Here is a 57,671-nt window from a genome sequence, read left to right on the forward strand (position 1 = left end):
TGGCCTTTTTTGTAGGGTTTCTATATTATCCCTATTTAAAAAAGCACACAACCGATAGCATCTCCACCAATAACCTTTTGTCCATCATAATTGGCTCCATATTTGGGGCCTTATTCCTCTATAGCCACTAAGATTTTTTTATATTGACCGGTATTTATATGCTGGTCAGCCTAGGGGTTTGTGGAGCACTAATAGGAGGTTTTTAGAGCCTGTCCCTTTCATCCGTATCTTTGGATTTGTAGTTGTCCCTTATCTTCATATTGCCAAAGTTGTACCTAAATCCAAGTGAAAATACCCTCCCGTCCGGTTTATAAATAGATGTATTATCCTGATTACCGTATTTACGGGTGTTTGTTAGTTTAAACTGCTTGAGAATATCGGAAAGGCCCATAGTTATGGTTCCTTTTTTGCCCCAAATATTCTTTTTCACGGAGATCCCCCATTCATTGTAGTATTCCTGTCTCGAATTCCCGATCACGATAGGGGAAACATAACTGTAATTAAGGCTGGCCGTTAAAGATCGGTCTTCCAGCAGGGTAAAATTGTTATTCAATTGAACCAAGAGTGTCCACTGTCCCTGGTCCAAGCTTTGTTGCGATAGAATATCGGTAAAACGCTCCGCCCCATAGTAGTAGGAAGATAGGAAATAAGTGTCCCAGAAATTGGATATCTCCTTCCTATAAATAAAATCCAAGCCATAGGCCAACTCCCTATCAACATTATCCGTAATAAATCTTAGCAGATTGCTTTCATTGTCCTGAAAGGTCAACAAACGCATAATATTCCGGTGATATCTATAAAAAAGCTCAAAGGTGTAATCCCTATCATAGGTATATGATAAAATCACTGAATTCTTAAAGGAAGGCTGCAGATTTACATTGCCTTCCACCACGGAATTATTACTTTGAAATACCTGAAAAGGATTAATCTTATTATAGCTGGGCCTGATGATGCTTCTTTTGTAACTGGCCCCCAATCTATGCTTTACATTGGGGTTAAATTGTAAAAATAGTGTAGGGAACAATTCCAAATAATGATTTTTAATCTTGTCCGTGCTTAAACTAAAATCCCCTTTTGTATCCGTATATTCCGCTCTTAGCCCAGATTTGAACGTCCAATTATTCCATTTTGCATCGAAACTGGCGTAGCCGGCAAGAATTGCTTCATCGTAAAAAAATGTTCCCTCCTCCGTAGACTCAATGCCTTCCTGATCCCGGTCAAAACCTTCTTGGGCAATATAACTTTCAGAATCTATTAGGGCATACTTTATTCCCGATTCAAAATTGGCACCCTCCCCAACGGGAGAGACAAAATCTGCCTGCGCACTGTACAAATCAGTGTTCTGCCTATTGAAGGTATTAAAATTGTTCTCCCCAACTATGGCCCGGTTACCATCGTAAAAATCGGTTTCCAATTCCTGGTCTTTATCATAATCATAATGGGTGTAATGGACATTCACCGCCAGTTTGGAGCCTTGGTCGTTAAAGTTGTGTTTATAATCCAAATAGAAGGCAGCGTTGATCGATTCAAATTTGCCATTGTTCAAGGTGTAAAAACCTGAAGTACTGCCATCATTGGCGTCCAAAATTTGAGTGTCGGACAAATCCCTTGTCAAATAAGAGGGTGTTAATGTGGCAATGGAAGAAAAACTGATGGTATTATTGTCGTCAAAAGCATAATCCACAAAGGCACTGGTATTGTGCTTTTTACTTCTATAGATGACCTCCAGATCTGAAGTCCAGGTATCCCTAATCTGGCCATCCTCAATAAAATTGGTGATATCCGTATAATTTGTTAATATCTTGTTTTGAGAATAACTATAATTAAAAGAGGCTTCCAATTGCTTGCTCTTAAAAAAGTGTCCAGTACCAAACATTTGCCGTGGAAATACTGCCTGACTATATTTATTATATATGGCTCCGTTATAGCCTGCAATTAAATTCTTTTTCATTTTAATATTGATCAAGGTCCCACCTTCGGCATCATATTTTGCTGGGGGTGTTGTTATCACCTCAATAGACTGTACCCCTTTTGCCGAAGTACCACTTAATAGATTAAGAATATCTTCCGGCGGAAGGTTCACTTTCTTATCGTTGATCATTATTTGAACCCCGCTCTCCCCTTTCACCTTAATCTCATCGTTCATAACAAATACGGTTGGAGTACTCTTGAGAACATCCCATAAGTCCGAATCTGAAAGCGCCGTGTTCTCAATATTAAAGACCAAGCGATCTACCTTTTGTTCCAATGTTGGTTTTTGGGAGACTACGACCACCTCATTCAATTCCTGGCCTTTATCATCTATAAAGAGAGGCCCTATGTCCAAATCGGAATTTACCTCTATCAATTTATAATTGGAATAGTTTCCTATATAACTGGCACGCATTAAATATTGATTGCCGATTATATCATCAAAAGAAAAAAAACCTTTTTCATCGGATGCAGCACCTTTAAAAAAACTGGTATCGGATACTTTATAAAGTAGTATATTTGCAAAAGCTAACTCGGTACCATCTGTTTGCTTAACATGGCCTGAAACCTTGTATTCCTGCCCCACCAACGGGATGCAAACTAGTAGAAAGAATAGGGGCGAAACCTTTAACATTGTCACAAACAGTGGCATATCCGTTATAAAAAAATTTAAAGTTAACTTTTTATTAACAACCCACAATGGTTTCTCCAAAATTTGTAGTAAAAATCTACAAACCGTCCATTTATCACTAGAAATTCCTCGATATCATCTACCAAATTATATCCCTGTAGAAGCATAAAAACCGCTCTGGAGATTTTTACTTTAAAAATCATGGATAAAGCCTATCTTTGCAGTTGCTTTGATCAGCATTAGATTACGATGAAATGCCGATCACGGGAAAAGGGATACTGAAACGAATTTTTTTAGCGCAAATTCAGTACCAGTAAATTAGGCATACATGAAAAACATACGGAATTTCTGCATTATTGCACATATTGATCACGGCAAGAGTACTTTGGCCGATAGGTTATTGGACTTTACCGGTTCGGTAACGGAAAGGGAAAAGCAGGACCAGCTATTGGATAGTATGGATCTTGAACGAGAGCGAGGGATCACCATTAAGAGCCATGCCATACAAATGGATTATGAGCACGAGGGCGAAAAATATGTACTCAATCTTATAGATACCCCGGGACACGTGGATTTTTCCTATGAAGTATCGCGTTCCATAGCGGCCTGTGAGGGTGCCTTATTGGTAGTGGACGCAGCGCAGAGCATACAGGCACAGACCATTTCAAATCTTTACTTGGCTTTGGAGAACGATCTGGAAATTATTCCTGTATTGAACAAAGTAGACCTTCCCAGTGCGAACCCCGAAGAAGTTACCGATGATATTGTTGATCTATTGGGTTGCAAACCAGAGGACGTTATCCCGGCAAGTGCTAAATCGGGCCTAGGGATCCAAGAAATTTTGACCGCCATTATAGAACGTATTCCAGCTCCCAAGGGCAATCCCGATGAATCCCTACAGGCTTTGGTATTCGACTCCGTATACAATCCATTCAGGGGGGTAGAAACCTATTTCAGGGTTATTAACGGGGAAATAAAAAAGGGTCAAAAAATAAAATTCGTCGCCACCGATAAAAACTATTACGCTGATGAGGTGGGTACCCTAAAACTGGTACAACATCCCAAACAAAGTATAAAGGCCGGAGATGTAGGCTATCTCATTACTGGTATAAAGGATGCCAGGGAAGTAAAAGTAGGGGACACCATAACAGATGCTGCGAGCCCTACCAAGAACCCAATTGGTGGTTTTGAAGATGTTAAGCCCATGGTATTCGCCGGTATCTATCCTGTAGATACGGAAGATTATGAAGAACTGCGCTCCTCCATGGAAAAATTGCAATTAAATGATGCTTCTTTGGTATTTACACCGGAAAGCAGTGCAGCCCTTGGGTTTGGTTTTCGTTGTGGTTTCTTGGGAATGCTGCACATGGAAATCATCCAAGAACGTTTGGAACGGGAGTTCGACATGACGGTGATCACCACCGTACCCAACGTAAGCTACCATGCGTTTACCCGTAAGAATCCGGAAGAGCCCATTATAGTGAATAATCCATCCGATCTACCGGATCCATCTACCTTAGATCACGTAGAAGAACCGTACATAAAGGCAACGATTATCACCAAAGCCGATTTTGTTGGAAATGTTATGTCCTTATGTATTGATAAAAGAGGACAGATTACCAATCAAACCTATTTAACTACAGAAAGGGTAGAATTGAATTTTGATATGCCCCTGGCAGAAATTGTATTCGATTTTTATGATAGGCTAAAAACAGTTTCCAAAGGATATGCCTCCTTTGATTATGCACCAATTGGTATGCGCACCTCCAAATTGGTAAGGGTAGACATATTGCTCAACGCACAACCTGTAGATGCCCTGTCCGCCTTAATACATGCAGACAACGCTGCCAACATTGGAAAAAAAATGTGCGAGAAGCTTCGCGAACTGATCCCAAGGCAACAATTTGATATTCCTATCCAAGCCGCAATAGGGGCCAAAATTATTTCCAGGGAAACTATTAAAGCCTTAAGAAAGGATGTAACCGCCAAATGTTATGGAGGTGATATCTCTCGAAAGAGAAAATTGTTGGAAAAGCAAAAGAAGGGTAAAAAACGTATGCGTCAGGTTGGAAACGTAGAAATACCCCAGCAGGCATTTATGGCTGTTCTTAAGCTGAACGATTAAAAAAAGGAACGTCCTTAACGTCTAAAACAGGGTGTATAAAGAGGGTGTAGTACCTTGGGTCACCGCTCCAATTAGTTATCCATAGCCCTTCATAACAGGCTAGGACTATCCAGCGGTTTCCCTCTTCCGTCTTACCAATAACAATCCTAAAATAGTAAGCCCGGCATTGACGGCTATATTGATGAATCCAAAGTCGAAATTAAAGGATTGGGCAAAGTAGACACTCAGTAAATAGGTAAGTACTGGAGCCATAACACATATAAGGGGCACCCATTTGTCCTTAACTGCAATCTTGGTAAACATCCCCAACATATAAAGACCAAGCAGCGGGCCATAGGTATACCCAGCTACTTTGAATATAAGCGATACCACATCTCCCCTACTGTTGGCGAATAACATAATTATTAGAAATAACACCCCTGAAAAACCGAGTAGGACCCAGTTCTTAAGCCTTTTTTTATCAGCACTGGATTTATGTGAAATATCCAAAAAATCATAGGTAAAAGAAGTGGTTAGGGCGGTCAGGGAAGAATCCACACTGGAAAATGACGCCGCTATTATTCCCAATAAAAAACTGATTCCCGCAAAAACACCGAGATGGTTCAATGCTAGATCTGGAAATAGGTTGTCCGTATCCAAAAGCGCACCGTTTTCGCCTACGGCCAAAGCAATACCATTATTCTCCGCATAAATATATAATAGGATTCCCAATCCCAAAAACAGGAATTGGGTTATGGCCAAAATTAAACTGTAGGTCAAAGTGTTCTTTTGTGCATCCCATTGATTCTTACAGGTCAATGTTTTTTGCATCATGTTCTGATCCAAACCTATCATGGCAATGGCCACAAGAATACCGGCAATAAACTGTTTGAAAAAATTATTGCTCGATTTGTTTTCCCAATTAAACACTTCAAAATACTTATGTTCCGTAACCTGTTGTATGGCCCCTGAAAACGACAGATTTAAGGAGGTAGTGATGGTATAGATCGTAATTATGGCTCCAAGGACCAAGAAGGTCGTTTGCAAGGTATCTGTCCAAACAATGGTCTTTATTCCGGACTTATTGGTATACAGCCAAACCAACAGCAAGATGATGATAACCGTTATGGGAAATGGAATATTCAGCTTATCAAATAATGCAAATTGAAGAATTTTTGAGGCCAACAATAGCCTAAGTGCAGCTCCAAAGGATTGTGAAACCAAAAAGAACAATGACCCCGTCTTATAAGTTTTTACGCCATATCGTTGATCCAAATAGCCATAAATGGAAACCAACCTTAATCTATAGTACAACGGAATCAGGACAAAGGTAATGAAGAGATAGCCTACGACATTCCCTAGAATAAATTGGTAGAAATAGAAATTGTTATTGCCTACCATTCCAGGAAGCGATACAAAGGTTACTCCTGAAAGTCCGGCGCCCACCATTCCAAAGGCCACCAAAAACCAGGGCGATTGCCGGTCCCCTGTAAAATAAGACTCGTCACTTCTATTTCTTGAAGTGAAATACGAAATGGTCATTAACAAAACAAAATAAATGGAAATGATCGCTAAAACTAGAAGTGGATTCAATACAGATGGATTAAATTATAACTTAAAGTATTCTTTCTATTGGTACTATTTAACTTTTGATTATTGATGGGCCATTTTGGCTACATGCCCAAGTATTGCCACCTGGCCACTTAAATTTTCTGTTTTTTAACAGGCTTGTCAGCCTCCAATAACTTTCCAAGGTACACCAACTTACAGCCTTCTTTAATATCTTCAAAATTTTTGCTAAACGAAGAAATAATTTTTAGGTCCCCGTCCAAGGTCTTTATAAAAATTGGAACAATATCCTTATCCGCCTTAGTAATTTCTATGAGGCCCTCATAATGTTCCTTGCCCTTTAATTCTATTTCATGAATTACAGGATTACTCCTAGCGGCTTCGGTCAGGGTAATAAAATCATCGGTATGGGAAAAAAGCCCTTCCATTGGGTTATTTTCCGGGTCGTTCATCTCATCCGAATTTACCAGTCTAAATGAACCTTGTTCCCCAAACTGTTTCTTGAAAGTTTCTATGGCGTATTCGTTGATATCCGAATTACCGGTCAATGCCATTAAATATCCTACATCATTCAATTCAATATTATCTGTCAGAGCATCGGAATAAATGTTGGCTACAAAGGCTTCCAGACCAATATTTTTGGCCTTTTCTATATTGTTTTGGTTATTGTCTATCAATACCACGTGTCTATTATTCTTCTTGAGATAACTGGCTATGAGCCTGGGCACCTTGGAGGCACCTATAATTAGAATACCTTCGGACTTTTCCAAGAATACCCCAAGCAATTTGGCCATAAACCTGGCGGTGGATGCATTGAGGAGTACGGTTCCCAAAACGATCATAAAGACCAATGGTGTAATATATTCCGCTCCCGGTTCCCCGCGCAAAATTAATTTGGAACCAAATAGTGATGCAATCCCTGCAGCAACGATCCCCCTGGGACCAACCCAGCTGATAAACAATTTTTCCCTAAAATTAAGATTGGACCCCATGGTGCTCAAAAATACCCCCATAGGTCTTACCACAAAAACCACAATAGCAAAAAGTATTAGTGTATTGGGGCTGTACAACAATTCCAGCTCGGGCAAATTCATACTTGCCGAAAGCAAAATGAAAAGCATAGATATTAAAAGTATACTAAGCGACTCCTTAAAATAGAGCAACTCCTTAATATTGGGCAGTTGGGTATTTCCCATGACCATTCCCATAACCACAACGGCAAGTAGCCCCGATTCATGTGCAAAAAGTTCGGAAATAACAAAAACCGAAAGTACTACGGATAAGGATACCACATTTAACAAATAATGAGGTACGTAATTCTTTTTTATAGCCAAGGTCAAAGCATGTGCAAAAGAGAAACCAAAGCTGAAACCTAATAATAGTACCTTTACAAATTCCAAAAGGCCGGTCTGTGTATATCCTTGACCTTCCCCGATACTTATAAACTCAAAGACCAATACCGCTACAAGGGCACCAATGGGGTCGATCAAAATACCCTCCCATTTCAAAACCGCGGACAGATCTTTTTTCAAAGGAATATTTCTAAGGATAGGGGTAATTACAGTTGGGCCTGTAACAATTATGAGTGCCGAGAACAAAAAGGAGATTTGCCAAGGCAAATCAAAAATAAAATGTGCTGCTGTACCTGCTAAAAAAAAGGTAACTGCACTACCCAAGGTAATCAACTTGGTAATAACCGGTCCCACTCTAGTTACCTCGGAACGTTTAAGGGTAAGTCCTCCCTCAAATAATATAACACCTATAGCAAGGGATACAAAATGGTAAAGGCTCTCCCCTAAAAACAAACCCTCGCTCTTGTTCCAAATAGGTCTTATTAATTTAGTGCCGTCCTCTGTAAACAAAGTAGATATAGGCCCTACCAACAAACCTATAAGGATAAGTGGCAAAATGGCCGGTAATTTAAAGCGCCATGCCACCCACTGTGCAATGATACCAAGAACAATTATTCCCGCTAGTTCTACCATAAAAAAATTTGAAGCAAGATAAGTTTTAATATAGAAAAAATCCATCTAAGCTAAAAAAACCTTGGCTCCTCATTAAAAAATACCAGTTTTCCCTTTCCCGAATAGGCAATTCGTTCTAAAAAATAGGGTAAACTACCTAGGGGCAAGCCCAGAACCCAATAATAGGAATCGACCCAAGGGTCGAGGTATTGAACCTAGATCCCGCCGAAAAAGGCGGGATTAGTTCAGCTTGCAATTTTCAGTGCGTCTTACTGACTTCTCAAAATTGAGTTTCACTAATAAAGTTTCCCGTTTCTTTGGGATTAACCAATTTTTAGGTATTTTATCATCGGTTTTCCCACCAATAAATTACTACTATGGTAGAACTGAATATAGTAAACCTGTTGATGGTAATGGCCGCCGCTTGGCTTGGGGGGATTCTGGCCAAACGAATGGGTTTCCCAGCTATTTTAGGCGAACTTTTGATTGGAATAATATTGGGTCCCGCTTTGTTGGCCGTACTGGAAACTTCAGCTGACCTAGACATTTTGGCTGAAGTGGGAATACTTTTCCTTATGGCCTATATTGGCATGGAAATAAACTTTAAGGATTTGGGCAAAGCCTCATGGGCAGGCCTACTTGCTGCCGTTGGTGGATTCGTAGTTCCTTTTGCCCTTGGCTATTACACCATTTTGCATTTTGGGGGCACCCATATAGCCGGACTCTTTGTAGGTATTGCCGTTGGGGTAACTTCCTTGGCCACCAAGAGTAGAATTCTCGTAGACCTTAAACTACTGGATACCCGAATAGCCTATGTGCTTATGGCGGGCGCATTAATATCGGACACCTTGGCCCTTATCATTTTTGCCGGAATTATTGGTTATGTAGAAGCCGGGAGTATTGATACTGCAGGTCTAGTCTGGGTGGCCGGGAAGGCAATTCTATTTTTCTTCATTGCCCTTTTAATCGGTATCTATTTGTTTCCTCTTTTGGGCAAATTATTAACAAAGGCCAAGCTAACAAGCCGCACATTGCTCTTTACCATTTTGATCATCATGGTGCTGGGTTTTTCAGAATTGGCCGAACTTGCCGGGCTACATGGTATTTTGGGAAGCTTTGTGGCCGGACTTTTTATAAGGGATAGTGTATTTTCCAGGCAAATTCTCAAAGACGTTTCAGCTGTCTTTCATGATATCTCCATCGGTTTTCTAGCGCCCATTTTTTTTGTAACCGCCGGCTTTCATGTTACTTTGGATGTCTTTCAGACCGACCTGGCACTTTTGATATTGGTAATTACGGGTGCCGTGGTAGGGAAAATACTGGGAACAACACTTTTTTATCTACCCAGCGGATACGGTTGGCGCGAAGGGTTCACTATTGGTACCGGTATGAACGGAAGGGGGGCCGTAGAAATAATTATTGCAGGAATAGGTCTTCAGATGAACATTATTTCGCAGGAAATATTTTCAATATTGGTGTTTATGGCCATTTCAACTACCCTTACGGTGCCGGTGTTCCTAACTTGGACCACCAATTGGCTCAAAAAGCGCGGGGAACTGGTAAAACAGGACGCGAGAAATGGTTACCTGATACTTGGTGCAAATCCCTTGGGACTATACATAGCCAAGCAACTGGCCGAACAGAACGAAGTAATCCTCATAGATTATAACAAGGATTTAGTAAACGAAGCCAATGCCCAAGGGGTAAAAGCAATCTATGGAAACGGCCTTAGGGAGGACACGTTCGAAGAGGCGAACGCCTTAAATAAAAATACCTTTATAGCACTAACGGGCAACAGTGAAATTAATCTTCTTTCAGCACAATTGGCCTACAACTCCTTTTATATCCCGAACAGAATAGTACTGGTCTCCCCAGTTGAAAATGGGGTAGGCCTAAATCTATTGGAGCACATGGATGCCTCTTCCTTGTTTGCCAACAAAACCGATATGGTACCGTGGTCCTACAAAATAAGCACTAACAATTTTGAAGAAAAGTTAGAAAAAATAGAAAAGGAAATCTCTACAAGAAATTGGTTTAAAAACAATGCTAAAAACAAGGACATCCTACCCATTTTAATTCTGGATGAAAATGGCATAAAGCGACCATTTCATTACAAGGACATTATAAAACCTAAAGAAAGTGTTGTTTACCTCCAATAATTAAACAACAAAGATAAATTGCTGATAAAGTGTTAAAAAACCACTAATAAAACCAAGTTTCAAGAAATATCCCTAGTGCTTTTGTTAATTTGCACCTTCTTTACACTAGGTTATCTATGAAATTATACCCTATTGAATCTGGAAATTTTAAGTTGGATGGAGGGGCCATGTTCGGTGTGGTACCAAAATCAATATGGAACAGGACCAATCCGGCAGATTCAAATAATATGATCGATATGGCCGCAAGATGTCTGTTGATAGAGAATGGCGATCGACTTACCCTAATCGATACAGGGATGGGCAATAAACAATCCGACAAATTCTTTGGGTATTATTATAGATGGGGGGAGCATTCCTTGGATAAATCCCTAAAAAAGTACGGCTTTCACAGGGATGATATTACAGACGTTTTCCTGACCCATTTACATTTCGACCATTGCGGGGGAAGCATACAATGGAACAAGGATAGAACCGGCTATGAACCCGCTTTTAAAAATGCCGTTTTTTGGACCAACGAGGCTCATTGGCAATGGGCAACAGAGCCCAATCCAAGGGAAAAGGCCTCCTTTCTTAAGGAAAACTTATTGCCCATGCAGGAAAGTGGACAGTTGCGATTTGTTGAAAGAACGGAAAACCCTTTCGCGGAAAAATCGGAATTGGATTTTGGAATTTTGTTTGTGAACGGACATACGGAAAAACAAATGATACCGCATATCCAATATATGGACAAGACTTTGGTATTTGCAGCGGACCTACTCCCCACGGCAGGCCACATTCCCCTTCCATATGTCATGGGTTATGATACCCGTCCGTTATTAACACTTTCAGAAAAGGCCCTGTTTTTGGAAAAGGCCGTGAAAGACAATTATTATCTGTTTTTGGAACACGATGCCCACAACCAAATCTGTACCCTACAAACAACGGACAAGGGAATACGTTTAAAAGAAATACATACCTTTGCCCAGCTTTTTGAATAATATGATCAATTGTAAACTCCTATATCTGGCAGACCATGGCTGCCTAGTACGCTTCCAAACGAAATTACCTGGAAATCTATTTAATAAGACATTCTAATCTAACACTATAAATAAATGACACTAACTTTGAACAGAACTATTTTGGCCGTGTCGGCCTCTATTTTACTTTATGGCTGTGGCAGTACTGCCCTAGTTTCCACCCCAATTGAAAATATTGATACCCTACCCCTAAAAATATCGGAATTAACCGAGGCTCAAAAAAAGAATTGGGGACACACGGATTTGCTTACCGATACTATTCCAGGGATGAGCGTGGACAAGGCCTACGCCGAAATAATCGGAAATAAAAAAGGGGAAAAAGTAATTGTGGCCGTGCTGGATTCCGGAATGGACCTTACCCATGAAGACTTAGTGGATGTCCTATGGGTAAATAAGGGAGAAATTGCAGGAAACAACAAGGATGATGACAATAATGGTTATATAGACGATATACACGGTTACAACTTTTTAGGGGAATCCTACAACGAGCAATTGGAAATGGCAAGAATTGTGGGCAAAAAATTAGGGGATGCCTCCTTACAGGCCAAGGCCAAAAGCGACCTTGACAAGGATTATCAAAAAGCCCTTCAAAACAAAGGACAGTACGAACAAATACTCCAGGCAGTCCAAAATGCAGATGAAGAGGTAAAGGAGCTTCTTGGAAAAGATAGCTATACCAAAAAAGACCTGACCGAAATTAAAACGGAAGAGGAGACCATGCAAAGAAATGTTAGTATCTTAATGCAAATGTTGAGCATAAAGGACACCATACCAGAAGTACTTTCAGAACTTAAAGATGGCATTAAACATTTTACCGATCAGCTAAACTATAATCTAAACGTAGATTTCGATGGCAGAAAAATGGTAGGGGATGATCCTTATAATTTTGACGATAGGGGCTACGGCAACGGAAATCCCAAAAACAGGGTCGATGATGAAAGTCATGGTACCCATGTTGCCGGTATTATTGCTGCAAAAAGAAATAACGGTCTTGGAGCCAACGGGGTTGCGGAAAATGTAGAAATTATGAGCATCAGGGCAGTACCCAATGGAGATGAATACGATAAGGATATTGCTTTGGGAATACGCTATGCCGTGGATAACGGAGCCAAAATTATTAACGGAAGTTTTGGAAAAGCTTACTCTCCCAATGCAGAATGGGTTTATGACGCCATTAAATACGCTGCGGACAATGATGTGCTTTTTGTTCATGCCGCAGGAAACTCCGGGGAAGATCTTGATGACCCAAATAATCCAAATTTCCCCAATGATCAAATCAACAATGGACCAGAAATGGCAGATAACGTAATAACCGTGGGCGCATTGACAAGCAAATATGGTTCCGAAATGGTTGCCTCATTTTCCAATTATGGCCTTATAAACGTAGACGTTTTTGCCCCTGGTGATGATATCTATTCCACAATGCCCAACAATGAATACGATTTTCAGGGAGGTACTTCCATGGCCGCACCTGCAGTTGCAGGAGTTGCTGCCCTTGTAAGATCTTTTTATCCAAAATTATCAGCTTCCCAAGTAAAGGCAATATTGTTGAATTCCGGACTTACCACCAAATCGAAAGTAGTGGTAGATGGTGATGCCTCAAAGGCAATGGATTTTCAAAAAATCTCAAAATCAGGTAAAATGGTCAATGCATACAATGCCTTGATTATGGCCGATGCTGTATCCAGAGGGAAAATAAAATTATAACGGATAATAATACTCAAGGGATAGCCTAAAATCATAGGCTGCCCTTGACCTACAAAAAAATAGATTATACAAATTGACGGTATGAGACATAACAAAGGACTTTTTTTTGGTTTAGTGGTTGCCATTCTTTGCTTAACAGCACAAATGGAAGCACAAAACAATACTTCCTATTGGCAACAGCATGTGGATTATTCCATGGATGTGAACGTGGATGTTGAAAAATATCAATACAGCGGAACACAAAAATTGGTCTATACCAATAATTCCCCGGATGTACTCAGCCGAGTGTATTACCATCTTTTTTTCAATGCCTTTCAACCTGGCAGTGAGATGGACATGCGTTTACAAAGTATTGCTGACCCGGACGGTAGAATGATGGCAGACGGGAAAAGCAGGATTGCAAGTCTTAGCCCCGAAGAAATGGGATATCTTAGGGTTAATTCCCTAACTCAAGACAATCTAGCTGTTTCCTTTGTAGAAGAGGGAACAATTTTGGTTGTTGAATTAAATAAACCAATTCCCGCTGGTGGAAAAACCACCTTTGAAATGACCTTCAATGGGCAAATCCCTTTGCAAATAAGGCGAAGTGGTAGAAATAGCAGTGAAGGGGTAGCGCTCTCTATGAGTCAGTGGTACCCGAAATTGGCGGAATACGATTTTGAAGGCTGGCATGCCGATCCCTATATTGCCCGTGAATTTCATGGAGTATGGGGCGATTTTGATGTTAAGCTTACCTTGGACAAGAAATATGTAGTAGGGGGTACAGGGTATTTACAAAACCCTGAAGAAGTAGGTCATGGATATGAAACGCCTGGATCAAAAATAAAAAAGACAAAGGGCAAAACCCTTACTTGGCATTTTAAGGCCCCAATGGTTCACGATTTTATGTGGGCTGCAGATCCAGACTACCTTCACGATACCCTAAAGGTAGAAAATGGGCCAATGCTACATTTTTTCTATAAAAACGATAAGGAAATTGTGGAAAACTGGAAAAAACTTCAGCCAAAAACGGCCGAGGCCATGCAATTCTTCAATAAAAATATTGGCGATTATCCCTATGAGCAATACTCGGTGATACAAGGAGGCGATGGTGGTATGGAATACGCTATGAGTACCCTTATCACCGGTGGTAGAAATTTTGGAAGCCTGGTAGGGGTTATGGTGCATGAAATGGCACATTCCTGGTTCCAGCATGTGTTGGCGAGCAACGAATCCAAACACGAATGGATGGATGAGGGCTTTACCTCCTTTATCTCCAGTTTATGTATGGACCAGATCATGGACCAAAAAAAGGAAAATCCCTTTGCAGGTTCCTATCAAGGATATTACAATTTGGTGGCTTCTGGTAAAGAACAGCCCCAAACCACCCATGCCGATAGATATGAGCTAAATTTTGCCTATGGGGTTGCTGCCTACAGCAAAGGGGCTATTTTCCTATCGCAATTGGGTTATATCATAGGCCAGGATAAGCTAATGGAGACCCTGAGAAAATATTATCAGGACTTTAAATTTAAACACCCCACCCCTAACGATATAAAAAGAACCGCCGAAAAGGTCTCCGGAATGGAGTTGGACTGGTACCTTACAGATTGGACCCAAACAACAAACACTATAGATTACGGTATTAAGGCAGTAGAGCCAGATGGACAAAAAACCAAGGTAAGCTTGGAGCGAATTGGTCTTATGCCCATGCCCATAGATATTTTGGTACTGTACAATGATGGTACCCAAGAAACATTTTATGCTCCATTGCGTATGATGTATGGCGAAAAAGAGAATCCATATCCCAATTTAAAAAGAACCGTATTGCAAGATTGGCCCTGGGCAAATACCAATTACGACCTTATCTTGGATAAGGAGCTCAATAATGTTAAGGCCATTGTATTGGACCCATCCCAGCTGATGGCAGATGTAAATGAAGAAAACAATGTCTGGCAGGCCCAAGAGTAAAAAATAATTAAAATTTTCAATCCGTTTAAGATGGCCTCGGTAGCTATTTTAAACGGATTTTTTATTTCTATACCACCATGTCCCTTTATACATCTTGTTCTTGGCGGTAGCTTCCCTACTGGTCATTAAGACTTCACCTTTATTGATTACCCTATTTCTATACCCCAAAAGATGGAAAAGAGGTTTTGCCATAAATCTGGCAGTTCTTTCATTAACCAATAAGGTGCCCTTATTCTTATCGGCCCACGAAACCCCGGGTAAAATGGGTAACAAAAGGGGCATTCTTATTTTTCTCAATAGGACCGATAACCACAAGGCGAACTTAGGCGTCTTGCGAATCAGAAAAAACCCATCCTCACCCTGGCTTTGGTACAAAGGCATGAAAATGCTGGATTTTTGCAGTGCCAATACCGCTTTATCGTTATGTTCTGCCAATATTTTTCCTTTGTTCACAACATCGAAACTCCTGAATCCTGGCAACATAAGAAATTTGTCCCCGGGTGCAATGGGATGTCTGTGAATTATCTCAAAAAAGCTGGCGTTCTCCTTGGCCGAATTTTGAAGCTGACGATAATACCCTTCAAATCCATCAACATCGGCTCTTTTAAGCGCACCGCCATAGACCAGGGACAACCACATAAAAGCTATACTATTTTCCACCGCTTCCTTCGCCGTATGCTGGCCAGATTCAAAACCAATGGCCAAGTAGCCCTGTTCGTTGATATAACTCAGTAGAGGGCCGTCTAAGTACTCCTCAATCCCCAAAATTATTGGGACTGGAAAGAGCTTTGAAAATTTCCTGTTGATCAAGGCATCATTAATAGTAATAAACGGCAGGGTCTTGCTGGAAGTGGTATGGAAATCTATAAAGTAAAAAGGCCCGGATTCTGTTTTCAGGATATCCAATAAGACTTGGTGAATGCATAACAATTCCCTGTCTTCGTTAAGAAGTTCATTTTCAGCTTTGGCCTTAATTTTTTCAATTTTTTCATCGGTCCATAATCGGTTTAGGTCACGATCCACAAATCTTTTCCCTTCCAAAAGTGCCGCAATGTTGCCACGAATCCCATAAATGCTGCCATTTACAGAAATTTCATTTTCTTCGATCCCAAGGAAAACTTCTTGCATTGCCTCCTCACCGGAAGGCTCATTGCCATGAATACCCCCAAAGAATATCATGGTAGGGCCACCATTGCCGCCTTTTAAATGACCAATGGTTCGGCTCTTGCCAATTTGGTTCTCTATGGTAATCATAAGTCCTTGGTTGTAACTATCCCTACCAATTTCTTTCCGTGTACCACTGGCAGACAATTTATACCTTTGGATTCCATTAATGCCTTCGCCCTATTCATGCCTTCCTCCTCGGTTATAGTAATAAGTTCTGTTTTCATAAAATCCTTTATAGGCCCTTCAAACTTGTCCGGATGCTTCAAATATTCTTTTAGGTCGGTCCAAGTCAGCAATCCAACCAAATCCAGATCATCATTTAGAATGGGTACATGGTGAATATTTTTCCACTGCATCATTTTCAACACCAACTCCGAACTATCACTATCCAGGGCGGTAATGGTTCGCACGTTCATAATCTGGTACACCTTCTTCTCATTTTTTCCAATTACAAATTCATCCCCCCTTGGCAATTGCCATGCATCTACCGAATATCCTTTTTGTTGACCCTGGTACATTTTGGCCGTTAATATGGTCAGGGCATCCGGAAGCTTAAACTCCTTACTAAGCTTTCTATAACTTTTAATAGTCCATCGTGAACCGTTTTGAGTGGCAATCCTCTTTTCTATAATTTTTAAGTAATGCTCTGCATCCTTTGGTGCTACCCCCATACTGTACAATCCCTTAAAGGCCATTGGCAAGAAATGATCCAACAATAATTGTTGACTGGAGATTAGTTGTCCATCCCAATAAAATTGAGCTGCCATACCGTATCTGGCGGCATTGAAAAAATTACTTTTCGCATCCTTAAAATCCATCTTGGTATGAATGGCATTGAATTTTTTAGGCCTTCCCATCATTACTCCCACCCACAGCATCATATTGGCAATTTCGTCCTCGGTAGTGGGTCCGGAAGGAATATATCTATTCTCAATTCTTATATGGGGTCTTCCATTGGTAATGCCATAGCAGACACGGTTCCAGGTATAGACTGTTCCGTTATGGAGTGAAAGCGCCTTTAACTTTGGTATTTTTCCCTGTTTCAATTCGTTTAAACTGTCCACATCGATAGCGGAAGTAAGTAGGCTCCTAAATCCTGTAATGGAGTCCTTATAATAATCCACAACTGTTCCTTTGGACCAACTATTTCCAAAGTTCACCCTAGGTTCACTTTCATTCAATAGAAAGTTACTGGCCCTGGTATCAACACTCTGCGTAAATAGGGCAATTCTGGTCTCTTCCCATAATTCCCGACCAAAGAGCATGGGGGAGTTGGTACAAATGGACAGGATGGGCCCTGCAATGGCCTGGGACCAATTGTAGGTATCCATAAAATCATATGGGTCTATCTGCAGATGCGCTTGAAAACTGGTATTGCATCCTTCGAACAACACGGAATCATGGCGAATATTCAACTCATCTACCCCTTTTATATGAATTTCTATATCATTATTTCTTATTTCCTTAATAACCTCGTTCAAAATCTTATATCGGGGAATAGGGGTCAAATATTCTAAATTCAGATGTCTTTTTGAAATGGTCGGCAAAATTCCGCACAGTATAATTTTTGTAGCAGATTCTTCGGCAACCTTATTGGCCATGGTCAATAATTGATCTAACTGTAAGTGCATTTCGGAAAAACAGTTCCCGGATAATGGAACGGGATCCAAATTAATTTCGAGGTTATAAAGGGCCAATTCGGTGGTGAAATGGGGATCATCTATATTTTTAAGCACTTCCAAAGCCTTATTGGATGGCTGCCATGATTCATCAACCAAACAGAACTCCTGTTCGGCACCGATCCTAATCGGACTTTGTTCGAACATCCTTTTATCCAGTATTTGTTCCAAAGCCGCAATGTCTGCCAACAATTGTTTAATATACCTGGCCTTAAGCGGATTGTTCCTCAATTTTTCTACTTGCAATTCTCCCATAAATCCCTTATTTATAGTTTAGTAAAAAATATAACCCAAGATAATGGCTAATGGGATTTTGAACTATGATCATTGTCATATCCCATAACTGTGGTTTTTATTTTACATTTACGGCCAAATGTCATTTAGCTTCCCAAAAAAAGAAAAACTAAAGAGCAAAAAACTAATTGAACAGTTGTTTGCGGAAGGGATTGGTGTTACCAATTATCCTATAAAACTTGTTTATCTCAAAACGAGATTTGAAGATGATTCCAAATGCAAGGTCGGGGTAACCGCGTCCAAAAGAAATTTTAAAAGTGCCGTAAAAAGAAATCGAATTAAAAGATTGATGCGGGAAAGCTATAGGTTGAACAAACACCTAATTTTTAACAACATAGAGGGTAACTTTGCGTTTATGTTTTTATATCTTGGTAAGGAGATGCCCTCGCAATCCAAAATAACAGATAACATGATTCCTTTGATGCGGAAATTTGTCGATGAAATTGCCAAGGCTAGCAAATAATTAATGAACAGATGAAAGAGATATTAAAAAAGCGGGTACTAATTCCCATTATCGCCATTGCCCTACTTATTGCAGGAAGTAGTTTTAAGGGCGATTTTTTTGAGATTGCCAAACAGATCGAAATTTTTACAACTCTTTTCAAAGAGTTGAATATGAACTACGTGGATGAAACCAATCCTGCGGAATTAATGGATACGGCCATTAAAAATATGTTGGAAGATCTGGATCCCTATACCAAATTCCTGAATGAGCAAGACGTTGAATCATTTAAAATAAATAATGCGGGCGAATATTCCGGTATTGGTGCCGTGGTACGGAGTTACAAGGATAAAGTAGTTATTGTTGAACCTTACAAAGGCTATCCCGCAGATAAGGCGGGCCTTAAGGCCGGGGATGAAATTATTAAGATAGGTGATGTTGCCATAGCGGACATTCAGGATGATGCCGACGAACTTTTAAAAGGAGCCAATAACACCAGTGTGGGCATTACTTATATTAGGCAGGGAGAAACCAAGTCTACAACAGTAAACAGGGAATCTATAGAAGTAGATGCCGTTCCCTATTACAAGATGATCAAGGAAAACACCGGTTATATTGTTTTGTCCAAATTCAATAAAAAAGCTTCTGAACAGGCCAAGGAAGCTCTCCTTAACTTAAAAAACGATGGCGCCAAAAAAATAATTTTAGACCTAAGGGATAATCCCGGTGGTCTATTGACCGAAGCTATCAATGTAACCAATCTGTTTATTCCAAAAGGGGAACTTGTTGTAACCACCAAGTCCAAGGTAAAGAAATTCAACAGGGAATATAAAACTACCAACCAACCCATAGATACAGAAATACCCTTGGTTGTATTGGTAAATGGAAGAAGTGCCTCGGCCAGTGAAATTGTCTCCGGCAGCCTACAGGATTTGGACCGCGCTGTTATAGTGGGCGCAAGGAGTTTTGGCAAAGGTTTGGTACAACGCCCTTTAAAATTAACCTATGGCACACAACTAAAGGTAACCATCTCCAGATATTATACAGCATCGGGCAGGTGCATACAATCCTTGGATTATTGGAATAGGGATGAGAATGGAAACGCAGTCAAAAATACTCAGTTCAGGGATTTTAAAACCAGAAATGGACGAAAAGTCCAAGATGGCGGCGGTGTTTTGCCGGATATAGAAATTGCTGCAGCCAAAACAAATACCCTTACCCAGGCGCTATTATCCGGTAATGTTATTTTTGACTACGCCACCGATTTCTATTATAATAACAAGGTGGAAAATGTATTGGACTTTAGTTATAAGGATAGTGATTTTGCATCTTTCAAAAATTATGTCTCCAAAAGTAATTTTGATTTTGAGACTAAGGCCGAAAAAGCCTTAAAAGAGGCTATGTCCGGTGAGGACAGCACCATATTCGGCAACGAGGTGAATGAACATTATAAGGCGCTGTTGTTGGAAATGGATAAAAACAAACTTATGGCTTTGGATAAATACAAAGCTGAAATCCAGAAGAATTTAGAGGATGAAATTCTTAAACGCTATTTCTACAGGGAAGGTCTTTATGATTACCATTTACAAAATGACGAAGCCATTATGGCCGCTTCCGAACTGTTGAACGACAATGGCAAATACATGAATATTCTAAAATAAGGGAATCCAGGTCAAATAATACCTAGGTATTGAACCAAGTAATTAAAACCAGAATAATTTTTAATATTCTCATCGATTTTTTCAAAATGCTAGATTACGGTTGAATAAAGTCAACCTGTAGGCTTTATGTCGATTATGCGAACAGCTTGCGCTTTAATGCATAAATTAAACCCAACATTTGTAGGCAGTCACTAAGATAACCATATACAATAAATTTAGGAATAAAATTAACGGTAATTATACCCTTATTATACCCATGGTCATGGTTATTTAAATTTAAGGAGGCGATTTAGATTGAAAGTGTAATGGTCCCACTATACGGGCCGTTCTACCGGGCCGTTCAAACAAAATATAAAGATCTCAGTTCCCAGTTCCATTTGTCGTTCTTTTTAGTAGTTCCGGTAATTAACCTTTTGCGGAACTAAAAAAAGTAAATTTAAACGACTTCTTATATTAACTCAATAAAAGGTATTAAACCTCAGGGCAAGCCCTGAACCCAATAATAAGAATCGACCTAAGGGTCGAGGTATTGAACCTAGATCCCGCCAAAAAGGCGGGATTAGTTCAACTTGCAATTTTCAGTGCGTCTTACTGACTTCTTAAAATTGAGTTTCACTAATAAAATTGACAAATAAGAATTGAATATCCCTATTTTTTTCTTAAAGTTATTATTATTGTATTATAAGGTCATCTAATTGACTCTATTTGATATATTTGTAATAAATTAAGTACAAAATGATACGAGAAATTTCCAAAGACCAAGTACTAGACCGAATTCGATTTGAAAATCCATGGTGGATAGATGGCGAAATTGAAACTGATTACAATGAGATGCCGCGAAGGTTATACTTTGAACTATTCAAACCATTGGTGAAAGAAAGGGAGATAAGAAGAGCTGTAGTATTGATGGGGCCACGAAGGGTTGGAAAAACTGTTATGCTCTATCACATGGTTCAAGAATTAATCGAAAATGGCGTAGATCCAAAAAAAATAATATTTATAACCATAGAAAACCCTATTTATAATAATATCTCTCTTGAACAACTTTTTAATTATTCAAAAGAAGCTACTGGTCTGACTGATAAATCTGATTGGCACATAATTTATGATGAAATACAATATTGCAGGGAATGGGAAGTACATTTAAAATCTTTAGTAGATAGTTATAGGAAAGATAAGTTTATTGTATCTGGATCTGCTGCAGCTGCACTGAAATTTGCAAGCAATGAAAGTGGGGCGGGTCGATTTACCGATTTCTTGCTCCCTCCACTTACCTTTAATGAATATATATCCTTAAAAGGTTTGGATAGGCTAATCAAGCCTATACAACTTAATTGGAACGATAAACAGACAGAATTCTATTCAACAAGTCATTTAGATGAGCTCAACAGACATTTTCTAGACTACATTAACTTTGGAGGATATCCAGAAGTAATACTTTCCGAAAAAATTCAAGCAAACCCAGGGCGATATATAAGGCAAGATATTGTAGACAAAGTTATTCTTAGAGATTTACCTAGTCTCTACGGCATAAGCGATACACGAGAATTATATTCTCTATTCACGACAATTGCATATAACAGCGGTGGTGAATTCTCACTTGAGACCTTGAGCAAACAATCACAAGTACCTAAAAACACTTTAAAAAAGTACATTGAATACTTAGAAGCTGCATTCTTAATAAAGCAAATTAAACGAATTGATCAAAGTGGAAAAAGATTCAAACGAGATAATTTTTTCAAAATATACCTTACAAACCCCTCATTACGAAGTGCATTGTTTACTCCTATAACGGCGACTGACGAAATGATTGGCAATATGGTTGAAACAGCAATATTTGCTCAATGGATGCACAGGGATTGGTTTACACCTTATTACGCTAGATGGAACAATGGCGAAGTGGATATGGTCGGATTGAGTGATAATACATTAAAACCTATTTGGGCCCTCGAAATTAAATGGTCAGATCGATATTTTGAAAAACCGAAGGAGTTAAAAAGTTTAATCAAATTTTGCCAGGAAAATAATATTAAAACTCCAATTGTTACGTCAATAAGTAAAGAAGGGGAAGTGGAATATGCAGATGTTCACTTTCAATTTTTACCTTCATCCGCTTATGCATATACAGTCGGAAAAAATACGCTCGACATGAAAATAAAGAAATAATCATTCCACAGCACTAAACTTTTTTATAGTTCTAATAGAGGATGATCAAACACCTCAGATGAATACCAAAACAACAGTAAGGTAATCTGAGACGCTCTAAGTTTACAAGGTATTTTCGGGAAAAGGCAGATCAACGAAATAAATAAAACTCAAAAAACTTTATTATTATAAAAGCCTAATATGTTGTGCCCAAAAAAATAAAAATCCCCTGACTTAAATGAAATCAAGGGATTGTAACGTTGGCCTACTACGAATCGAACCTTTTAAATCTTAAAGTAAACCTTCTTCTGATCCAAAAAGTAGGTGATATACCAGAACATAAAGAGGACAAACAAGGAATTTATGACCAATATTAAACCTTCCTCTACGCCCATGGGAGCCAATATTCCTTCGGTAAAAATAAGCCCAAAACTCCTAAACCACTGAGCCCCTACGGTTTCAGCAAACAAATAAATAAATATGGAGTTGGTCCCCACAACAGAAAAAATCTTCAGCCATTTATTCTTGTGGTCCTTAATGTCTATCCACCAATAAAACAAGGCCAAGGCCAACAAGGCCCATCCCCCCGAAGCCAAGGTAAATGAGGTAGTCGCTATTCTTTTAATAATAGGGGTTATCCCCAGTAGATCCATCCCATAACCCAACAAAAGTAAAGCCGCTCCCCACATTAATAAAGGATTTAATTTCTCCTTGGCGGATTTGTTGGAAAGTAATATTTGTCCACAAATTACCCCCATAACCGTATGGACCGCAGTAGGCAAAAAGTTTATGAAAACCCATCCCCCACCGTTAATTTTACCCATTACCAACATATCTACCCAAGACCCAAAACTCTGCCCTTGATTGTATGGATCCTGTGGATTATAAACCCGGTAGAGAATCTCTGTAAGTATCAAAATTCCAAGGCAAATAAGAATCTGCATACGGTGCGGAAGCTTCATTATAGCATAAGCTATAAGGATAGTAAAGGCCAATTGAACCAAAACGTTCCACAGTTCCCAAACCAATGCATGACTATACACGCAGTGCAGCAAGACCCCAAAACTAAAGAGCAAAAAACATCTTCTCAAAATATGTTTGGTAGCAGCCTTGCGGGTTCCACTAGCCAAGCGCTTTCTCAATGAAAATGGCATGGCCACCCCCACTATAAACATAAAAAAAGGCTGTATAAGATCCCAAAACCGCAACCCGTTCCATGGATGATGGTGCAACTGTTCCGCCAATGGATGTAAAACGGTGTTGTTTTCTGTATAGTCTCCGAAGCTACCATGAAATCCGGCAGCCTCTGCAATTAGTAAAAACATGGTTAGTCCCCTGAATACGTCCAAGGAAAACAACCTCTTGGAAAGGTTGGTGGATTCGATTGTCATTTTGTATGTGGTTGATTATTTGGCAAGAACAATGTAGTGATTTTCTTTGGACATTCATAAATTATTATAAATGAAGGTAAATTATCCAATCCCTATGAAAGGGCAACCCGGTTTTCCCTAAACAATAAAATACCCCCATTATGACAGCCTCTCCATTCCCTTTCTAAATTTTTTAGTTATTTTTCGCCTTTGCAAAACCTAAATCATGAAAAATAAATTTTACCTCCTAATAGCCTTCTGTATTTTTCTTTGTCTGGGATACAAGCCTAAAGAGCCAAAAATATTAATCATAGGCGACTCAATTTCCAAAGGTTATTTTTCAAAGGTAAAAGAAGCACTGGCCACTAAGGCAATAGTTATGCACAATCCGGGAAATGCTCAACATACAGGAACAGGATTGGAGAAAGTAAAGGATTGGATAGGTAAGGAAGATTGGGATATTATTCAATTTAATTGGGGATTATGGGATCTTTGTTATCGGCATCCAGATTCCAAAGTCTATGGAAATAGGGATAGGATTAAGGGTACCATAACTTATGATCTACAAACCTATAGACAAAATCTGGAAGAATTGGTGCGTATCCTCAAAGCCAGTACCTCAGCTAAATTAATATTTGTAACCACCACATATGTTCCCGTTAATGAGGCGGGCAGATTTTCTGAGGATGTGGCCAAATACAATGCCATTGCAAAGTCCGTAATGAAAAAAAATGATGTAATTATTAACGATATCTATAAAAAATCCATTGCCATCCACCACAAAAATGGTTTGGGGGATAATGACGTTCATTATAATAAAGAGGGATATAAAGAACTTGGCGAGCTAATTGTGCCTGTACTGAACAAAACCTTGAAAAGGTTATAAGGTAAAAAAATAGTCTTTTCTAAATCCCCAACCACTGCTCTTTTGGGGGGTTTGTATCTAGTAATAAAAGAACCATTGTATCCAAGACCAAAATATTAGATCACAGTACACAAAGAAATAACTCCTTAGTTCTTAAAAATTAATTAATTTAAGCGATAAAACCACCATCAATGTCGCTTAATATCACAAAATATATATCGATAATAGCCATAGCGGCCATTTGTTTATTAAGTTGCCACCCTGATAATTCCACCAAAACCGACTCTGACAAATACACTACATGGACCTCGTATTTGGGAGGGCCGGATCGTAACCATTATTCCACTCTCTCACAAATTACTTTGGACAATGTTACCCAACTTAAGCTAGCCTGGTCATACTCTGCTCCTGATAGTGGTCAAATGCAAATGAACCCTATAGTAGTGGACACCATTTTGTATGGGGTTACGGCAGCCTTAAGGGCAGTGGCATTGCACGCTGGCACTGGTAAGGAGATATGGAGATATGGGGATTCGTTACAACTTACAAATTCCACTAGTAGAGGTGTAGCGTATTGGGCAAAAGATGATGATAAACGTATTCTCTTTACCCAAGGGCCCAATCTTTTTGCCCTAAACGCCATGACCGGTACACCTATTCCTTCCTTCGGGGAAAATGGAAAAATTGATCTCCACTCTGGATTACCAACAAACGCAAGGGATAAATTTGTCGTCTCCAACACTCCTGGAACTATTTACAGAGATTTAATTGTAATGCCTATTCGGCTCTCGGAAGGTAGTGGTGCCGCACCTGGTGATGTCATGGCTTTTAATGTAATAACAGGCCATTTGGAATGGGCCTTCCACACCATACCACATCCTGGTGAACCGGGGCACGAAACATGGGAAGACCCTAATAGCTATAAGAGCGACACCGTTGGTGCCGCCAACAACTGGGCCGGTATGGCCCTGGATGAAGCAACGGGAATCCTATACGTGCCAACAGGCTCCGCAGCGCCAGATTTTTATGGTGGCGACCGAAAGGGCAGTAATCTTTATGCCAATACCTTATTGGCTTTGGACGCACAAACGGGAAAACTGCTTTGGCATTACCAATTTACCCATCACGACTTATGGGATAGAGATCCTCCGGCACCCCCTAACCTTTTAACGATAACTAGGGAGGGGAAAAAAATTCCCGCTGTAGCCCAAGTAACCAAGCAGGGGTATGTTTTTCTTTTTAACAGGGTTACGGGAGAGCCTTTATTTGAAATTGAGGAAATACCGGTACCTCCATCCACTTTGGAAGGAGAAAAAGCATGGGCAACCCAACCTTTTCCCATCAAGCCCAAACCTTTTGCAAGACAATCCCATTTATTGACAGAAAAAGACCTTAGTCCCTACGCAGAAAACAAGGAAGAAATATTAACCCTTTTCAATAAAGCGGACAAAAGAATCTATGCCCCGCCAAGTCTGGATCCTGTTCTTCTTCTTCCCGGCTATGACGGAGCTGCTGAATGGGGAGGAGCCGCAGCTGATCCCGAAGATGGCATACTGTACGTAAATTCCAATGAAATGGCCTGGTTCCTTCAAATGGACAAGGATACCCTAAATACAAACTTGGCTCCAGGGGCAAATGCCTATAACAAATATTGCGTTGTATGCCATCAAAAAGACCGCAAGGGTAATGTGGCTAGTGGATATCCCTCGTTAACCAAGCTAAAATCGACCTATGATAAAGAGGCCCTTGCCCACACCATAAAAAAAGGAAAAGGCATGATGACAGGTTTTCCCCAAATTGAAAAAACAGAAATGGAAGCTTTGATACAATTTTTATATGGGGAAGAGATTGCGCAAATTGTCCCCGAACACAAAACAAAACCTATAAAAACAACATATAAACACAGGGGTTATAAAAAGTTTCTGGACAGCAACGGATTGCCTGCCATTTCCCCGCCTTGGGGTACATTACATGCAATAGACCTAAATTCTGGAGATTACCTCTGGTCCATTCCCTTTGGGGAAACAATGAGCCTGAAAGAAAAGGGATTTCCTCAGACCGGTACAGAGAACTATGGTGGGGCAATAGTCACCGAAAACGGACTTCTGTTTATTGGTGCCACTAAAGACGGATATTTTAGAGCTTTTAATAAAAAGAATGGCAAGCTACTTTGGGAATACAAACTCCCTGCTGCTGCATTTGCAACGCCCGCCATGTATGAAGTAAACGGCAAACAGTATATTGCCATTGCCTGTGGTGGCGAAAAATTAGGAACTGAAAAAGGGAACAGGATTATGGCCTTTTCACTGGAATAAAAAAATTAAGAAAATTTATAAATAAATAAAAAATGAACAAACTTAAAACCCTTGTTGTAGGTTGTGGAAATATGGGTGTTTCCCATGCCAGAGCCTATCACCAACTCTCTGAATTTGAAATTGTGGGACTGGTAAGCCGGAAACCGGAAAGTAGGGAAAAATTATCCAAGGAATTGGGAGGATTGCCTACCTATGCAAATTTTGATACCGCCCTGCGGGAATCAAAACCAGATGTGGTATCCATAAACACCTATCCGGACACCCATGCCGATTATGTTAGAAAAAGTCTTAACGCGGGAGCACATGTATTCGTAGAAAAACCTCTTGCCCTAACTGTTGAAGAGGCCGAGGAACTTGTGGCTCTGGCAAAGGAAAAAAACAGAAAGATGGTAGTGGGTTATATTCTTAGGGTACATCCGTCTTGGACCAAGTTTGTGGAGGTTGCCCGTACCCTTGGCAAGCCCTTGGTAATGCGCATGAACCTAAACCAACAAAGTTCTGGGGACAAATGGTATACCCATAAACAATTAATGAACTCCATGTCGCCAATAGTGGATTGCGGCGTACATTATGTGGATATTATGTGTTTAATGACCCAATCCATTCCAATTAGTGTCAGTGCCATTGGAGCCAATTTGAGCAAAGAAATTGATTCCAAAATGTACAACTATGGTCAATTACAAGTACGTTTTAAAGACGGGTCCGTAGGATGGTACGAGGCCGGATGGGGACCTATGATGAGTGAAACCGCGGTCTTTATCAAGGATGTTATTGGCCCAAAGGGAGCTGTTTCCATATCGGACAAACCCAAGGATAGTTCCCAAGATATAGAAGGTCATACAAAAACGGGCAGTCTACAACTTCATTATAGCGAATTGACCAAAGAAGGAGATTTTGTAAAAAAAGACGACTTCATTAGAACCGAGGATGAGCCGGATCATGACGGACTTTGTCTACTGGAACAGGTGTATTTATTGAACGCAATTAAGACCGATGAAGATCTGTCATCACATTTAAGGGATGCCATTAATAGTCTAAAAATTGTACTGGCTGCGGATGAATCCGTGAGAACTGGACAAACCGTTATACTGTAGTTTAGATTGTTCAAAAATTCCAAAGTTCTTAATATTCATAACATTTAGTTATATTTATTTCCCTATTATTTTAATTCAAGGGTTTAGGAAATGACTTTGATCTGTTAAAACCAACCATTAAAAATATTTTTAATGCCCCACATAGGGCTAAAGAATTTGTAAATGCATTATGAAGGAACAACTTATTATTGAAAAAATTGAACTTTTTAAAGTCCCGCCAAGGTGGCTGTTCGTTAAGGTGACCACCAAGGAAGGGATTATTGGTTGGGGAGAACCAGTTGTGGAAGGTAAGGCAGATACTGTAGCCGCCTGCGTAATGGAACTACAACAGTACATCATTGGAAAGTCGGCCACAAATATTGAAGACATATGGCAAATACTGTATCGCGGAGGATTTTACAGAGGTGGTCCCATCCTGATGAGCGCCCTTTCAGGTATTGATCAGGCACTTTGGGATATAAAGGGAAAATTTCTTGGTGTTCCTGTCTACGATTTATTGGGAGGGGCAGTCCGCCATAAAATGAAAATGTACTGCTGGATTGGCGGAGATCATCCGGAGGTGTTATTGGAACAGGCGCACGAAAAAGTAAAGGCCGGTTTCCAAGCTGTAAAAATGAACGCTACCGGCGGTATGGAATGGATTTCATCCTTGCAAGATGTGAAAAAGGTGTCCAACAACATTAGATTATTAAGAGAGGAATTCGGTACCACACTGGACGTTGGACTCGATTTTCATGGGCGTGTACACAAAGGCATGGTAAAAAGGCTTATAGATGAGATTGCGCCTTATGAACCCATGTTTATTGAAGAACCGGTACTTAGCGAAAACAATGGTGCCTTAAAGCATATTTACGCCTACACCGGCATCCCAATTGCCACTGGGGAAAGAATGTTCTCCCGTTGGGATTTTAAGAAAATTCTGGAAGAAGGGGTGGTCGACATTATTCAGCCAGACCTTAGTCACGCTGGAGGCATTTCGGAGGTAAGGCGTATTGCCACTATGGCGGAAGCCTATGATGTAGCTCTGGCCCCCCATTGTCCGTTGGGGCCCATATCCTTGGCTTCTGCATTACATGTCGACTTTGTTTCCGCCAATGCCTTTATTCAGGAAAACAGTATAGGTATCCACTATAATCAAGGTTTTGATTTACTGGATTATGTCCTTAATCCTGAAATTTTTGATATCAAGGATGGTTATATTGATCTTTTTCAGAAACCAGGATTAGGGGTTGAAATAAACGAAGAAAAATTAAGGGAAGGTCAGAAAATTGGACATAATTGGTCCAACCCCATATGGCGTGGACCCGACGGAAACTTTACCGAGTGGTAAAATATTAACCGAATAATACCAATAACCAACCAAAAAAACCATGACTTACCTTATCGCCTTAGTACTTTCCCTTGCCCTATTAATCGTAGGTATCATCAAATTTAAAGTGCATCCCTTTTTTGTCCTTCTTTTTTCTGCCATAGCCTATGGCTTTATGACGGGAATGGATATAGAATCCATAATCAATTCCATAAATAATGGTTTTGGTGACATTATGGGCAAAATTGGGCTTATAATCCTGTTTGGAGTTACCATAGGCAAAGTTTTGGAAAAATCTGGCGGAGCCTTTGTCATCGCCTCCAAAATTTTACAGTTAATAGGTGCAAAATCCATTCATTTGGCCATGCTGCTAACTGGTTATATCCTATCCATACCCGTATTTGCAGATAGTGCGCTTCTGATCATGAACCCCTTGAACAAGGTGCTCTCCTCCAAAGCAGGTGTTTCCTTTGCAGGTACTACCGCTGCCCTGGCATTGGGATTGACCGCTTCGCATACCATGGTACCACCTACCCCGGGGCCTATTGCCGCTGCTGGTATTTTAGGGGCAGATTTAGGAAGTGTTATGATATGGGGATTATTGATAAGTAGTATTTCCCTTGTTGCCTGTTATTTCTTTGCCACCAAATTGGCATCGCGTATCAATGTCCCTATAACACTGGAAGCCGTGACAACACAACAGGAGCAACCTGCCCTATGGAAATCCTTATTGGCCATAGTAATACCTATTGTACTCATTATCCTTAAATCGGTCATGGATTATCCGGAATTTACCTTTCAACCTTCCCCTATCAAGACCATTATATCATTCTTGGGCACGCCTGTAATTGCCCTTTTGATAGGCGTTTTATTGTCCCTTGTATTGCCCAAAAAATTGGACGAAAAGATTTTCTCCTCTACAGGTTGGTTTGGAGAATCGTTAAGGGAGGCGGCCCCTATAATTTTTATTACTGGGGCCGGAGGAATTTTTGGCAAGATGTTACAGAATTCAGGAATTGCAGATACCATCACCTCAGAATTTACCGGTATGGAATTGGGCCTGTTTTTGCCCTTTCTATTGGCTGCCTGTCTTAAGACAACGCAGGGCTCATCTACAGTTGCCTTGGTAACCACAGCATCTATCATAGCCCCTTTAATGCCCGCTCTGGGTCTAAATGACCCTTTTATGGCTACTATGACCGTTTTGTCTATAGGCGCAGGAGCTTCTGTAGTATCGCACGTAAACGACAGTTTCTTTTGGGTACTCACCCAACTTACCGGAATGAACGTAAAACAGGGATATCAGATCCAATCGGCCGGGACGTTCGTACTCGGAGGTACTGCCATGGCCGTTATCACTATCATAGTTAAAATAATGCACTAAAATGAAAAAAATAACATCAATTATTTTAGGCTCGGCTCTACTATTGGGGGCTTGTAAGGAGTCGAATAAAAAAACCATTCCCGATGAAGCTAACCTTGCGCCCTTGTCGATTGAGATTTTGGACGATGAGGCACTTCAGATAATAGATCCGAAATCTAAAATTGAAATCCTTGCCAGTGGCTTTGCCTGGACCGAGGGACCACTATGGATAAAAGAAGGAGATTATTTGTTATTTTCAGATATCCCCAACAATAAAGTATATAAGTTGGACCCGAAAAATAAAGATACGGTCACCTACTTGCATCCTTCCGGGTTTTCAGGTACCGATTTTACAGGTGAAGAACCGGGCTCCAATGGACTTTTGCTAAATAAAGAGGGGGAGTTGGTGCTCATGCAACACGGGAATCGTCAAGTTGCCAAAATGAATACACCTGTAAGTACTCCTTCTTCCGACTTTACTACCCTGGTTGATTCGTATATGGGCAAGCAATTGAACAGCCCCAATGATGCCACATTCGATAAAAACGGTAACCTCTATTTTACAGATCCACCCTATGGCCTACCAAAAAGAATGGATGATGAAGGCAAAGAATTGAATTTTCAAGGAATTTATTGCCTAATGACTAACGGGGAATTAATACTGCTCGACTCTATTTCCCGCCCTAACGGAATAGGAATATCTCCGGATGGTAATGTCCTTTACGTAGCAAATTCAGATCCGGAACATGCCGCTTGGTACCAGTATAAGATTTCGGAACCTGGAAAGGTAACCGATAAAAAACTTTTTTATGAGGTAACAGAGCTAATTGGCAAAGAAGGTCAACAAGGTTTGCCCGATGGCTTAAAAATAAAAAGCAATGGTACCCTATTTGCTACAGGACCAGGCGGGGTATGGATCTTTAATCCGAAAGGAAAAGCCTTGGCCAGAATCCATACAGGACAGGCTACGGCCAATTGTGCTTTTGATTCAGAAGAAAAAAGGCTCTATATCACTGCGGACGACATTATAATGGCTGTGGACCTAAAATAAGCTTTGGTCAGTCCTTAAAAACAGGGGTTTTGGCAAGCTCTATCAATCCGTCCTTTGGTTCCTTGAGATAGCGATTGGAACGTAAATATCTATTGAGGTTGTACTCGTCAAAATTTGGGGCGTCTTTGTCCACACTACTTATATGTACCCTTCCTGCAGAATGGATGAATTCGTTGTTACCGATCCACATCCCCACGTGGATTACGCGCTCCTTGGTGGTATCTGTTGCTGGTTTTCCAAAAAATAATAAATCGCCAGGCTCCAACTTGTCAAAATCCTTAACCGCATCTATCTCCTTGCCGGTATGTATTTGTTGGGAAGCATCCCTCGGCAAGACAATGCCATTTAGAAAATAAATGGTTTTGGTAAAACCACTACAATCTACCCCTTTGGTAGAGGTACCCCCCCACAAATATGGGACACCCATTAAGGTTTTCGAAGTACTCACCAAGGATTCCTGACTGGGATTTAATGCCGCCAACCAAGAGTCATAATCCATGGCCTCTGTTTTGAGGACATAAGCCTTTCTACCATCTGGAAAAGCCACATAATAAAACTCCTTTTCTTCTCCTATTCGTTCTAAAACACCTCCTGCAACCATATCGGAAATAACCTGGCTATCTTTATTGGGTTCGGTATAGGAATGACCTATGGTATTGGTGTATATAACTTTTGGAGTGGATTTCCACTGCGTAAACCTTTCTGCTGATAATGGTTTTATACCTCCCCTATCTACCCAGGACAAATATTTATCCGGAGTCTGAATCAAATACCAGTCATCCTCTTCCTTAAAAATCTTCACAGGGGTACCCAAGGTAGCCTGGGTAACCAACTCCGATGAATGTGCAGGTTTTCCACGCAAATTGGCCACGGATATGGTAATAAGGCCTTGGATAAATCCATTTAAATTGGATAAGGGCAATAATTGAATACTATCTATATACTTTATTTCTTCTTCTGCAAGCTTTTGTTTAAAGCTTGCAATGGCCTCAGGTAAGTTAGATTCTCCCTTAAGAATGGTTTCATTACCCTTCCTAACATATTCTATATTAAAAAGGGCTACCCTTTTGTCCGGGGCAAATTCCTGTTTTACGTCTTCCATCAATGTATTGATAGCAAGCTCATCCTTATCAACCTTTTTTTCACAGGATATGAATATAAAAATACCTGTAATTAGTATAAAGTGTATTCCTTTTCGGTAGCTATTCATTAATAAAATCTATGATTGTTAATGTAAAATCTTGTTTGGAACTTGGAAAATTATAAAAATTTAAGGAATACGGGGGCAGCGCAGTTCTAAAATTTAATTTTATGCCAAGTTTTTAGGTAACTGTATCCCAAAAAATCAGATAAAACTTAGTCCAATCAATTGGGAAACTTATCAAAATTACTATTCCTAAATCAATTAAAACATCCACAGTAAATAGCAATTATTTTGAATTAAACTAGATTCGTTTCCTAAATGAAAACAAATTTGTTAAAAACCCCTTAAATAACTGTTAATCAGCGTATTTATTTGCTTTTAATCGAATTTTTTCATACATTACGATTATGATAAAAATTGAAAAATCAGCAAACGAGGAGTTCATAAAGAAGTCCATTTCCCACTTGGAAGCGCACGGTTTTGAAAAAATCAAGGCGGATATTGAAGGTTATGATTGTCCAAAATCTTATTTAAAAAGAGGTAGCGACACCAAAATTACCCCGGATATTGTGGCTTTAAAGAATGGCAAAAAATACTATTTCGAGATTAGTTTAAAATCCGAAAGGCCATTATTATTGAAATCCAAATGGTTGTTTTTGGATACCCTAAGCCGAATGAATTCCAATCGTTTTAAAATTATCACCACTAAAGGACATTATAAATTTACCGACAATATGTTGGAGGATATAAATTTAAGTGATAAAACACCTATTAAAATATAAATTGGAATACTAATATCACATACATTGGGAGCTGTATTTTACAGCTCTTTTTTTATGGGATAAAAGGTATTAAACCTCAGGGCAAGCCCGTCTGCCGACAAAGGCAGGCCCTGAACCCAACAATAGGAATCGACCCAAGGGTCGAGGTATTGAACCTAGATTCCGCCGAAAAAGGTGAGATTAGTTCAACTGGGCTATTCCCTGATCATGCCAACATGGGGAATACCATCCTCCAAATACTCCTCACCAACAACCTTGAATCCAAGGGAAGTGTAGAACTTGGTCAAATATTTCTGGGCGGAAATATGTATGGAGGTAGTACCAAAATTTTTATGAATTGCTTCAATGGAAGCCTTCATTATTTCCAATCCATATCCATACTGTCGTTGAGATTTTCGTACCACTACCCTACCAATACTTGCTTCCTTAAAATAGTCCCCTTGTTTAAAAACTCTGGTATAGGCGACTATTTTACTATTCTTATAACCCATTATATGAAGGGCAAGCTGATCTTTATAATCCATATCCTGGTACACACAATCCTGTTCCAAAATAAATACTTCGCTACGCAATTGCAATACATCATATAACTCCTGTGCATCCAATTCCTGAAATCTTTTTATTTCAATTCTCATACTTTACATCTCCACAATTATATAAGTAATAGTCAAGTTTAAAAAATAATATGGATTACAAAATATAGACACCTCATTAGGAAAAAAATCCATTAAACAATAGTGTCATATAATATACCCACTATGACTAATCATATAGAAGAAATAATATTACTTACAGGGAATTTTCTCTATTCTTCTTTCATGACGACCACCTTCAAAGGAAGTATTCAGAAATGTTTTCACCATTTCCAGCGCCTGTGGCAAAGAAATAAATCTGGCAGGCAAACTTAATATATTGGCATCATTGTGCTCCTTGGCCAATTTAACTATTTCGGTTGTCCAACATAAGGCGGCCCTTATTTTTTGATATTTGTTGGCCGTCATTGAAACTCCATTACCACTGCCACAAATAATAATCCCAAAATCTGCATTTCCTTTTTCCACTTCAATGGCTACAGGATGTACAAAATCCGCATAATCAACGCTGTCAGATCCATCGGTACCATGATTTATAACTTCTATACCCATAGATTTCAACAATCCGATTATGGCAAGTTTATATTCTGTACCTGCATGATCGTTACCAATAGCTATTTTCATTGTTTAAGGATGGTTATTGATGAATAAAAATTATAAAAATAAGTAGTTCTATTCACACAAATGTACAAATACCTATGGTTTCACCACAGAAACTGGGTTGTTAACAACATAAATTTTAAAAAAAACCAAAAGCATTGTTATTTAGTCGTTTACTCATAATACCTCATTGTTAACAAACTACTTATAAAAAGTAAATATTAAATTTTTATTATCCGTCTTAATTTTGCTTTACAAAATGTTATCGTAAAAGAATAATTTACTTCTTAGATTCTTATAGAAAGATATTAAATAATTAAAAGAAGTAATTAACACTCCCGTAACATTAACTTTTCAATAATTTCATGTTCATATGGGTTGTCAACAAATATTAATAACCCATTTAAAAGCTTGATTTATAATCTTTACTCACTGTATAAATTGTCAATAAACTTATTTAATGGTTTAAAGCAAGTTTAAAGGTAAATTTTTATATCCACTATAAACAAGCCATCATAATCACCATTTTATTTTAAATTTTAGAAAAAAGAAAACATATATATAATATAAATGTTGATAACAATATTTATTCAAGAAAAGGAAACTTAAAATTGGAATCTAAGGACAATGGATTATAATTCGTAATTTTCCAAAAATAAAAGTGTTAATGTCAAAGAATAACAAGAGAAACAAAAATCAAAGAAAAAACGAAATAACCAGAGGTATTTTTACGGTTCTTGAAAAGGAGCCGGAAAAATCTTTTAATTATAAACAAATTGCTGCTAAAATAGGAGTTGTAGATACCAACGATAGAAACACCCTAATTAAAAGATTGGTAGAATTAAAGGAAAAGAAAAGAATATTGGAAGAAGGAAGAGGTTCATACAAAGCTATAGCTTCCACTAAGACTTACCATACCGGAACTGTTGATATTACGGGAAGAGGAAATGCATACATTGTAGTTGAAGGTTTGGATGATGATGTTTTTGTTCCGTTCAATAAATTAAAAAAAGCTTTTCACAGAGATGTTGTAGAAGTATATATTTTTCCTAGAAGAAAAGGAAAAAAATTGGAAGGGGAAATTACAAAAATCGTTTCCAGGGATAAGACTTCTTTTGTAGGTATCGTAGATATGCAAAAGGATTTTGCTTTTGTGCGTCCTACGGATTATAGAATGTATACAGATATTTTTGTACCAAAAAGTAAGTTTTCCAACGCAGAGGATGGTGATAAGGTAATTGTAGAAATAAATGAATGGCCGGATAATGCCGATTCTCCTTTTGGAACCATTACCCAGGTATTGGGGAAACCAGGAGAACATAATACAGAAATACATTCTATTTTGGCCCAATATGGTTTGCCGTATGAATTTCCGGTGGAGGTGGATATGTTTGCCAATACATTGGATACCAGTATAAAGGAAGAGGAAATAGCTAAAAGAAGAGATCTAAGGGAAACATTGACTTTTACAATTGATCCCAAGGATGCCAAAGATTTTGATGATGCACTATCCTTTAAAATATTGGAAAATGGCAATTATGAAATTGGAATCCATATTGCAGATGTGTCCCATTATCTTAAAACTGATACTATCTTAGATGATGAAGCCTATGATAGGGCTACTTCTGTTTATTTGGTGGACAGGGTTGTACCCATGTTGCCAGAGGTATTATCCAACAATGCATGTTCCCTTCGTCCCAATGAAGAAAAATATACCTTTTCTGCCATATTTGAAATTGATGAAAATACCGTTATAAAGAATGAATGGTTTGGGCGTACCGTAATTAATTCCGATCAAAGATTTACCTATGAAGAGGCACAACATATTATAGAGACCGGGAAGGGATCAATTCCTATGGAAATATCCATAAGGGATGGTGCTTATACGGTTGGAAATGAGATTGTTGATGCTACTTTGACCATGGATCGTCTTGCCAAGATCATGAGGGATAAGCGTATGCAACAGGGAGCTATTTCTTTTGATAAAATTGAGGTACGTTTTAATCTCAATGAAAAAATGGAACCTGAAGGGGTTTATTTTAAGGAGTCTAAGGATGCCAATAAGCTTATAGAAGAGTTTATGCTGTTGGCCAATAGAAGGGTAGCACAATTTATTGGAAAGCAAAAACCTGTTAAGACCTTTGTTTATAGGGTGCATGATGAGCCTAATGAGGATAAATTAATGGCACTTAACGGTATAATATCACGTTTTGGACATAAGCTCGATTTTAAGGATAAAAAATCTATAAGCAATTCCTTGAACCAACTTTTGGAGGATGTAAAAGGGAAAAAGGAACAGAACCTAGTGGATACTTTGGCTATACGAAGTATGAGCAAGGCAATTTACACGGTTGACAATATTGGTCATTATGGTTTGGCCTTTGATTATTATACGCATTTTACCTCGCCAATTAGAAGGTATCCGGATGTGATGGTACACCGGTTATTACAGCATTATTTAGATGGCGGGGAAACTCCAAAGACAGAACCTTATGAAATAAAATGTAAGCATTCTTCGGATATGGAAAGTTTGGCTGCAAATGCTGAGCGCGATTCCATAAAATATATGCAGATTAAATTTATGGAAGATCATCAGGATCAAGAGTTTGTAGGTGTAATTTCTGGAGTTACCGAATGGGGACTTTATGTAGAGATCATTGAGAATAAGTGCGAAGGAATGGTGAGAATTAGGGATATAAAGGATGATTATTATACCTTTGATGAAAAGGAGTACGCTATAGTTGGTGAAAGAACCAAGAAAACCTATCAATTGGGAGATGAAGTTATTGTGATGGTTAAGAGTACAGATTTAATAAAGCGCCATTTGGATTTTTCCTTAATTGGAAAAAACGCCTAAATTTTTGTTTTGGAACGGAATTTGTTTAACTCAATGAGGTAACTCTAAAAGTTTAAAAAATTTGTTGCCATTGCATTAATATGTTTTACGGAATGAATCCGCAAAAAATGTTTATTGGTTAATAACAATTAGCCAATAAACTATAGCTCTAAGAAAATGGATCAGAAATTAATAGTTATACTTTTGTTACTGGTTGCCACCCAATCACTGAGGTCGCAAAATGAAAAGGTAACTCAGAATTTACAACCGTTCAAAGAAGTTAAGGCTTTTGATGGATTGTCCGTGAACCTTATAAAATCTGATGTTAACAAGGCTGTGATTACGGGTGCAAATACTGCCAATGTTGCTATTGTAAATAATGATGGCGTTCTCAAGATTAGAATGGAAGTGACTAAACTATTCAGTGGTTATAGAACTTTTGTAGATGTACATTATACGGAAAAACTTGTTGTTATTGATACTAATGAGGATGCGCGGATTTCTTCCAAGGAGCCTATAAGACAGGACATTTTGGAATTAAAGGCTCAGGAAGGTGGAGAGTTGATAATTAGTGCCCAAGTAGACCAAATGCTTATAAAAAGTGTTACTGGAGGAATTATTTCTGCTTCGGGTTCTTCCAACATTCAGGATGTTCAAATAAATACAGGAGGCGTTTACAAGGGTAAGGATTTCAAAACTAAATTTAGTACAATCAATGTAAATGCCGGTTCTAGGGCAGAAGTGTTTGCAAGTGATTATGTAAAGGCGGCAGTAAAGGCCGGTGGAGAAGTTATGGTGTATGGCAATCCTGCCAAAATGGAGGAGAAAACGGTTTTTGGAGGAAAGATTACCAGAATGTAAGTAATATATTTTTATGATGGAGGATATTCAGGCGGCTATTCCATTAGGCTTATTGTTAAGCTTTATGATAGGGCCTGTTTTTTTTGTACTTCTTGAAACCAGTGCTATTAAAGGGTTTAGAGCTGCATTATGTTTTGATGTTGGTGTAATTGTTGCCGATATTCTTTTTATTTCCCTGGCTTATTTCAGTAGTTTTCAGTTGTTGGAAAATCTTAGCAGTCATCCCGGTCTCTATGTCTTTGGTGGTACCATTTTATTGGTTTACGGGCTTACCAACGTTTTTAAGAAAGAATCCGTTAAACAGGAAAACAAAATAAGGATTACCAAAGGAGATTACTTTAGTTTGTGCATCAAGGGATTCTTGCTGAATTTTATAAATATTGGCGTTTTGGTATTTTGGTTGGGTATTATTATTGTCGTAGGACCTAGTCTAGATAATGATCCCAAGAGAATAATACTTTTTTTCTCTGCTATGATCGGGGCCTATTTTGTTACTGATATCTTTAAAATATTATTGGCCAAACAATTGCGAAAAAAATTGACCAAAAGACGAATTCTTATGGTTAAAAAAGGCATTGGGATAGTCCTTGTTATTTGTGGACTGTTTCTAATAATAAAAGGATTTCTCCCTAAAGATCAATTGAATATAGAAAAGGGAATAGAACTTATAAAGTAGTGAAATAAAAGTATTTGGAAGTGAGTAATAAGAATCTAGAGTCTGAAACATAGAAAGTTCCACCACAACGTAGTCCATTTGTATAAGTGCAGATAGCCTATAAAAAATCATAGGAATTTATTTACATAGACACTACCTTAAGATAAACTGTTTTTTGTCAAGCAAATGTAAATTGCTCTCATAACCCATAAAAAGAGTTATGAAAATCATGTACTGGCAAATTTTTATGATGGTATTATTATTTGGTATAGTTTATCTCCTTTACCGTGTTTTAATGAAATGGTTTAAGTAGCCCAAAGTATTGCTTCTTAGTACAGTCCTTTTTTTCTCGATGTTTTGATGCATTGGGGATACCATTGACGTCTTTATTAATAGTCTCAATATGAATGATATGAATTGGTAACGATAGTCACTTCGACAGAGTCCCTTTTCGGGACGACGAGAAGTCACACATACTGGCCTGGAGCTGGATGTGCGATTTAGCTCATGTCATATTTATTTCAGGGTTATTCGTGAACCTTCGGTTTAGCTTCGCTGAACCTTCGGTTTCTCATATGCATTCGAAATGACGATCTGGAAACCTTCAGTTTATAACTCATACCTTTAACTGTCTCTCTACCTGTATCATATTTGATATTTACACCAAAATCAAATTTTTAAAATAATGTCATTTTATCCGCTTGAAAAATAAAATTTCTTGGGTCTCAAGATGACAACGTTTTAAAATCCAGGGATATAGTAAGAAACAAGGTAATCTTAGAGCAATACATCTTGGAGCAATTGGGCCGAAATTTTACAATTAAGGATGGATCCTCTAATTATTCCGAATTAGAGTTTAATTAATCAAAGTTGCAAAGGCAGTAGGAAAAATCTTTATAGATAGGAACATTGGATGGCGTAAAATATTGGTTAAGTTTAGATGAACAGAGGGTTAGCCAAAGGTTTTTTACATCAAAGGTCAGCCTTACAAAACAAAAAAACCTCCATCCGTTAAGATGAAGGTTTTGGAGGCATCGAGCGGATTCGAACCGCTGTACAAGCTTTTGCAGAGCTCTGCCTAGCCACTCGGCCACAATGCCTTTTTGCAGTGCAAAGGTAATACTTTTTTTATGTTTCAAAAACTAAAAGCTTTATCTTTTGGATTTAAGTATTATGGTCACTTCTTGTACATCCCCACCAATAGGGGGGTTGATTTTTGAGACCGCAACTTTCACTTTTTTCGCTATAGGTATTTCGGTAAATATTCTATTTAAAATGCGCTGTGCCACATGTTCCAATAGTTTGGAAGGAATAGACATTTCTTCCTTTACAATATGGTTTATATGAACGTAATCAACTGTTTCCGAAAGTTCATCTGTTTGTGATGCCTTTTTTAAATCGGCATCTACTTCAACATTTACTTGATAATCACTTCCAATAATAGTCTCCTCCTTAAGACAACCATGATTGGCATAAATTTTAATATTGCTTACCCTTACTTTCCCCAACACATTAATAATTTGTACAAAATTAAATCAATCCAAACTTAAATGAATGGATTTTATAAATATTTTAGGGTTGCAATTGGCAAAGGCATAATGTTAATAGGTACATCTACAATTGCTGATACCTTGGAATAGGTCTAATCCAATGGTTACCACATGGGTACCGGTGCTATAGCCCAATATTTCATTAAGAATGATCTGGTAGGAATATCCGAAATAGAAATTACTTTTCTTAAGTCCGGCCAATGGAGCAATGTACAATGGCCGACCTATTTGGTCATTTAAAAAACGGTAGGTAACACCCGCATAATAGTAATCCTCAAAATCGTACCATCTAAATTTTAGGTTTAAATCCGCTTCGGATCTACCGTCACTTTCAAATATTTTGTATAGTAGGGAGGGTTCTATTTCCATATTACTGTTTCTGGATTTTTTGTATCGGTATCCAGTATAGGCATAGAAGTTTCTAAGTTTGTTGGGTTCATAGATAGGATCGAAAATATATACATCCTTGTTGATAACGTTGGAGGCATTTACACTGAAATAAAAGGAATTTTTTCGGTACAAAAGACCTACATCGAAGTTGTGGTTGGATGTGGATCTGTCATCGGTTACCCCTGGATCAAAACCGGCATCTATAAATTCTTCTACATCCAATCTAAATTGATTAAAATTATAGGAGATACCAAAGGATAAAAATTCGTCCTCGTAACGGTCCAAAGTTAAATGGTGGGCAAAGGATATTCGTGCACCTTGTTGTTTGGTATAGCCATTGGAATCGTTATATAAAAACAAGCCTATTCCCGATTTTTCCCCTAACCTCATATCGGCTGCCAAAGACTGGGTCCTTGGCGCATCCTTAATACCAACCCATTGCGCAAGTCCGTTCAACCTAATTTTCACATGGTCACCAATTCCTGCATATGTTGGGGATAGCACAAAAGGATTGTCTGCCAAGTATTGTGAAAGCTGGGGTGAATTAAGTTCTTGGGCACGAGTGATCAAGGCACTTAAAAGCAACACAAAAGTTAATAGTTTACAACGCATTGTATTTATGGTTAAGTTTTTTATCTGTATAATGTAAAGTGTCCAACAAATTCCCTGTCATCTTCTTCTCCTTTTAGTTTTATTACATACCAGTAATCTCCAGTTGGAAGTTCGGTATTATGGTATAGTCCGTCCCATCCTTGGTCATTGAGTCCCATTCTGTAAACCTCTCTACCATAACGGTCAAATATTATGGTTAGTATTTTTGGGAAGCCTTCTTGGTTTCTAGGTCTCCAGAAATCATTTTGACCATCACCGTCAGGGGTAAAGAAATTAGGGATTTCTATATCGATGAACTCCATAAAGATTTCCGCAATGGCTTCACATCCGTTCTCATCAACAACCCTAACTATGTGGGTTTTTGTTTCTGTTATGTAGTGGGTATTATCCGTACCATTGTCCTTGTCGTTAAAATAGAAGGTGTACTCCTGCTGGCCACCTGTCGCAACGGCCGAAATTTCATTGATGTTCCCTGGTGCCAAGGTAAGAACCAAGGGTTCAAAGTTCTCTATTTCAAAATCTATGGTCAATACACAACCATTGGCATGGGCTATTGCAATATAATGGGCTCCAGGAGCAATATTGGTAAAATTGGGTTCCAAGACCATGTCATTTGGATCAGTGGAGTCCAGGGCATACATTACATCCGGGGCAACATTTGGATCTTCCAGTACCAGATCAATTGAATTGTTAGGGATGTTACCCGTACATTCATATATTGGGGTAGCAATTGCATTTAAGTTTACTCCGGGATCAATGGTTACAGCCATGTTGATCATACAATCCTGTGCATCCTTAACAAATATGGCATAAGTTCCAGCAGCCAGATTGGTAAACAAGGTCCTGTCCAAGACAAAATCGCTATCTGTTGTAGAGTTTATACTAGTCCTATATGGTGCCGTTCCACCAGAGATTATCAAAGATATGGTGCCATCTTCACTGCCAATACATATTTCCGGCGTTGTGGTTGGTACTGCGGTTATGATTGCCGGTTCTATTATGGTATATCTCAATTGTTCAAAACATCCATTTATATCCTGTGCAATTACAGTATAGTTACCTGGTGCTAGATTGGTAAATGTATTTACAGTATCAAATTTGTCCAAGTTGGGTGAAATGGCATATTGATATCCACCGGAACCACCACTTAAGGAAACTGTTATACTACCGTCATTGGCGCCATTACAGCTAACGTTCGTAAAGGAATCGTCCACAACCAGTGGGGTTGGTTCTATTATTCTGTTTTCGTTGGACACCACTACACAATCATCGCTGGTAACCCTAACCCAGTAGCTGCCCACTGTTAGGTTACCGAACTGACCGCTTGTTTGAGGTCCAGCAATGCTGTTTGTTAAGGCGGCATCGGTAAACAATATATAGCGGTAATTACCCAGACCACCATCTGCTTTGGCTATCAATATAGCGGTATTATCACCATTACAGTTGATGACCGCTGCAGAAGTATCCATACTCACCGTTAAGGGTTCAATGACATCTTCTTTTATTTGGTTTGATAAAATTGACGAACATCCGAAGGAATCCTTGACATAGTATCTATAGGTTCCTGCAGTAACAGTGAAGCTGTGGGTATCACCACCGCTCATTGGGAAATAATTGATGCCGTCTTCACTATATTCATATGGACCAGTTCCGCCATATGCAGTTAGGAGCAATTCTGCGTCGTTTAAGCAAGTTAATGGACTTGTCCTTATCAAAGAGGCATAAACTTCTGTAGGATCGATTATAGTGGCCTGTACGGTTTCAACATCACATCCCCAACCATCAGATACTGTAATTGTATAAATACCGGATTTTAGGTTGTTGAAAATAGGACTAACCTGTCCGCCAGAGGTGTAAACAATGTTGCTACCTGTTGCGTCGTACACATTTAATTGATATTGGTAAATACCTTCACCGCCAGCCATATTTATAGCGGTCAATGCACCATCACTATCCCCGTAACAATCCAATGTTGTGGATAAAGGAGTGATATCTGCAGTAATCGGTGCAGGTTGTACCAAGGTTTCGGTATCGTTAAGGATACAGCCATTGGCATCTGTGATCTGTACAGTGTAGTTCCCTGCTGATAGATTTCCAAATACCATTACATTAACATCAGTGGCATTGTATACCTGTGAGGTGGTGGTATTGGTAAGTACAATATCATATGGACCATAACCTCCACTTGGGTCTACTATTATTTCACCTGCATCATTGGAACAGGTTACGTTGGCTATTGGATCTACATTAGCGGTCAATGCCCTATCCGGAGAAATTATTCTTACTGTATTGGAATTCTCAAAGCACAATGGAACATTGGTCTCGGTAACCCTTACGTAGTAATTCCCTCCCGTAAGCCCACTAATGGTCAATGGGTTGGTGGATGTATTGGCCGATCCGGTAATTGCGGTGGCTACACCTGCACTGGTATAAACAGTGTAATTATATGGACCTGAATAACCACTAACATTAATCTGCAAAGCACCATTATTATCCCCAAAACAGGTCACAGGTGTAATCGCCGTAGCAGTCACTTTGATCAAATCATAAGGAGCGATCGTATAAGTTGCGGTATCCACATAACATCCAGTGGTGGTATCGGTAACCCTAAAGGTATAACTTCCTACAGCGGTCAGATTAAATGTGGCACTGTTATAGGTTGGAGTTCCTGTTTGTGTAGCATTGGTATTGCCAACAGGTAACAACTGATAGTTATAAACATTGGCTGCATTGCCATTGTCGTTTACAGTTATGGTTACTTCTTCTGGTCCTGCACAGGATATTGCTGCATCCTGGGCCAATGTAGCCGAAAATTTGTTCAGGGCGCTAATGTTCACTGTGGTAACATCGGTACAACCGTTATCATCCTTAATGGTAACGGTAATAACCCTATCAGACCCGTTATCGCTAATATTAAAGGTATTGGAAGTAAAGAAGTTTACTCCGTTAATACTGTAGGTATATGGCGCTGTTCCACCTGTTCCCACTGCGGTTATTACTGCTTGCGATGCCTGGTTATTGGCATTACATGCAAAAGTGGTTGCGGTAGCGGTTACGTCCACTATAGTTGGTTCACCGATGGTTATGGTCTGCATGGTAAAACATCCCCTATCGGAGGTAACTGTAATGTCGTAGTTACCTGCGGTGAGGCCTGTGAACAGGTTATTGTTCTGTGTGGTCGGCGGATTTGTACCGTCGTTGATGGTAAAGGTATATGGCGGGTTGTCGTTGGAAGCATCCAGGATGACCTGAATGGAACCGTCGGCACCCCCGTTACAGGATACGTCCTCATAGGTATATGTAAATACTACCGGTGTGGGGGTTTCCAAGAAAACGGGCACCTGGGCGTCACATCCGGATCCCGAGGTATCGTAAACGATGGCGGTATAATTGCCCGGAGCCAGAACGTTGAATACGTTGGAGGCCTGACGGGCTCCTCCGGTTAGGCTGTTTCCAATGGAATTCAATAGGTCGTACTCATAGTTGCCCGCACCTGCCCCACCGCTTGCGGTGATGGTGATCACCCCGTCGTTGGCGATACATGAAGGCTGTGCGGTTGCCACTGCAGCCGCGCCCAATGGGGGCAGTATGTCAATGGTATCTGTCACGGTACACCCGTTGGCGTCACGAACGGTGACGGTATAGGTTCCCGGAGCGGATACGGTAAAGGTGCCGCTGCTCTGGAATCCGTTCCCGATGCTGTATTTTATTGGGGCCACACCGGTACCTGTCGCGGTAAAGGTATAGGATGTCCCGTTGGAGGTACACTGGTCGTCGGCATAGGCCGGAAGGCTTACCGTCGGCATGGGATCTTCCGCAATAACGACATCTATCATATAGGTACAGTCCATGGCATCCTTCACCCAAACGTCCCAGTTAAGGTTGGTGGCCGGGTCAAGTATGGCACTGGCACTTGCGGTATAATCCCCTGGGTTTACAACTGCACCGTCCTGTACAAAGGCATAGGTATATCCGCCGTTCCCACCGCTGGCGGTAACGGTCACCTGGGCACCGATGTTACAGTTGGCGTTGATATTATTGGTTACTGTCAGGTCAAGGTCGGCCGCTGGCGATACAATGGTCACCGTATTGGAGGTATCATCACAGAACGGGGTACTGGTAGCGGTAAGCACCACATAGAAGTTACCTGCGGGCAATCCTGAAATGGTCCTTGGGTTGGTGGAGGTATCGGAACTTATAACTGCGGTTACGCTTGCGCCACTACTGTCAAAGACCTGGTAGTCGTAATTGCCCAGATAGTTGTTCACCTGGATCTGCAATTCCCCATCGGAGTCCCCATAACAGGTCACCGGGGTAAGGGCGGTGGCCACTACTTCTATCAGGTCGTAGGGGGCAACGGTGTAGGGCGCAGTTGTGAAATAGCAACCGGTAACATTGTCTGTGACCCTAAAGGTATAGTCCCCCGGGGCGGTCAAACTAAAGTCGGCCGTTTGGCTCACCAAGCTCTGGGTCGGGGCACTTCCCGTTGGCAAAAGCTCAAAGGTAAAGTCGCCCGAACCTCCCGTTACGGTCACCCTGGCCACCTCGTCGTTGTTGCAGGTAATGGCGGTCTGTTGGCCAACTGTTACATCCGTGATGGTCGGCAAGGGGTTTATTGTCTGGGTTGGAATTGTAAAAGTACAGCCATTGCTATCTTTTACAATAATGTCATAATTGCCAGCAGTTGTGACAGTGTATGTAAACACATCCCCACCTGTGGGTATAAAAGCACCTCCATTAACACTGTAGCTATAGGCTGGTGTTCCAGTACCTGCAGTAATAGTAACTTCAATAGATGCAGATTGAACAGCATTGTTCATATTACAGGCGAAATCGGTTACATTGGTGATCGCAGCATCTAAAGCATTGGGTTCACCGATGGTTACGGTCTGCATGGTAAAACATCCCCTATCGGAGGTAACTGTAATGTCGTAGTTACCTGCGGTGAGGCCTGTGAACAGATTGTTGTTCTGTGTGGTCGGCGGATTTGTACCGTCGTTGATGGTAAAGGTATATGGCGGGTTGTCGTTGGAAGCATCCAGGATGACCTGAATGGAACCGTCGGCACCCCCGTTACAGGATACGTCCTCATAGGTATATGTAAATACTACCGGTGTGGGGGTTTCCAAGAAAACGGGCACCTGGGCGTCACATCCGGATCCCGAGGTATCGTAAACGATGGCGGTATAATTGCCCGGAGCCAGAACGTTGAATACGTTGGAGGCCTGACGGGCTCCTCCGGTTAGGCTGTTTCCAATGGAATTCAATAGGTCGTACTCATAGTTGCCCGCACCTGCCCCACCGCTTGCGGTGATGGTGATCACCCCGTCGTTGGCGATACATGAAGGCTGTGCGGTTGCCACTGCAGCCGCGCCCAATGGGGGCAGTATGTCAATGGTATCTGTCACGGTACACCCGTTGGCGTCACGAACGGTGACGGTATAGGTTCCCGGAGCGGATACGGTAAAGGTGCCGCTGCTCTGGAATCCGTTCCCGATGCTGTATTTTATTGGGGCCACACCGGTACCTGTCGCGGTAAAGGTATAGGATGTCCCGTTGGAGGTACACTGGTCGTCGGCATAGGCCGGAAGGCTTACCGTCGGCATGGGATCTTCCGCAATAACGACATCTATCATATAGGTACAGTCCATGGCATCCTTCACCCAAACGTCCCAGTTAAGGTTGGTGGCCGGGTCAAGTATGGCACTGGCACTTGCGGTATAATCCCCTGGGTTTACAACTGCACCGTCCTGTACAAAGGCATAGGTATATCCGCCGTTCCCACCGCTGGCGGTAACGGTCACCTGGGCACCGATGTTACAGTTGGCGTTGATATTATTGGTTACTGTCAGGTCAAGGTCGGCCGCTGGCGATACAATGGTCACCGTATTGGAGGTATCATCACAGAACGGGGTACTGGTAGCGGTAAGCACCACATAGAAGTTACCTGCGGGCAATCCTGAAATGGTCCTTGGGTTGGTGGAGGTATCGGAACTTATAACTGCGGTTACGCTTGCGCCACTACTGTCAAAGACCTGGTAGTCGTAATTGCCCAGATAGTTGTTCACCTGGATCTGCAATTCCCCATCGGAGTCCCCATAACAGGTCACCGGGGTAAGGGCGGTGGCCACTACTTCTATCAGGTCGTAGGGGGCAACGGTGTAGGGCGCAGTTGTGAAATAGCAACCGGTAACATTGTCTGTGACCCTAAAGGTATAGTCCCCCGGGGCGGTCAAACTAAAGTCGGCCGTTTGGCTCACCAAGCTCTGGGTCGGGGCACTTCCCGTTGGCAAAAGCTCAAAGGTAAAGTCGCCCGAACCTCCCGTTACGGTCACCCTGGCCACCTCGTCGTTGTTGCAGGTAATGGCGGTCTGTTGACCAACAGTAACAGCTGTAATGGTCGGCAATGGATTTATGGTAACGGTATCGGTATCGGTACAACCGTTGGCATCACGCACAGTTACGGTGAAATTCTGAACCGCACCGGTATCGTTAATGTTAAATGTATTGGTAGTAAAGAAGTTTATACCATCTATACTGTACATATAAGGAGCAGTTCCTGTGGTTGGAATATCTGCTGTTATTACGGCTTGGGCTACAGAATTATCTGCGGCACAGGCAAAATCGGTGGCAGTTGCATTGGCCACTAAAGCACTGGGCTCATTGATAGTAAATGGAATATCCATTTTACAGAACCTTGCAGATCTGATCCTTATAATATAATCGCCCTGATCCAATCCCGTAAAGACATTGGAGGCTTGTGGTAACAGTGTTACTGGAATAGTTCCAGTACTATCAAATAATTGAAAGGTATAGGGAGGATTATCCATACTTGGGTCTAGGTTAACCACTATAGAACCATCACTGGCACCATTGCAACTAATATCTTTTTTCTCCCCAATGGCAGCAACCACGGCCGTTGGTACATCCAAGGTGATGTCTATAAAGGCATCACAACCTGTGGCAAGATTGTCATATACATAGGCTCTATAAGTACCTGGGGTTAGACCAGTAAAAGTTGATGATAATTGTTTTGGTCTTATAATATTGTCCGAAGTATCCCTAAGTTCATATCTGTAATTAAACAAGGTACCCCCATAAGCATTTACCTTGATCTCGCCATCATCCTGTAATAAGGCATTACATGATGGGGTTACCACAACTTCGGCCGAAAGGGAGGTTGGAGTATATATTTCAATGCTTTCGCTGTTACCACAGCCATTGGCATCCCTAATTACTACAGTATGATTACCGGAACTTAAATTTGTGAAATTAAAAGTTCCCGGAGCTCCGGTAAAGGTAACTGCCTGAAACGCACCTCCATCCAGACTTAGGAAATAAGGTTGCACACCAGGGGTGTCCAAAGTAACTTGGATAGTAAAATTCCCTTCCGTAGTGGCGCACTGATCTGGCACAAGAAGGCTAATGACTGGGCTAGGATCTTCCGCAATAGTTACTGCAACAAATCGTATACAGTCATTGGCGTCCTTAACATATACAATATAATCCTCTGCCTCGGCATTAAAGAAACCACTGGTATTGGTTCCTGTCCAAGTACCTATAGTAGGTGCTCCTGCAGATGCCAATTCCAACTGGAATTGGTAAGGTGCCTTACCGTAACGTGCGTTGGCGGTTATGGTACCTGCATTGGGCTCACAATTATCATTGGTGGAGGTAGCCGTTATCTCCAATAAGGCTGGAGATTGCTCTATCACAAAGGAATCGGATGCATTAACGCAACCAGCATTTGGGCCATTTACTTCTTCAAATAGTATATAGTATTCCCCTGGGGCAAGTCCGGATAATGTTCTACTTTGTGAAGTCCCTGCGATAAGCACACTAGAGCTACCAGTAATTCCGGTGGCATTATTAGTGGTTTGGGTGTAGATTTCATAATTTACTTGTGTTCCTCCATAACCGCTATAGGTAAAGTCCACGGATCCATCTACTGCACCAAAACAACTTATATTGGTAGTAGCATCTATTGTTGAAGTTAAAGATGAGTTTGTGTCTACCGGAACGGTTGCCTCCTGAATATATTCACAACCGGTATCCGAGTCATAAACTATAAAGGTATAGGTTACGCCAGGGGTTAAGCCTGTAAAATTATGGGTATATGGAGGTGACCCTATACCGCCATCCTGAAGATACCATTCGGGGTTTCCAGCAAACCAATTAGAAGCAGGATATATTGCAAAATAGAAGGTACCTGTACCCAATGTTCCGTTACTTGCTGCGGCTTCTACCAGCATTTCACCAGATCCAGGAGCACATCCGGCCACAGGTGAAGTCGTAATAAGGACGTCAGGACCAGTAGTGATGGTAACAGTGGAGATACTTTCACAACCGTTATTGTCAATTACCCTAACGGTATAATCCCCAAAGTTTAATCCTGTAAAGGTATGGTCATTGGTACCTGATGAGGTATCATAGGTATCGGTAAAGGAATAATCGTTGTTATTTATTTCATATATGTAGGTAGATGTGCCTCCATTGGCATCTACAGTTATAGTACCCATTACATTTGTAGAAGCCGAACAGGATAAATTGGTATGGCTTACATTGGGATTTATGGCAGTTGGTTCTGTAATGGTTTCGGTTGCTGTTACAAAGCATCCTTTGTCATCGGTCAATGTTATTTCATAATTCCCGGCCGGTAATCCTGTGGTCTGACTACCATAATTAGTTCCCGAACCAGTTTCTACTATTGTAATGGTATATGGGGCAATTCCAACAGCAGTATCCACTGTGATATCCAAAGACCCAGAGTTATCACCATAACAAAGAACATGTGTTGGGGTTACGCTAGTAATAACGGGTGTGTCCGCCGCTGTAACGGTTACCGTATTACTTTGAGCGACACAACCCTGGGAATCCGTTATTCTAAATCTATACGTACCTGCATTGGATGTAGTATAAGGGAAGGCTCCGGCATAGGGTGCATAAGCTCCACCGTTAAAGGCTACTTCATAGGTATAGGCAGGATATCCTCCGTTAACGTTCAAGTTGATTTCCGCATCTGGACTAACCGTGCAATCCAGGTCTTTGGTTAAAACTGCATTGGCCGTAAGTTCTGGTTCAATGGTGAATTGAACGGTATCTGTACATCCATTGCTATCAGTTACATGAAAGTCATAGGTGGCAGGTGTTAAGTCCACAAACGTATTGGAAGTTTGGGTAGGACCTGTATTCAAACTATAGTAATAAGGGGCCAATCCACCTGTGGCGCCTACTACAATTGTTGCTAGCCCAGTTGAGGTATAGCATAAAGTAGAGGCTGCCATGTCAATACTCGCTACTGGATTGGTAGGGGTAACAATATCAAAGGTATCTGTTACGGTACATCCACCAGCATCGGTAACACTTATGGTATAGGTTCCTAATTTGTTTAATCCGTTAAAAACATTGCTGGCCTGAGGTCCAACTATATTGGTGTCGGGTTCTGTAAGTTGATAACTATAACCTCCCCATCCATCAGTTGCAGTAATGGTTACCGATCCATCAGCGGCACAGGTCATTGGGCTCAAATTAAAAGTAAATGCCAAGGGAGCTGAAGGTTGGTTTACGGTAACGGTAGCCGTATCGGTACAGTTAGTGGTATCGTCCGTAACGGTAATGGTGTAATCCCCGGCCAAAAGACCGCTAAAGTTTAATGGGTTGGTGTTTATTCCAGATTGTGGGGCAATGGCCGTTGGCCCAGCTACGGTAAAGCTATAATTGCCACTAAATCCGGTTATATTGTATTGTATGGCTCCATCCGCACTTCCCTGACAGGAAACGTTCTGTGTCAAAGTACCCAGCACATTTATCTTGGTAACAGGGTTCAGGGTATAGTTTTCGTCATAGGAGCATCCTTTGGCGTCGGTAATTCTGAACGTATAGGTGTCGGGATCAAGTCCTGTAAAAATTCCTGTTGCATTGGAAGCTACTGCGGCGGCCGGAGCAATAATTTCATATGTGATTGCACCGCTTCCTCCGGTTGGAGTTAAGGTGATATCCGAAGTCTCCGCTGGACAGTTGGCTGCGGTGGCACTAAAGGATATGTCTGTAGGTGGTGTCAAGGGATCAATGGTGATGGGCCTAGTGGCGGTACAACCATTGGCATCCTTCACGGTAAGTGTGTAATTCCCGTCCTTAAGACCCGTAAAGCTGTTGGCGCCAAAATTGATGCCGTCAATACTATAGGTGTATGGAGAAGTGCCTCCAATTACGTTCTGGGCTTCCACTGTTGCATCCTGTAGACAGGTATATTCTTGGACGATTGCTGCATCGAAAGTGATTGCTGCAGGTTCTCCCACGTTGACGGAATTGGTTACTGTACATCCCTTATCATCCTGGATTGTATAGAAGTAGGTTCCCGCGACCAATCCAGAATAAGTAGTGTTGTTGCTCAGTCCTCCGCCGTCAAAATTTACTCGGTAAGGAGCCGTGCCAAAATTTGTATCGAATACGATCTCCACTATTCCGTCACTTCCTCCGTTACAGCTTACATTGGTAACTGTTTCGGAAGCCTGTGGGTTGCTGATGGGGTCTACGGTAGTGATTGTTGTTTGTGCAATACAGCCTTCATTGTCCGTAATCTCAAACCTATAGGTTCCTGCAGTTGTAGCGGTATAACTAAAGGTGGTTATTCCTGCACCTAAGGCGGTTGAAACCCCGTATGCCGCTCCATCAACACTTACCTTATAGCTATAGTCGGCATAGCCTCCATTGACAGTGATGTCCAATATAGCGTCTGGAGAGGCAGTACAATCCAGTTCCTTCGTCAATACACTGGAAGCGGTAAGCTGTGGCTCAATAGTAATGGTATTAGTGGTAACATTACAGCCGTAGACATCCCGTACTTCAACGGAATAGATCCCTGGCCCAAGGTTATTAAATACATTTCCATTTTGTGCCGGTGCGCTGTTAAGGCTATAGGTATAAGGAGCTACTCCTCCAGCTGCTGTTGCGGTAAGGCTGACACCTGTTCCAGGAACGTAACAAAGGTCCGTTGTTGCGGCCAAGGTAGCCGTAGGGTTGGCCGGTGTAGTTATATCAAAGGTATCGGTAACGGTACATCCTCCGGCATCGGTTACGCTGATAGTATAGGTGCCTGTTTGGCTAAGACCCGAAAAGACATTGCTTCCCTGCGGTCCTAGAATATTCGCATCTGGTTCGGTAACCTGATAGGTATACCCTCCCCAACCGTCTGTTGCTGTAATGGTTACCGATCCATCAGTAGTACACGTCAATGGGCTTACTGTAAAGGTAAAGGCCAATGGATCTGCAGGCTCATTTACGGTCACAGTGGCCGTATCGGTACAATTGGTAGTATCGTCGGTAACGGTGATGGTATAATCACCTGCCAATAGACCGCTAAAGTTTAATGGGTTGGTATTTATTCCAGATTGTGGGGCAATGGCCGTTGGTCCTGTTACGGTAAAGCTGTAGTTGCCACTAAATCCGGAGACATTGTATTGTATGGCACCATCTGCACTTCCCTGACAGGATACGTTCTGGGTCAAAGTCCCCAAGGCATCTATTTTTACAACTGGGTTTATGGTATAGTTTTCGTCATAGGAGCACCCTTTGTTGTCGGTAACTCTGAAGGTATACGTATTTGGGGCAAGATTATTGAATATTCCTGTTGCATTGGTGGACACGTCGGCCGCGGGTGCAATTATTTCATAAGTTATTGCTCCACTTCCACCTATGGCTGTTAAGGTTACATTTGATGTCTCGGCCGGACAGTTGGCCGCTGTACTGTTAAAGGTAATATCTGTTGGCGGATCTAGTGCCGGTACATTTACGGGAACCGTTGCGAATGTACATCCACTCGCGTCACGCACGGTAATTGTATAATCTCCGTCAGGAAGCCCAGTGAAGGTATCCCCGGCAACAAAATTTATTCCGTCTATACTAAATGTATATCCAGGTGTTCCCCCAGTTATATTTTGAACTTGTATGCTGGCTGTTTGTAGACAGGTATAGGGTTGTGTTAATACGGCATCGGCAGTAATGGCATTTGGCGCTGTCAAGGTTGCGCTACCATTGAAAGTACATCCTTTACTGTCTTGTACTACATAATTATATGTTCCAGAAGCAAGGCCGGAGTATGTGGTTTGATTACTAAGTCCTGCACCATTGAAGTTTACTTGGTATGGGGCGGTTCCAAAGTTTGGATCTATTACAATTTCAACACTGCCGTTGGTGGCACTATCACAATTTGGATCCGTAATATTATTTGTTGCTACGGGATTGGTAATGGCGTCCACAACAACAGTGGTTTGCGCTGTACAGCCTTCACTATCTGTAATTAGGAAGGTGTAACTGCCGTCGATTGCCGTGGTATAAGTAATGGTATTACCTACAATAGCGGTACTTGCACCTCCATTTATTTGATAGCTATAGGCGGCATATCCACCATTTATGGTAATATCAATTATCGCTTCAGGAGAAGCGGAACAATCCAATTCTTTGGTAATAGCATTGGATACGGTTAGCTGTGGCTCTATGGTAATAGTATTTGTGGTAACACTACATCCATAGGCATCCCTTACCAATACTGAATAAGAATCTGGGGCAAGGTTGTTGAATACATTGCCATTCTGTGCTGGGGCACCGTTAAGGCTATACGTATATGGGCCAACACCACCAGCTGCAGTAGCAGTAAGGCTAACTCCCGTACCGGGAACATAACATAGGTCTGTTGTGGCATTTAAAGTTGCAGTAGGATTTGCTGGGGCTAATATATCAAAGGTATCTGTAGCGGTACATCCACCTGCATCGGTAACGCTAATGGTATAGGTGCCTGTTTGACTAAGACCGGAAAATACATTGCTTCCCTGAGGGCCTAAAATGCTATTATCGGGCTGTTCCAGATCATAGGAGTATCCTCCCCAGCCATTGGTTGCAGTAATGGTAACCGATCCATCGGCGCTACAAGTTAAGGGGGTTGTGCTAAAGGTAATTCCTAAGGCGGTTGCCGGTTCACTTACAGTAATCGTGTTGGTATCGGTGCAGTTGGTGGTTTCATCGGTAACTACTATGGTATAATCACCAGCTACCAGACCGGTTAAATTAATTGTGTTGGCAGACTGTCCAGTTATGGCGGTTGCGCCGTTAACAGTATAGCTATAGGTAGTGCTAAAATCGTTTATTTCAAAGTCTATGGCTCCATCGGCATTTCCTATACAACTCACGTTGTTGACCAAAGTACCAACAACCTGGATTGGATCAACTGGAGTAATGGTGTAGGTTTCGTCATAGGAACAACCCTTGCTATCGGTAACCCTAAAGGTGTAGGTGTCCGGATCAAGGTTGTTAAAGGTTGCCGTTTTACCAGCTATGGAATTGGATGCAATGGCCGAAGGGGCAATAATTTCTATGGTCAAGGGATCAATTCCGTTAACAGCCGTTACCGTTACATTGGATGTTTGTGTAGGACAGTTTGGCGCTGTAGAGGTAAAGGTAAGATCCGTTGGCTCATCAAGCGGGCCAATTACAACGGAATTTGTAACAAAAGTACAAAGCGTTGCGTCCCTAATCGTAATACTATAGCTTCCACTTGTAAGATTGGAAAAAGTTTCCGCACCAGGGCCTGAAACAAAGTTTACCCCATCAATACTATAAGAATATGGTGCCGTTCCTCCTGCAACATTTTGTGCCTCTATAATACCGTCCTGTAGACAGGTATAATCCTGTATTAAGGCGGCATCACCTGATACGCCGTCTGCGGGACCACCTATGGTGAAATCTTGTATGAAATCGCAACTTGCCCCTCCTTTGGATTGAGTTAGGATTACGGTGTAATTACCTTGTGGCAGTCCAGTAAAGGTTCCAGAGGAATTGATTACGTCATCAGTGTCGGGATCTGGGTAGATTAAGGTATACTCAACCTTATAGCCGTTGGTATTAGTCATATTATAAACTATACTACCGTCTTCAGCTCCGAAGCAACTTTCATCAGTGACCGAGGTGGTGAATTCCACTGCCGGAACCAAATTTATGGTAACGGTGTTGGAAAAGGAATAGCAATTATTCCGATCTACTACCACAAAGGTATAATCTCCTGGGTCTAGAATATCGAATATTTGGCTAGTTTGAAAGTTACCAGGGGGTATTGAGGTTACATTTGGATAAGAGGTAACAGTATTGCCACCTTCATCCACGTAAGACCAAATGGCATAGGTATGAGGTGTTTTTCCACCACTGGAATCCATAAGGATGTTGCCTTCCTTACAACTAATATGTTGTGAAATCCTTGCTGTTAAGTCCAAGTCGGCCTCGCTGAGAACAGTGACCTTTTCCTCCAGGAAACAACCATCATCGGTGCTTACACGGATTATATAGTTGCCAGCATTTAAATTTTGAAAAGTATAGTTATTATCTGGTTGGGCTGTTTCGTTGTCCAACAGTGTACCATTTCCACCGTTACTACCGTCATCTATTCTAATCTCATATTCGTAATTGGCCTCAACATTCATTGCTTGAATGTTTATACTTCCCAAGGTGCTACATGTGGCTGCAGTTGTTGTAATGTTGAGTTGGAAATTTCGATTTCTAATTCCAATATCCGGGGTGGTAAATTCGCAGGAGCCATCTATAGGTTCACCGGTTGTATTATCCAATTGTGTAATGCCCACTCTGTAGGCACCATTGGTACTAATATCAAAGCTTGGGCCATTATTGTCGCTATAAGGCACTACAATGGTGCCGTTGGCAACATCATAAAGTTGATAGCCGTAACCCAAACCTAGATTTGTAATGGTAATATTTCCCGGGGTATTACAAATAATATCGTTGGCATTGTACTGTATATCCAAATTGTTCTGGAAGACGTTGAAATAAAAACGGCTAAAACAACCATTTTGGTAATTGACAACCAAACGGAATTTACCGGCACTATTTGCTGTAAAACTTGGGCCGATAGACACTTGGTTCCAGGTACAGGTGGCATTTTTATTGCCACAATCGTCCCCTGAATCAGTACAACTTCCTTCTACCAACTGCTCCCAAACCATACTTTGGGCATCGGCAATATTGACCTGTATTAGTTGGGTGTCATTTACCCCACACAGGAAAATCTTTGGTAAGGGACTTCCATCTACGGAACAGCTTACAATTTCCCCCTGTACATCGTTGGTAGGATCGGCATCATTGTTACTGTTATTGAAAAAATCAACAATAGGGTTTGTTTGTGTGGCACCAAAACGTTCCACAACCAATATTTCTTTAAATCCCTTACAGGGATCGGCAACAATTTTATCTACGATATAGGTGCCTATGGCGCTAACCACGAAAGTACTCGGATCGTTATCGGAATCGCCATCGGTTATTAGGGTATCGGCGGCATCCAATTCTTGGTTTCCGTTTTCATCCTTATACCATATATAATCATCAAAACCATCACCGGCATCCAATAATGCTTGATCTCCACATAGTTTTACTGTTCTGATAAAGTTACAATCTGCCAAATCGTCCAAAAGAAAGTTGGTGGCACCTGGTATAACGAATCCACAATTATCGAAGTCGGTTACACTAGGGTCATCACTAATTTGGTTGCTGTTTAGCACTCCACGATAAGTAGAATAAGCCAGGTTTTGAATAAGATCGGAACAGGCATCCACAAAATCGAAGCAGTTTTCAGCCACTTTGACTCTCATGCGTATGGCGTAACTGGGATCATTTTTTTCAACTAATGCATTGGGAATACTAAACAGGACGGTCCTACTAGGCTCGTCATAGGTGTAGGTAACTCCTGCCGGTAAGGTAAAATTGGATTCGTCCAAGGTCACATTAACGGGAAGTATATCTTTGATGGTATAGCTGTCTCCATCA

The 57,671-nt window shown here is 40.7% G+C and carries 30 protein-coding genes and 1 tRNA gene (1 of these 31 running past the window's edge); 18 read left to right on the plus strand and 13 right to left on the minus strand.

The window, feature by feature from the left end:
• Positions 1-202 precede the first annotated feature (202 nt).
• The gene (locus U735_RS0123060; RefSeq protein ID WP_146032779.1) at positions 203-2,623 is read right to left on the minus strand and encodes an outer membrane beta-barrel family protein; all 2,421 of its coding nucleotides are present in this window, start codon (positions 2,621-2,623) and stop codon (positions 203-205) included.
• 307 nt (positions 2,624-2,930) lie between these two features.
• On the opposite strand from U735_RS0123060, the gene lepA reads away from it, so the two are divergent.
• Positions 2,931-4,727 (plus strand): translation elongation factor 4, encoded by a 1,797-nt coding sequence (gene lepA, locus U735_RS0123070; protein ID WP_031446076.1) that lies wholly within the window; start codon positions 2,931-2,933, stop codon positions 4,725-4,727.
• Positions 4,728-4,832: 105 nt separating this feature from the next.
• Here lepA and U735_RS0123075 read toward each other — a convergent pair whose 3' ends face one another.
• Positions 4,833-6,299, minus strand: a complete 1,467-nt coding sequence (locus tag U735_RS0123075; protein WP_031446077.1) for a sodium:solute symporter — start codon at positions 6,297-6,299, stop codon at positions 4,833-4,835.
• A 110-nt stretch (positions 6,300-6,409) separates the two neighbouring features.
• Complete coding sequence (locus tag U735_RS0123080) at positions 6,410-8,260, minus strand: cation:proton antiporter (protein ID WP_031446078.1); 1,851 nt, start codon at positions 8,258-8,260, stop codon at positions 6,410-6,412.
• 356 nt (positions 8,261-8,616) lie between these two features.
• Between U735_RS0123080 and U735_RS0123085 the strand changes: the two genes are divergently transcribed.
• The 4 genes from U735_RS0123085 (at position 8,617) to U735_RS0123100 (ending at position 15,071) form a co-directional block, all read left to right on the plus strand.
• A complete protein-coding gene (locus tag U735_RS0123085) occupies positions 8,617-10,398 on the plus strand; it encodes a cation:proton antiporter (RefSeq protein WP_051892312.1) in 1,782 nt (593 codons plus the stop codon).
• A gap of 116 nt (positions 10,399-10,514) precedes the next feature.
• Positions 10,515-11,375 carry an MBL fold metallo-hydrolase gene (locus tag U735_RS0123090; RefSeq protein ID WP_031446080.1) on the plus strand — a complete coding sequence of 287 codons (861 nt, stop codon included), beginning with the start codon at positions 10,515-10,517 and terminating at the stop codon, positions 11,373-11,375.
• Positions 11,376-11,489: 114 nt separating this feature from the next.
• The gene (locus tag U735_RS0123095; protein WP_031446081.1) at positions 11,490-13,121 is read left to right on the plus strand and encodes a S8 family peptidase; all 1,632 of its coding nucleotides are present in this window, start codon (positions 11,490-11,492) and stop codon (positions 13,119-13,121) included.
• Between the two features lie 144 nt (positions 13,122-13,265).
• On the plus strand, positions 13,266-15,071 hold the full coding sequence (locus U735_RS0123100; protein WP_103103927.1) for a M1 family metallopeptidase: 1,806 nt from the start codon (positions 13,266-13,268) through the stop codon (positions 15,069-15,071).
• 48 nt (positions 15,072-15,119) lie between these two features.
• Here U735_RS0123100 and U735_RS0123105 read toward each other — a convergent pair whose 3' ends face one another.
• A complete protein-coding gene (locus U735_RS0123105) occupies positions 15,120-16,325 on the minus strand; it encodes a succinylglutamate desuccinylase/aspartoacylase family protein (RefSeq protein WP_031446083.1) in 1,206 nt (401 codons plus the stop codon).
• Positions 16,322-18,172, minus strand: coding sequence for a CBS domain-containing protein (locus U735_RS0123110; protein ID WP_031446084.1), 1,851 nt, complete (start codon positions 18,170-18,172; stop codon positions 16,322-16,324). Before U735_RS0123110 ends, U735_RS0123105 begins: the two co-directional genes overlap by 4 nt.
• A gap of 118 nt (positions 18,173-18,290) precedes the next feature.
• Between U735_RS0123110 and rnpA the strand changes: the two genes are divergently transcribed.
• The 3 genes from rnpA (at position 18,291) to U735_RS0123125 (ending at position 22,480) form a co-directional block, all read left to right on the plus strand.
• Entirely contained in the window at positions 18,291-18,674 is a 384-nt protein-coding gene (gene rnpA / locus U735_RS0123115) for a ribonuclease P protein component (RefSeq protein WP_031446085.1), read from the plus strand.
• A gap of 11 nt (positions 18,675-18,685) precedes the next feature.
• Entirely contained in the window at positions 18,686-20,314 is a 1,629-nt protein-coding gene (locus tag U735_RS0123120; RefSeq protein ID WP_031446086.1) for a S41 family peptidase, read from the plus strand.
• A gap of 735 nt (positions 20,315-21,049) precedes the next feature.
• Entirely contained in the window at positions 21,050-22,480 is a 1,431-nt protein-coding gene (locus U735_RS0123125; protein ID WP_031446087.1) for an ATP-binding protein, read from the plus strand.
• Between the two features lie 263 nt (positions 22,481-22,743).
• On the opposite strand, the gene U735_RS0123130 is transcribed toward U735_RS0123125, so the two are convergent.
• Complete coding sequence (locus U735_RS0123130; RefSeq protein ID WP_031446088.1) at positions 22,744-23,850, minus strand: acyltransferase family protein; 1,107 nt, start codon at positions 23,848-23,850, stop codon at positions 22,744-22,746.
• 205 nt (positions 23,851-24,055) lie between these two features.
• Here U735_RS0123130 and U735_RS0123135 point away from each other — a divergent pair, with 205 nt between their 5' ends.
• The 6 genes from U735_RS0123135 (at position 24,056) to U735_RS0123160 (ending at position 31,826) form a co-directional block, all read left to right on the plus strand.
• Positions 24,056-24,715 carry an SGNH/GDSL hydrolase family protein gene (locus U735_RS0123135; RefSeq protein WP_051892313.1) on the plus strand — a complete coding sequence of 220 codons (660 nt, stop codon included), beginning with the start codon at positions 24,056-24,058 and terminating at the stop codon, positions 24,713-24,715.
• 170 nt (positions 24,716-24,885) lie between these two features.
• Positions 24,886-27,009 carry a pyrroloquinoline quinone-dependent dehydrogenase gene (locus U735_RS0123140; RefSeq protein ID WP_031446090.1) on the plus strand — a complete coding sequence of 708 codons (2,124 nt, stop codon included), beginning with the start codon at positions 24,886-24,888 and terminating at the stop codon, positions 27,007-27,009.
• Positions 27,010-27,041: 32 nt separating this feature from the next.
• Positions 27,042-28,103: a Gfo/Idh/MocA family protein gene (locus U735_RS0123145; protein ID WP_031446091.1), complete on the plus strand. Its 1,062-nt coding sequence runs from the start codon at positions 27,042-27,044 to the stop codon at positions 28,101-28,103.
• 169 nt (positions 28,104-28,272) lie between these two features.
• A complete protein-coding gene (gene dgoD, locus U735_RS0123150; protein WP_031446092.1) occupies positions 28,273-29,433 on the plus strand; it encodes a galactonate dehydratase in 1,161 nt (386 codons plus the stop codon).
• A 40-nt stretch (positions 29,434-29,473) separates the two neighbouring features.
• Entirely contained in the window at positions 29,474-30,796 is a 1,323-nt protein-coding gene (locus U735_RS0123155) for a GntP family permease (RefSeq protein ID WP_031446093.1), read from the plus strand.
• 1 nt (position 30,797) lies between these two features.
• Positions 30,798-31,826 carry an SMP-30/gluconolactonase/LRE family protein gene (locus U735_RS0123160; RefSeq protein ID WP_031446094.1) on the plus strand — a complete coding sequence of 343 codons (1,029 nt, stop codon included), beginning with the start codon at positions 30,798-30,800 and terminating at the stop codon, positions 31,824-31,826.
• Between the two features lie 7 nt (positions 31,827-31,833).
• Here the strand turns inward: U735_RS0123160 and U735_RS0123165 are convergent, their stop codons facing one another.
• Positions 31,834-33,036 carry an SH3 domain-containing C40 family peptidase gene (locus tag U735_RS0123165; RefSeq protein WP_031446095.1) on the minus strand — a complete coding sequence of 401 codons (1,203 nt, stop codon included), beginning with the start codon at positions 33,034-33,036 and terminating at the stop codon, positions 31,834-31,836.
• A 341-nt stretch (positions 33,037-33,377) separates the two neighbouring features.
• On the opposite strand from U735_RS0123165, the gene U735_RS0123170 reads away from it, so the two are divergent.
• Positions 33,378-33,752, plus strand: a complete 375-nt coding sequence (locus tag U735_RS0123170) for a hypothetical protein (RefSeq protein WP_031446096.1) — start codon at positions 33,378-33,380, stop codon at positions 33,750-33,752.
• 194 nt (positions 33,753-33,946) lie between these two features.
• Here U735_RS0123170 and U735_RS0123175 read toward each other — a convergent pair whose 3' ends face one another.
• Together U735_RS0123175 and rpiB are read right to left on the minus strand one after the other, a co-directional pair.
• Positions 33,947-34,387, minus strand: coding sequence for a GNAT family N-acetyltransferase (locus tag U735_RS0123175; protein ID WP_031446097.1), 441 nt, complete (start codon positions 34,385-34,387; stop codon positions 33,947-33,949).
• A gap of 150 nt (positions 34,388-34,537) precedes the next feature.
• Positions 34,538-34,969 carry a ribose 5-phosphate isomerase B gene (gene rpiB, locus U735_RS0123180; protein WP_031446098.1) on the minus strand — a complete coding sequence of 144 codons (432 nt, stop codon included), beginning with the start codon at positions 34,967-34,969 and terminating at the stop codon, positions 34,538-34,540.
• A 643-nt stretch (positions 34,970-35,612) separates the two neighbouring features.
• Here rpiB and rnr point away from each other — a divergent pair.
• The 3 genes from rnr (at position 35,613) to U735_RS0123195 (ending at position 39,318) form a co-directional block, all read left to right on the plus strand.
• Positions 35,613-37,802, plus strand: a complete 2,190-nt coding sequence (gene rnr / locus U735_RS0123185; RefSeq protein ID WP_031446099.1) for a ribonuclease R — start codon at positions 35,613-35,615, stop codon at positions 37,800-37,802.
• Between the two features lie 156 nt (positions 37,803-37,958).
• Positions 37,959-38,642 carry a head GIN domain-containing protein gene (locus U735_RS0123190; protein WP_031446100.1) on the plus strand — a complete coding sequence of 228 codons (684 nt, stop codon included), beginning with the start codon at positions 37,959-37,961 and terminating at the stop codon, positions 38,640-38,642.
• A 13-nt stretch (positions 38,643-38,655) separates the two neighbouring features.
• Positions 38,656-39,318, plus strand: a complete 663-nt coding sequence (locus tag U735_RS0123195) for a LysE family translocator (protein ID WP_031446101.1) — start codon at positions 38,656-38,658, stop codon at positions 39,316-39,318.
• A 1,005-nt stretch (positions 39,319-40,323) separates the two neighbouring features.
• Here U735_RS0123195 and U735_RS0123200 read toward each other — a convergent pair.
• From U735_RS0123200 to U735_RS0123220, 4 genes are all read right to left on the minus strand, one after another.
• Positions 40,324-40,397, minus strand: a tRNA-Cys gene (locus U735_RS0123200).
• A gap of 51 nt (positions 40,398-40,448) precedes the next feature.
• Positions 40,449-40,805, minus strand: a complete 357-nt coding sequence (gene folB / locus U735_RS0123205) for a dihydroneopterin aldolase (RefSeq protein ID WP_031446102.1) — start codon at positions 40,803-40,805, stop codon at positions 40,449-40,451.
• Between the two features lie 93 nt (positions 40,806-40,898).
• Positions 40,899-41,849: a PorP/SprF family type IX secretion system membrane protein gene (locus tag U735_RS0123210; protein ID WP_031446103.1), complete on the minus strand. Its 951-nt coding sequence runs from the start codon at positions 41,847-41,849 to the stop codon at positions 40,899-40,901.
• Positions 41,850-41,869: 20 nt separating this feature from the next.
• On the minus strand, positions 41,870-57,671 hold the 3' portion of the coding sequence (locus U735_RS0123220) for a T9SS type B sorting domain-containing protein (RefSeq protein ID WP_051892314.1). The gene runs 1,253 nt beyond the window's last position; the window shows 15,802 of its 17,055 coding nt (coding positions 1,254-17,055); the start codon falls outside the window, past its right edge; it ends in the stop codon at positions 41,870-41,872.

Origin of the sequence: Arenibacter algicola (assembly GCF_000733925.1) — a bacterium.
In the GTDB taxonomy this organism is placed as follows: domain Bacteria; phylum Bacteroidota; class Bacteroidia; order Flavobacteriales; family Flavobacteriaceae; genus Arenibacter; species Arenibacter algicola.

Coding starts and splice junctions, on each gene's coding strand:
- U735_RS0123105 (WP_031446083.1), bottom strand. CDS start 16,325: ATGATTACCATAGAGAACCAAATTGGCAAGAGCCGAACCATTGGTCAT.
- U735_RS0123165 (WP_031446095.1), bottom strand. CDS start 33,036: ATGAATAGCTACCGAAAAGGAATACACTTTATACTAATTACAGGTATT.
- U735_RS0123175 (WP_031446097.1), bottom strand. CDS start 34,387: ATGAGAATTGAAATAAAAAGATTTCAGGAATTGGATGCACAGGAGTTA.
- rnr (WP_031446099.1), top strand. CDS start 35,613: ATGTCAAAGAATAACAAGAGAAACAAAAATCAAAGAAAAAACGAAATA.
- rnpA (WP_031446085.1), top strand. CDS start 18,291: ATGTCATTTAGCTTCCCAAAAAAAGAAAAACTAAAGAGCAAAAAACTA.
- U735_RS0123100 (WP_103103927.1), top strand. CDS start 13,266: ATGGAAGCACAAAACAATACTTCCTATTGGCAACAGCATGTGGATTAT.
- U735_RS0123085 (WP_051892312.1), top strand. CDS start 8,617: ATGGTAGAACTGAATATAGTAAACCTGTTGATGGTAATGGCCGCCGCT.
- U735_RS0123210 (WP_031446103.1), bottom strand. CDS start 41,849: ATGCGTTGTAAACTATTAACTTTTGTGTTGCTTTTAAGTGCCTTGATC.
- U735_RS0123170 (WP_031446096.1), top strand. CDS start 33,378: ATGATAAAAATTGAAAAATCAGCAAACGAGGAGTTCATAAAGAAGTCC.
- U735_RS0123125 (WP_031446087.1), top strand. CDS start 21,050: ATGATACGAGAAATTTCCAAAGACCAAGTACTAGACCGAATTCGATTT.
- U735_RS0123090 (WP_031446080.1), top strand. CDS start 10,515: ATGAAATTATACCCTATTGAATCTGGAAATTTTAAGTTGGATGGAGGG.
- U735_RS0123155 (WP_031446093.1), top strand. CDS start 29,474: ATGACTTACCTTATCGCCTTAGTACTTTCCCTTGCCCTATTAATCGTA.
- dgoD (WP_031446092.1), top strand. CDS start 28,273: ATGAAGGAACAACTTATTATTGAAAAAATTGAACTTTTTAAAGTCCCG.
- U735_RS0123060 (WP_146032779.1), bottom strand. CDS start 2,623: ATGCCACTGTTTGTGACAATGTTAAAGGTTTCGCCCCTATTCTTTCTA.
- U735_RS0123140 (WP_031446090.1), top strand. CDS start 24,886: ATGTCGCTTAATATCACAAAATATATATCGATAATAGCCATAGCGGCC.
- lepA (WP_031446076.1), top strand. CDS start 2,931: ATGAAAAACATACGGAATTTCTGCATTATTGCACATATTGATCACGGC.
- U735_RS0123195 (WP_031446101.1), top strand. CDS start 38,656: ATGATGGAGGATATTCAGGCGGCTATTCCATTAGGCTTATTGTTAAGC.
- U735_RS0123095 (WP_031446081.1), top strand. CDS start 11,490: ATGACACTAACTTTGAACAGAACTATTTTGGCCGTGTCGGCCTCTATT.
- U735_RS0123110 (WP_031446084.1), bottom strand. CDS start 18,172: ATGGGAGAATTGCAAGTAGAAAAATTGAGGAACAATCCGCTTAAGGCC.
- U735_RS0123080 (WP_031446078.1), bottom strand. CDS start 8,260: ATGGTAGAACTAGCGGGAATAATTGTTCTTGGTATCATTGCACAGTGG.
- U735_RS0123120 (WP_031446086.1), top strand. CDS start 18,686: ATGAAAGAGATATTAAAAAAGCGGGTACTAATTCCCATTATCGCCATT.
- U735_RS0123145 (WP_031446091.1), top strand. CDS start 27,042: ATGAACAAACTTAAAACCCTTGTTGTAGGTTGTGGAAATATGGGTGTT.
- U735_RS0123135 (WP_051892313.1), top strand. CDS start 24,056: ATGAAAAATAAATTTTACCTCCTAATAGCCTTCTGTATTTTTCTTTGT.
- rpiB (WP_031446098.1), bottom strand. CDS start 34,969: ATGAAAATAGCTATTGGTAACGATCATGCAGGTACAGAATATAAACTT.
- U735_RS0123190 (WP_031446100.1), top strand. CDS start 37,959: ATGGATCAGAAATTAATAGTTATACTTTTGTTACTGGTTGCCACCCAA.
- U735_RS0123160 (WP_031446094.1), top strand. CDS start 30,798: ATGAAAAAAATAACATCAATTATTTTAGGCTCGGCTCTACTATTGGGG.
- U735_RS0123130 (WP_031446088.1), bottom strand. CDS start 23,850: ATGACAATCGAATCCACCAACCTTTCCAAGAGGTTGTTTTCCTTGGAC.